We start from the raw sequence: 55,996 nt of genomic DNA, 5'->3' as shown, positions 1-55,996 counted from the left end.
ACGCTCGTGGACACCCTCGCCGCCCTCCTGCGCCACGACGGGTCGCCCACGCACGCGGCGGAGGAGCTCTACTGCCACCGCAACACCGTCATATACCGGCTCAAGCAGATCGAGCAGCTGACCGGCAGGTCGCTCTCCGACCCCCGCGACAAGCTCCTGCTCGAGCTGGCCCTCATGGCTCGCGGCGTCTGAGCGCCGCACTGCCGGAGTGGTCGACGGCGTCCTCGCAGGTCAGGACGCTCCCTGGCCTGCGGTGTGACGTGCGTAACCACGTCGGTGAAGGGTCGTTCAAGCGGCAGGGAGGGGTGCGCAACGACCCCGAGGAGAACGGCATGGCACGGCGATCGAGCCGGTCGCGAGCGTGGGCGCTCGCCGCCACCACGCTGCTGGCAGCGTGGACGGCGGCGGCCACCGCACCGGCCGCGGCGGCTCCGCACAGCAGCCCCAGCAGCCCCAGCAGCCCCAGCAGCCCCAGCAGCTCTGCCACGTCCGCGGCGACGCCCGAGCGAGCCGACCGCGCGACCACCGCGGCGCAACGAGGCGACGCCAGGAAGGCCTCCCGGCTCGAGCCGGGAACCTCGCGCGGGGCGGCGGTGGTCAAGACCGGGTGGTGGAACGCCGCACACGAGCCGCCGCCGGACACCGGCGTCCTCGCCGCGCCGCAGCCGCCGGCGCCGAACGTCCCGGACGGCGGTCTGCCGGTCGCAGCGGCGATCGGCGAGCCGCAGAAGCTGGCAGCGATCGAGCTCTCCCTCGACGCGGAGCCGGGCTCGGAGGTCACCTCCCTGCGGATGGTCCTGCGTGAGTCGGCGGAGCCGGGAGCGGCGACGGGGGCCGAGCTCGCCGGGGTGGTCGCCTGCCCGGTCACCGAGGTCTTCTGGGCCGACGGCCAGAACGCCGCGTGGAAGAACCGGCCGGTCCACGACTGCGCGCTCGCGGAGGCGCCTGGAAGGCGCTCGGACGACGGCACCTGGCGCTTCGACCTCACCGAGATCGCCGCCGGGTGGGCAGCCGAGGACTTCAGCGGCAGCCGCTCGGTCGTGCTCGTCGAGAAGGTGGAGGCTCCGGCCTCCTTCGACCTCAGCTTCGACGGTCCGGACGCCGACGGCGTCGGGGTGGTGGCGAAGGTCCGCCCGGGTGCCGCGGGCACGGACGCGGACGGCGAGGACGCCGGCGCGGACGGCGAGGACGCCGGCGCGGACGGTGCCGGAGGCGACGCAGGAGGCGGCTCGTCCGGGTCCGGCGGCGGCTCGCTGCCGGGCGGCGACACCAGCGGTGGCGGGAGCGGCGGCCTGGGGGGCGCGAGCGACGCAGACCTCGGCCCCGTCGACAGCGGGGCGGTGTCCGTCGCCGGCGACGCGGGCGGCAGCGCAGACGACGCCGCGACCGGTGACGAGGCCGTCGCCGCGCAGGGCGGGCTGGTGACCGTCGCCGCGCCGGCCTGGTACTCCGGCCTCCCGGGCGGCGCCTTCCTGCTCGTCCCGGTGGTCCTCGGGATCGCCTACCTCATGATGCTGGCGCTCGGCCCCGACGGCCGACCCGCTGCGACCACCCAGCGCCACGGCGTCAGCCGGGCCCTCGAGCGGCTGCGCCAGGTGCGGGTCCGCGGAACGGAGACGGCATGACCACCACGCTGCGCGGCCGGGCGTTGGCCTCCACCCTCGGCCTCGCCCTCGCCGTGACGGCTGCCTGCGGGCAGAAGGAGGGCGTCGACCAGATGTACGCCGGTGGGGCCGCGGCGGTCGGCGCCGACGGCCAGCCGATCGTGGGCGCGGTGCCCGGGGACGGCCTGGCCGCTCCCGGCGGCGGCGGCTCCGGGTCGCTCGGCGGCGGACGCAGCGGCTCCGGCTCGCTCGGTGGTGGCAGCGGCTCCGGGTCGCTCGGCGGCGGAGGCGGCGGTGGTGCCACCGACGGCGGCTCCGGCGGCAACGGCGGCGGGTCGGGCGGTGGCGGAGGGGGCGACGACGGCGTCCCTCCGGCCGCCGGTGATCGCACCGGCGTCAGCGACCAGACGATCAAGATCGGCGTCCACGCGCCGGTCACCGGCGCGGCGGCGATCCCCCAGGCCTCCTTCGAGCGTGGCATCGGCGTGTACTTCGACGCGGTCAACCGGGCGGGCGGCATCAACGGCCGCAAGGTCGAGGTGCTCTTCCAGGACGACGGCTTCGACCCGAACAGGGCGCGCTCGGTGTGCAAGGAGATGGCCGAGCAGGAGGAGGTCTTCCTGCTGATCGGCGGTGCCGGCGCGGACCAGATCGACGCCTGTGCGCGCTACGCCGCGGCCGCGGGAGTGCCGTACCTCTCGGGCGGCGTCCACGAGACCCGCCCGAGCCTGGGCGGTCTCGGCGAGCTCTCGACCTACTTCGCGCTCTCGTTGACCTACGAGCAGCAGGTCCCGCTGCTGGCCAAGCTCGTGCGCAGCCAGTTCGGAGGGGACAAGGTCGCCTTGATCGTCGCCGACAACGACAGCCTCGACAACTTCTACGCCAAGGCCGACGCCGCGCTGAAGCAGGTGGCGGGCAACAACCTCGCCCTGTCGCGGCGGATCCCGAAGAACACGACGAGCGACGCACCGGCCGTGGGGACCGCGATCTGCCAGAGCGGTGCGTCCGCGGTGGTGTGGAACGCGAGCCCCAGCTCACTCCTCAACGTCGCCAAGTCGATGCCCTGCCGGGTCACCTTCGTCGGCCCCGGCCTGAGCAACGGCCTCAACGTCGTGGCCCAGGTCGGCTGCCCGAACGTGGACGGGGCGCTCTTCTACTCACCGTTCCCGGGCATGGACGTCATGCGCCGGGACGCAGCCTTCGTCAAGGCCTACCGGGAGAAGAACGGCTCGGAGCCCGACGACATCGGTGCGTCGATCTACGGGCTGGAGAAGCTGGTCGGGTCGATCCTCCAGGCGGCGGGCAAGGACCTCACCCGGGAGTCGTTCGCCTCGGCGATCGCACGGGTGAAGCGCTTCGACACCGGGGTGTTCCCACCGACGAACTTCACCAGCAGGTTCGGCGGCACGGCGATGAACCTGTTGAAGGCCGACTGCGGGCGCTCGGAGTACGTCACCGTCCGCCGCAACGAGCAGCCATGACCGGTCTCGGCAACGAGCTCGGGATCGCCCTGGTCACCGGCGTCCTCCAGGGCAGCGTGTACGCGCTGGTCGCCTTGGGGATCGTCCTGGTCTACCGCGCCTCGGGCGTCTTCAACTTCGCCCAGGCGGAGTTCGGCACCACCGGCCTCTTCGCGGCGTACGCGGCGTTGACGATGTGGGACTGGGGCTACCCGGCGGCGATCGCCTTCGGGTTGGCGGTGGCCGTGGCGATGGGGCTCCTCACCGAACGGCTGGTGGTCCACCCCCTGCGCAACGCATCCCGGGTGACCGTGCTCGTCGGGACGGCCGGCATCGCGCTGGCCGCCATCGGCGTGCAGTTCTGGCAGTTCAACGAGACGCTCATCATGACGATGCCGCGCATCAGCGAGGGCTTCTTCCTGGTGCCGCCGTTCGGCGCGCCGGTGACGGTGCAGCAGCTGATCACCCTCGGTGTCCTGGTGGTGGCCTCCATCGGCCTCGCGCTCTTCTTCCGCTCGCCGTCGGGCCTGGCGATCCAGGCCGCCCAGCAGGAGGCGACGGCGGCCGAGCTCGTCGGCATCAACGTCCGCCGGGTCTCCATGCTGATCTGGGCGCTGGCGGCCCTCCTCGGCGGGCTCGCGGGCATCCTCTCGGGCCCCAACACCACCTTCACCGCGGGCTTCCTCAGCTTCGGCGCCGGCCGCGCGCTGCTGCCCGGCTTCATGGCCGCCGTGCTGGCGGGGATGCGAAGCATGCCCGGGGCGGTGGCCGGCGGGCTGACCGTCGGCGTCATCGAGCAGCTCGGCACCCTCTCGGCGCTCGTCGAGGTGCCCGGCGCCCGGGCGATGCTGCTCTTCCTCGTGCTGCTGGTCGTGCTGCTGATCAAGCCCGGCGGCATCTTCGTCGGACGGGCGGCCACGGCATGAGCGTCGTGGACGGGGGCCGCCGGACGACCGAGGACGACACGAGGGTCCTCCCGGTCACGCCTGCGGAGGAGGAGCCGGTCGCAGAGTTCCCGGCTGTGCTCGACAGCGACCGGGAGCACCGGCCGGGGGCACTCGGCTGGACCGCCCGAGGAGTCGTCTGGGCCGTCCTCGCGTGGGTCGTCCTGGCCTACCCGATCAACCTGCTCTCGCCCTTCGAGGTCGGCGTCACCGACGTGGACACCGCCTCGCTCGCGGTCATCTACGCCATCGGCGGGCTCTCCCTCAACGTGCTGCTCGGCTACTGCGGGCAGATCTCCCTGGGGCACCAGGCCTTCGTCGGCATCGGCGCGTTCGCCTCGGCGTACGTCGTCACCGACCTGCAGCTGGGGTTCTGGATGGCCGTCGCGGTGGCCGCTGCGCTCGGCGGGCTGCAGGCCGTGCTGCTCGGCGCGGTCTCCCTGCGGCTGACCGGGCTCTACTTCGCGCTGGTCACCCTCGCCTACGGCTCCTTCGCGCAGGAGACCCTCTTCGGCTTGACCAGCATCACCGGCGGCGAGGGTGGCAAGCCCGCGCCCCGTCCGGACCTGTTCAGCAGCGGGTACCGCTACTACTACCTGTGCCTGGCCTTCCTCGTGGTGGTGCTGTGGATCGACTGGCGCCTGACCCGGTCGAAGGCCGGGCGGGCGATGGCCGCGCTGCGGGAGAACCCGCGGGTGGCCTCGTCGTACGGCATCGACGTCCGCGCCTACATCCTCGTGGCCTTCGCGGTGTCGGGGATCTTCGCAGGGGTCGCGGGCTCCCTCACCGCTCATCACGACGAGGTGATCGTCGGCAGCTCCTTCGACTTCCGGTTGGCGCTGCTGTTCGTCCTGATGACCGTCGTCGGCGGCTTGCGCGACCGCGTCGGGGTGGTGATCGGCTCGGTGTTCTTCGCCCTGCTCGAGGAGGGCGCACTCGTGTCGATGTTCGGCCTGGAGGGGTTCTTCGAGGGAGTCCTCGGACTGCCCACGGAGTTCGTCTCGCTGGTGGTGGGACCGGTGCTCCTGGTGCTGACCCTGACGCTCTACCCCGGCGGCATCGGACAGCAGGTCGCCCCGGTGCGTCGCTGGCTCAGCGGCCACCGCTTCGACGTCCATGCCGGGTCCGTGCGAGAGGTGGAGGTCTCCGATGTCCGTGCTTGAGGTCGACCGGGTCAGCATCCAGTTCGGCGGGATCCGCGCGCTCCACCAGGTCGACCTCCGGGTCGGCGAGTGGGAAATCGTCGGCATCATCGGCCCGAACGGTGCCGGCAAGACCACGCTGTTCAACTGCATCACCGGGTTCTACGAGGCCACCTCCGGATCGATCCGGTACCGCGGACGCGAGATCACCCGGCTCCCGGTCCACCGCCGCACCGCGCTCGGCATCGGGCGCACCTTCCAGAACGTCGGTCTGGTCAAGAACGCCAGCGTCGCGGAGAACCTGGCCACCGCCCAGCACCTGCAGGTCGCCTACGACCCGTGGGCCGGGCTGGTGGGTTCCCCCGGCTCCTTCGCGGAGGAGCGGCGCATCGCCGAGCGCAGCGCCGACATCCTCGACCTCCTCGAGCTGCGTGACGTGGCCGGCGAGCGGGTTGCCGACCTGCCCTACGGCGTCTTGAAGCGGGTCGAGATCGCCGCGGTGCTCGCCACCGACCCCGAGCTGCTCCTGCTCGACGAGCCGGGGTCCGGCATGGGCCCGGAGGAGGCGCACGCCCTCGGCGACGTGCTGCTCGAGCTGCGCCGGAGCTTCGGCCTCAGCATCGTGATGATCGACCACCACGTGCCGCTGGTGACCAGGGTGTCCGACTATGTCTACTGCCTGAACTTCGGCGAGGTGCTGGCCGAGGGCGGGCCCGACGACGTGCGGCGCCACCCGGAGGTGGCGCGTGCCTACCTCGGCACCGAGGCCGAGGCCGACCCCCTGCCGACCGGCGCTGCGGCGGCCGGCGGCGCGGTGGACCCGCTCGCCGACACCGCAGTCCTGCCGGAGGCCGTCCGATGAGCCTGCTGGAGGTGCGCGACCTCGTGGTCGGCTACGGCCCGCACCCGGTCCTGCACGGGGTGAGCTTCGAGGTGGAGGAGGGTGAGCTCTGCGTGCTCCTCGGTCTCAACGGCGCCGGCAAGACCACCACCGTCTCAACGATCGCCGGCCTGCTTCGACCGCAGTCCGGGCAGGTGCTGCTCGACGGTGCCTCCCTCGGTCGTCGCTCGCCCTCCGCGCGGGTCCGCCACGGGGTGTCGCTGTGCCCGGAGGGCCGCCGGGTCTTCCCGCGGCTCACCGTCCGGCAGAACCTGCGGCTCGGTGCCTGGAGCCGCCGCCGCAGCCCCCGCACCGTCCGTCAGCAGCTGGACCTGGTCTACGACTACTTCCCCCGGCTCGTCGAGCGCGAGGACCAGCTCGCGGGCACCCTCTCGGGCGGCGAGCAGCAGATGCTCGCCGTCGGCCGTGCGCTGATGTCGCGGCCACGGCTGATGCTCATCGACGAAGCCTCGCTCGGTCTCAGCCCCACCCTCGCCCGCACGGTCTGGGAGGTCACCTCCCAGATCAAGGCCGACGGCACGACCGTGCTCATGGTCGAGCAGAACGCCGGGGTCCTCCCCTTCGCCGACCGGGCGCTGATCATGGAGAAGGGCACCCTCCTCCACACCGCGGTCGGCTCCGCCATCCACGACGTCAACCTCCGTGAGGCCTACCTCGGAGCTTAGGAGACATCATGCAGAACCACCTCGGAAAGCTCGGCGGGCAGCTCGGCGTGCTGCTGTGCCTGCTCGGCTTCCTCGTCATCTTCTTCGGTTGGAACGGGGCGGCGAGCAGCAACTTCGTCCCGGCCCAGTTCCCCTACCTCCTCTCCGGGGGGATCGCGGGCCTCGCGGTCGTCGTCGTCGGTGCGGCGATGATCCTCGTGCAGAACCACCGGGCCGACCTGGCGCGGATGGAAGAAGCCCTCGAGCGGGTGGCGCTGGCCGTCGAGCGCCAGGGCGGCGGCGCGGCGGTGGGCGCCGCGCTCGGGGCCACCGGCGGGCTCGACGGGTACGTCGTGGCGGGCGCCGCGTCGTACCACCGCACCGACTGCACGCTGCCCGAGGCCCGTACCGAGGCACACCTCGTGCCGCTGACCGACATCCCCGGCAGCGGCCTCGAACCCTGCCGGGTCTGTCGGCCGCTGCAGTTCGGGCGGATCTCTGCGCCCGTCTGACGGGCGTCCTCGCGCCTGGGGAGAGCGACGACTCCTGGCCACCTCTCCATGCACGAGGTGCGGCGCACCCTGCTGCTCCTCTGCCGACGGGACGAGGAGACCAGCGAGCACGTCGCCCGGTTGGGGTGTGCGTCGTCGCGGCGGCGTTCTCGGCATCCTGCTCGGCTGTCGCTGCGCTCACGTCGGCTTAGGACCGGTGCCCAAGCGGCGCGGTCATGCCAAGTCGAGCGCGGTCCGCCACCCTGGTCGCGCATGCTTGGGCAATGGCGTCTGAGCGGCTCTGGGAGCGTCTCGTCGAGTACCTCGACGGATGGGCGAGCGCCCGAGAAGTGCCTGGCGGGATCGAGGTGACCTTCGAGCAGTCGCGGGGCGTCACGTGGACCGTCGAGGTGGTGGTGACCTCGACCGAGTGGGACGACTACATCGGCACCATCCATGGAACGGGCGACCCGGCTGCTACGCCGCTCGGGGGAAAGATCCTGGCGACGGCGGACGGGGCCCGTTACCTGGTCTACGACCGGGACGCCTACGACTGGGAGCACTCCGGGACGGGAGAGCTGCCAGAGGACGACATCGACCCCGGGCGAGGGGAGTGGGTCGTCAAGGATCCCGACGGGAGCGTGATCGACCGCTTCGCGAGCACCGAGGAGCTGGACTGACGATCTCCGCCGCACCGCCCGCTCCTGCCTGCCGGGAACAGTGTCCTTCGAGCAGCCGAGCGGGCCAGGCCGGTCGCCTCGCCGCCGAAGCGGGTGCTCGGCGGCTCGTGCTCACGCACTACTCCGCGCGCCATCCCGAGGAGGAGCCGTTCGCGGAGCAGGCCCGCCGCCATCACCTCGACGTCCACGCCGCCCGCGACCTGGACCGGATCGCGGTGCCGCGGCGGGCGTAGCGCCGGGAGACGCTGCCGCCCCAGTCCACACCCAGCACAGAACCCTTTCCTTCGACGATGTGTTCGAATACAATGCAAGCATGACGTTGACGGCGGACCTCGAGCAGCAGCTGGACACCCCGTCCGGCGTGCTCGCCGCCGCGCGCCACCGTCGCCGGACCGGGGAGCGGGCCGAGGCCGAGCAGCTCGAGCTCGCCGTGCAGTGGTGCGTGATGCACCCCGCGGAGCACGTCGGCACGGCGGCTGGTGCGGGATGGGCTGACCAGTTCGGGGACCAGGTCCTCGGCCTGGCCGGCGAGGGTGCGCCGATGGTCAGCGAGTTCGCCGTCGAGGACTACGCCGCTGCGATGGGCCGGTCGTCCGACTCGGGCCGGGCCTACCTGGCCGAGGCGCTCGAGCTGCGCTATCGCCTGCCGAGGCTGTGGAAGCGTGTGACGGCGGTGGAGCTGCCGGCGTGGAAGGCTCGCGGCATCGCGCGCCGCACCATGCTCCTGTCGAGGGAGGGCGCCGCGTTCGTGGACCGCCACGTCGCGCCGGTCGCCCACTCCATCGGGCCGGCCGCGCTGGAGCGGCTGGTCGAGGAGGCGGCGGTCCGCCACGACCCCGAGGCCGCCCAGGCTCGCGCCGCGGAGCGGGCCGAGGCGCGGCACGTGACGATCCAGACCCGTCAGGTCTCCTTCGACGGGCACGTCGACCTGTACGCCACGCTCGACCTCGCGGACGCCACCCATCTCGACGAGGTGCTCGACCGGGGCGCCGAGGCCCTCCGGGCGCTCGGGTCCGAGGAGCCGGAGGGTGCTCGTCGGGCCCGGGCGCTCGGCGACATGGCGCGCCGCCAGCTCTCGCTGGAGCTCGACACCGAGCCGACGCCGCTGGTGGTGCACGTCCACCAGGCGCCTGACGGGCACGTCGACCCGGTGGTGCGGGTGGAGAACACCCGCTCCTTCGTGCTCACCGGCCAGCTGGCCGAGTGGTGCACCCGCGCCGCCAGGGTCACGATCAAGCCCGTCATCGACCTCGCCGACCAGGTCCACGTCGAGGCCTACGAGGTGCCCGATCGGATCGCCGAGCAGACGCGCCTCCGCGACCTGCACTGCGTCTTCCCGCACTGCACCAGGCCGGCGCGCCGGTGCGACCTGGACCACGTCCATGCCCATGGGTGCGGCGGCCCGACCGCCTCGGAGAACCTCGCGCCGCTGTGCCGGCGGCACCACCGCCTGAAGACCCACGGACCGTGGCGCTACACGGTGCTCGAGCCAGGCGTGTACCTGTGGGCCGGCCAGCACCGGCTGCGGTTCCTCGTCGACCACACCGGGACGCACGACCTCACCGAGCCGGGCAGGCCGCCCGACCCGCCGGACGTCTGACCCTGCCGCCCCGGACCCCGCCGAACCAGCTCGCCGGCGGGGGCTGAAGCATGTCCCGGTTCCGCCGCTCAGCCGTGCAGGACCTTGCGGAACAGGGCGCAGGTCTCCTCGACGGCCGCCTGGGCCGCTCCCGAGTGCCGGCCCATGTCCACGAAGCCGTGGATGAGTCCGGGGAAGGTGCGGTGCTCGACCGGTACGCCGGCCTCGGCCAGCGCGCGGGCGTAGGCGTTGCCGTCGTCGCGGAGCGGGTCGAACTCGGCGGTCACCACGACCGCGGGAGCCAGGCCGTCGAGCCGGCCGCGCAGCGGGGAGAGCCGCGGGTCCGTGACGTCACCCGCCGCGCCGACGTACTGGGCGCCGAACCACTCCATCGTCGCCTGGTCGAGGAAGTAGCCCTCCGCGTTCTCGGTGTGGGAGGGGAACGAGCCGCCCATGTCGGTGACCGGGTAGATCAGCAGCTGCCCGGCCAGCGCGCGGCCCTCGTCGCGGAAGGCCTGCGCGACCACCGCGGAGAGGTTGCCGCCCGCCGAGTCGCCGGCGACCGCCATCCGGTCGTCGCCGCCGAGGTCGGCGAGGTGGTCGGAGACCCAGCGGGCCGCGGCGAGGACGTCCTCGACGCCGGCGGGGAACGGGTGCTCCGGGGCGAGCCGGTAGTCGACGGAGACCACGACCGCGTCGCACAGCGTGGCGATCGTCCGGCAGGTGAGGTCGTGGGTGTCGAGGTCGCCGATGACGAAGCCGCCGCCGTGGAAGAACGCCACGGTCGGCAGCGGTCCTGCGTCGACGCGCGGCCGGTAGACGCGGGCCGGCCGGGGGCCGTCGCCGCCCGGCACCGAGACGTCCTCCGCGGACGCGACCTCCGGCAGCGAGGCCGGGTCGCGCAGGTCCACGGTCAGCGTGCGGAAGCCCTGGCGGGCCTGCTCCGGGGTGCCCTCGTGCATCGGCGGGCTGCCGGCGTCGGCGAGGAACTGCAGCAGCACGGCGAGCTGGGGGTCGAGCTGGGGGTCGAGCGGCACGGGGCCTCCTGTGAGCGGGAAGGGGCGGGTCGGCCCGGGTCAGACGAAAGCAGAGATGCCGGTCTCGGCGCGGCCGATCAGCAGCTTCTGGATCTGACTGGTGCCCTCGTAGAGGGTCATCACGCGCGCGTCCCGCAGGTACTTCTGCGCGGGGTACTCGTCGACGTACCCGGCGCCGCCGTGCACCTGGATGCCGTTGTTGGCGGCGCGCACAGCGGCCTCGGAGGCGAAGAGCTTCGCCTTGGAGGCGGCCACGCCGAAGGGCAACCCGCGGTCGATCAGGTCCGCGCACCGCCACACCAGCAGCCGCGCGGCGTCGGCGTCGAGGGAGATGTCGGCGATGAGGTCCTGCACCAGCTGGAAGCCGGCGAGGGGCCGGCCGAACTGGGTGCGGTGCTGGGCGTACTCGACCGCCGACTCCAGGCACCCCTGGACGATCCCGACACAACCGGCCGCGACCGAGACCCGCCCCTTGTCGAGCGTGGTCATCGCGATCTTGAAGCCCTGCCCCTCCTCGCCGAGGCGGGCCGAGGCAGGCACCCGCACGTCGCTCAGGAAGAGCTCGGCCGTCGCCTGGCCGCGCAGGCCCAGCTTCCCCTTGATCTCGCGGGCCTCGAAGCCGGGGGTGTCGGTCGGGACGAGGAACGCGGTGACCCCCCGCGGCCCCGGCCCGCCGGTGCGGGCGAAGACCAGGGCGACCTGCGCCCAGGTGCCGTTGGTGATGAAGAGCTTCTGGCCGTTGAGGACGTAGTCGTCACCGTCGCGGACCGCGCGCGAGGTGAGGTTGCCGGCGTCCGAGCCGGTGTCGGGCTCGGTCAGGCCGAAGCAGCCCAGCACCTCGCCGCTGGCGATGCGCGGCAGCCACTCCTGCTTCTGCTCCTCGGTGCCGGCCGCCAGGATCGACTTGCCCACCAGCCCGTTGGAGACCGAGACGATCCCGCGCAGGGCGGAGTCGGCGCGCCCGAGCTCCTCCATCGCCAGCACGTAGGTGAGGTAGTCGCCACCCAGGCCGCCGTACTCCTCGGGGATGGTGAGCCCGAAGAACCCGATCTCGGCCATCCGCGGCACGATCGAGGTGTCCACGGACTCGCGCCGGTCCCACTCGACGCGGTGCGGCACCGCCTCCCGGTCGAGGAACTCCCGGGCCAGTGCCCGGAAGCTCTCCTGCTCGTCGCTGAGGCTGAGGTCCATGGGGCCATCCTGCCCGGCCGGTGCGGGCCGCCGAGCCCGGGGCAGCCTCAAATCGCTCGCGGTCGCGGGCCGCATGCCGCACCATTCGCTGCGTGGGACATGTGGACGTCGCCGGGGTGCGCTACGAGCTGCCGGACGGGAGGGTGCTGCTCGACGACGTCTCGTTCCGGGTCGGTGAGGGGCAGAAGGTGGCGCTCGTGGGCGCCAACGGCGCCGGCAAGACGACGTTGCTGCGGATCGTCACCGGAGAGCTCCAGCCGCACGCCGGGGCCGTGACCCGGTCGGGCGGCGTCGGCGTCATGCGGCAGATGGTGGGCGCCGGGCTGGGCGAGGATCCGTCGGTCGCGGACCTCCTGCTGAGCGCCTCGCCGCCACGGGTCCGCACCGCGGCCCAGGAGGTCGACCGCTGCGAGCACCGGCTGATGGAGGTCGACGACGAGCGGACGCAGATGGCCTACGCGACCGCGCTGGCGGAGTACGCCGACGCCGGCGGCTACGACGTCGAGGTCGTCTGGGACGTCTGCGCGACCGCCGCGCTGGGCGTGCCGTACGACCGCGCGAAGTACCGCTCGCTGCGCACCCTCTCGGGCGGCGAGCAGAAGCGGTTGGTGCTGGAGATGCTGCTGCGCGGTCCCGACGAGGTGCTGCTCCTCGACGAGCCGGACAACTACCTCGACGTGCCGGGCAAGATCTGGCTCGAGGGGCGGATCCGCGAGTCGGAGAAGACGATCCTCTACATCAGCCACGACCGGGAGCTGCTGGAGAACACCGCGACCCGGGTGGTCACGGTCGAGCTCGGCAGCGGCGGGCCAGCGGCCGGCAACACGGTCTGGACGCACCCGGGCGGCTTCGCGTCGTACCACCGGGCGCGGGCCGACCGGTTCGCCCGCTTCGCCGAGCTGCGGAAGCGCTGGGACGAGGAGCACGCGAAGCTCAAGCAGCTGGTGCTCCACTACAAGGTGAAGGCGGAGTTCAACGACGGCATGGCGTCGCAGTACCGCGCCGCGCAGACCCGGCTGCGGAGGTTCGAGGAGGCCGGGCCGCCGACCGAGCAGCCGCGGGAGCAGCAGGTGACGATGCGGCTGCGGGGCGGGCGCACCGGCAAGCGCGCCGTGGTCTGCGAAGGGCTCGAGCTCACCGGGCTGATGCGCCCCTTCGACCTCGAGGTCTGGTACGGCGAGCGCGTCGCCGTCCTCGGCTCGAACGGCTCCGGCAAGTCGCACTTCCTCCGGCTGCTGGCCGCGGGCGGCACCGATCCCGAGCCCGAGCACCGGCCGGTGGGCGCCGACGACGGGCCGGTCGTCGCGCCGGTGCGCCACACCGGCCGGGCCCGGCTGGGCGCGCGGGTGCGTCCGGGGTGGTTCGTCCAGACCCACGAGCACCCCGAGCTGGTGGGTCGCACGCTGCTCGAGGTGCTGCACCGGGGCGACGCCCACCGCGCGGGGATGGGCCGCGAGCAGGCGAGCCGCGTGCTGGACCGCTACGAGCTGAGCGCTGCCGCCGAGCAGCGCTTCGAGTCGCTCTCCGGCGGCCAGCAGGCCCGGTTCCAGGTGCTGCTGCTCGAGCTCTCCGGCGCGACGCTGCTGCTGCTCGACGAGCCGACCGACAACCTCGACGTGCAGAGTGCCGAGGCGCTGGAGGAGGGCCTGGCCGCCTTCGACGGCACGGTGCTGGCGGTCACCCACGACCGGTGGTTCGCCCGCGGGTTCGACCGGTTCCTCGTCTTCGGCGCCGACGGCGAGGTCCGCGAGAGCGACGAGCCGGTCTGGGACGAGGGGCGGGTGGCGCGGGCCCGCTGAGCGAGCGCCGGGGTCGGTCCCCGACGCTCACTCCGCGGTGCTCACTCCGGGGTGCTCACTCCCCGCTGCTCGCGTCGGAGTCGAGCTCGAGCTCGACCGTCTGCTCCTCGCCGTCGCGGACGAAGGTCACGCTGACCTCGTCGCCGGGGCGGTAGGAGCGGATGATCGCGACCAGTGAGTCGGCGCCGGTGACCGGCCGGTCGTCGACGCGGGTGATGACGTCGCCGTCCTCGATCCCGGCCTCGCCGGCGGCCGAGTCGGCGCCCACCTCCTGCACCTCGGCGCCCACGACGTCGCTCGCGGCGGGGTCCGGCCCCTCGATGCCCCCGGGCCCGGAGACCGGGGCGCCGGGGTCGCTGACGGTGATGCCGAGGCGCGCGTGCGTCGGGGTCTCGCCGTTCGCCATCTGCTCGACGATCGGCAGCACCTCGTCGATCGGGATGGCGAAGCCGAGGCCGATGGAGCCGCCCGAGCCGCCGCCGAGCCCCACCGAGGCGGTCCGGATGGAGGAGTTGATGCCGATGACCTGACCGTCCATGTTGACCAGCGGGCCGCCGGAGTTGCCCGGGTTGATCGCGGCGTCGGTCTGGATCGCCGGGTAGGTGGTGCTGTTGTTCTCGTCGTCGGTGCCGACGTTGACCGGCCGGTCGAGTGCGCTGACGATCCCCGTGGTGACGGTCGACTCGAGGCCGAAGGGGGAACCGATCGCCACGACCTGCTCCCCGACGTCCAGCGCCCCGGACTCGCCGATGGTGGCGACGGTCAGGCCGTCGACGTCCTGCGCCTGGATGACGGCGGTGTCGGTGAGCGGGTCGGTGCCCAGGACCTCCGCCGGCGCGCGCCTGCCGTCGGAGAACGAGACGGTGATCTGGTCGCCCTCCGTCGCCATGGACACGACGTGCTCGTTGGTGAGGATCTGGCCGTCGGAGGTGAGCACGATGCCCGAGCCCGATCCCGAGCCGGCGCGGCCGACGACGTCGATCTTCACCACGGACGGCAACACGCCCGCGGCGACCGCCTCGACGGAGCCGGCGGGGGCGTCGTCGTCGGTGGTGGCGACCTGAGTGGCGACCGCGGGGCTGCCCGTGCCGCCCGCCGTGGCGGCCGACTCGTCGTCGTACGCCGTCCAGAGCGCGGCGCCGCCGAGCCCACCGGCGCCGCCGAGCACGAGCGCACCGGTCAGCACCGCCGCCGCGAAGCCCTTCCGGCCGCGGGCCGGCGCGGGCGCCGCCGGTGCCTGCGCCGCTGGGGGCAGGAGCGGGAAGTCGTAGGGCGTCGTCTGCTGCGCTGGCTGCGGCACCGGCTCCTGGGCCGGCCGCGGCATCGGCTGCTGGGGGCGCGTCCAGTCGTCGTTCTGCTCATCCATGCCTCCACGGTGCCCCCGGTCCCTGTGACGAACCTGAGACAGCGCTGGGGGCCGGCGAAGATCCGGCGCCGCGTCCGGCGAAGTGGTCGACGCGGCACTGTGTCGTGGGACACACTCGGGCCATGACTGCCACCGCTGACGCACCCGCCACCCCTGCCGACGCCCCCGACCCCGTCTTCGTCGACGACCGCCTCGCCCACTGGGCCCGGACCACGCCCGACGCCGAGTGCATGACCTACCTCGGGCGCACCTGGACCTGGGCCGAGTGGGACGACCGGGTACGCCGCGCCGCCGGCGGGCTCCAGCAGCTGGGGGTGGGCCGCGGCGACGTGGTGGCCTTCCTCGACAAGAACCACCCGGCGTGCGTGGAGCTGTCGCTGGCAGCCGGCTCGCTCGGCGCGGCCAACGCCATCATCAACTGGCGGCTGGCCGGCGACGAGGTGGACTACGCCGTCAACGACTCCGGCGCGAAGGTGCTGGTCGTCGGCAGCGAGCTGATGCCCACCATCGAGGCCATCCGGGACCGGCTCGCCGGGGTCGAGCACGTCCTGGAGGTGACGCCGGAGGGCGCCGAGGGGGACGCGTGGGAGCGACTGCTCGCCGAGGCCACGCCGACACCGCGCCAGCCCGACGTCGAGCCCGACGACGTGTGCCTGGTGATGTACTCCTCCGGCACCACCGGGCGGCCCAAGGGCGTGATGCTCACCCACCGCAACATGGTCAGCCACACCGTCAACGCCCACGACGGCTGGGGCTTCGAGCCCGGCGACAAGTCGATGGTCGCGATGCCGCTCTTCCACGTCGGCGGCTCGTCGTACGTGCTCTTCGGCCTCCACGACGGCGTGCCCAGCGTGATGACCCGCGACCCCGACGGGATGTCGCTCGCCGGGGCGATCCTCGCCGGCGCCAACCGGACGTTCCTCGTGCCGGCGGTCCTCGCGCAGGTGCTGCAGTCGGGGGAGGACGCCGTCAAGCTCTTCGGCGCGCTCAAGACCTACACCTACGGCGCCGCGCCGATGCCGCCGCCGCTCCTGCGGGCCGCGATGCAGGCCTGGCCCGACACCGACTTCATGCAGGTCTACGGCCTCACCGAGGTCGCCGGCGTGGCCACCCACCTGATGCCGGAGGACCACCGCACGGCGGAGTCCTCCGGGCACCCGGAGCGGCTGGTCTCCGCCGGCAAGGCGGTGCCCGGCGTGGAGATCCGGATCGTCGACCCGGCCACCCTCGAGGACCTCCCGGTCGGGACCCACGGGGAGATCTGGCTGCGGACGCCGCAGCTGATGAAGGGGTTCCTGAACAAGCCGGAGGCGACCGCCGAGGTGATCGTCGAGGACGGCTGGTTCCGCACCGGCGACATGGGCAAGCTCGACGAGGAGGGCTACCTGTTCGTCGAGGACCGGCTCAAGGACATGATCATCAGCGGCGGCGAGAACATCTACAGCCCCGAGGTCGAGCGCGTGCTGGCCGAGCACCCGGCCGTCATGGAGGTCGCGATCATCGGGGTCCCCGACGACACCTGGGGCGAGTCGGTGAAGGCGGTGGTCGCGCTCAAGCCCGACCACCACGCCACCGAGGCCGAGATCATCGAGTACTGCCGCGAGCACCTCGCCCACTACAAGTGCCCGCGGAGCGTCGACGTCCTCGAGGCGCTGCCGCGCAACCCCACGGGCAAGATCCTCAAGCGCGAGCTGCGGGCGCCGTACTGGCAGGGGCGCGACCGCGGCGTGAACTGACCGGGACGCGGGGCCGGACCGGGCGGGCTGGGCTGGCTGGGCCGGGTGACGTCACCTGCCGTTCACCTGGCTCGGGCACGGTCCGCCCGTGCCCGACCCCGCCCCAGCCGCCGAGACCGCGACCGACCCCCTCCTCCGCGGCAGCGAGGCGCCCGCGCCGCGCACGCTGGTCGACGTCTTCCGCGCCACGGTCGCCCAGGCCGCCGACGAGCCGGCGGTCGACACCGGCCACGACGTGCTCACCTACGCCGAGCTCGAGGAGGCGGCGGACGGGCTGGCGGCCGAGCTGGCCGGCCTGGGCATCGGCCCGGGGGACCGGGTAGGCCTCCGGGTCAGCTCGGGGACGACCGACCTCTACGTCGCCGTCCTCGGCATCCTGCTCGCCGGCGCGGCGTACGTCCCCGTCGACGCCGACGATCCCGACGAGCGCGCCCGCCTGGTCTTCGGCGAGGCCGACGTGGCCGCGGTCGTGGGCAACGAGCTGGCCGTCGTCTCCCGCCGTCCCGTCGAGCAGCAGGTGCCGCGCGAGCCCGCGGAGCCGGGCCTCGAGGACGACGCGTGGGTGATCTTCACCTCCGGCTCGACCGGGACGCCGAAGGGTGTCGCCGTCACCCACCGCAACGCCGCCGCCTTCGTCGACGCCGAGTCGCAGATGTTCCTGCAGGAGGAGCCGCTCGGCGTCGGCGACCGGGTCATGGCCGGCCTCTCGGTGGCCTTCGACGCCAGCTGCGAGGAGATGTGGCTGGCCTGGCGGTACGGCGGGTGCCTGGTGCCCGCGCCGCGTGCGCTGGTGCGCAGCGGGGTGGACGTCGGCCCGTGGCTGGTCGCCAACGAGGTCACGGTGGTCTCCACCGTCCCGACGCTGGTGGCGCTGTGGCCCACCGAGGCGCTGGCGCGGGTGCGGCTGCTCATCATGGGCGGCGAGGCCTTGCCGCCGGAGCTCGCCGCCCGCCTCGTCGCCCCCGGCCGCGAGGTGTGGAACACCTACGGGCCCACCGAGGCGACCGTCGTCGCGTGCGGTGCGCAGCTGACCGCGGAGGGGCCGGTCCGCATCGGTCTCCCGCTCGCGGGCTGGGACCTCGCCGTCGTCGACGCCGACGGCCGCCCGGTCGCGCCGGGGGAGACCGGCGAGCTGATCATCGGCGGCGTCGGCCTGGCGCGCTACCTCGACCCTGCCAAGGACGCCGAGAAGTACGCGCCGATGCCGACGCTCGGCTGGGAGCGGGCCTACCGCTCGGGCGACCTGGTGGTCCTCGACCCGGCGGGCCTGCTCTTCGGTGGCCGGGCCGACGACCAGGTGAAGCTCGGCGGCCGCCGGATCGAGCTCGGCGAGGTCGACAGCGCGCTGCTCGCCCTGCCCGGCGTCAACGGCGCCGCGGCCGCCGTACGCCGCAGTGCCGCCGGCAACCAGCTCCTCGTGGGGTACGTCGCCGTCGACGCGACCTTCGACCAGGCGAGCGCGCTCGAGCGACTGCGCCGGGCGCTCCCCGCCGCGCTGGTGCCGCGGCTGGCGGTGGTCGACACGCTCCCCACGCGGACGTCGGGGAAGGTCGATCGCGACGCCCTGCCGTGGCCGCTGCCGGCCGCCGCGCCGGGCGCCGGGCGCGAGGCCGCTCCCGACCTGAGCGACACCGAGGCGTGGGTGGCCGGCCTGTGGCTGGAGGTGCTCGGCGCCGCGGTCACCGGCCGCGACGACGACTTCTTCGACCTGGGCGGCGGCAGCCTGACCGCGGCCCAGATGGTCTCCCGCCTGCGGGAACGCTACCCGGCGGTCGTGGTCGGGGACGTCTACGAGCACCCGACGGTGGGCTCGGTGGCGGCGTACCTGGACGGTCTCTCGGCGTCCGGTGCCACCACCGACCGCACCGTCCCGGTGGTGCCTGTGAAGACCCAGGCCGGACAGGTTCTCGCGAGCCTGGGCCTCCGGGCCGTCGCCGGGCCGCGGTGGCTCACCTGGGCGGCCCTCGCCTGCCACGGCGCGACCTGGCTGGGCGTGGACGGGCTGCCGACGCCGTCGTGGCTGCTGGTCGCCGTGGGCTGGCTGCTCTTCCTCAGCCCGCCGGGGCGCATGCTGCTGGCGGCGGGCGGGGCCCGGTTGGTGCTCAGGGGAGTGCAGCCGGGAGACCACCCCCGGGGCGGCAAGGTCCACCTGCGACTCTGGTTGGCCGAGCAGCTGGCCGACGAGCTCGGCGCGACCGGCCTCGCCGGCGCTCCCGCGATGACCTGGTACGCCCGCCTCCTCGGTGCGCGGGTGGGCCGGGACGTCGACCTGCACAGCCTGCCCCCGGTGACCGGCCTGCTCCGGCTCGGCAAGGGCGCGTCGGTCGAGCAGGAGGTCGACCTCCGCGGCTGGTGGGTCGACGGCGACGTCGTCCACCTCGGACCGGTCAGCATCGGCGCCCGCGCCCGGGTGGGCGCGCGCTCCATGCTCGGACCGGGCGCGCGGGTCGGTGCCGACGCCGAGGTGGCACCGGGCTCGGCCGTGCTCGGCGAGGTGCCCGACGGCGAGTTCTGGTCCGGGTCGCCCGCGGTGCGGGTCAGCGACGCCGCCCGCGGCCCGTGGTCCTCGCGCCCCTCGGCCCCGCGCGCGTGGGTCCTGGCGTACGCCGGCGTGTCCGGGCTGCTCGCGCTCCTGCCGGTCCTCGCCGTCGTCGCCGGCGGCGCCCCGCTCGTCGCGCTCGCCGGCCCCGCGTCGTACGACGGCCCGGCGGGCCTGCTCGCGGCGTGGCTGCCCTGGCTGCCGCTCGCCGTCGTCGTCGGCCTCGCGGTGCTGACGCTGCTGGTCTGGCTGGTCGTCCGGGTCGCCGCCCTCGGCGTGCGGGCCGGTGCCCACCCGGTCCGGAGCGGTCCGGCGCTGGCCGTCTGGACGACCGTGCGGGTCCTCGACGAGGCGCGGACCTGGCTCTTCCCGCTCTACTCCTCGCTGCTGACCCCGGTGTGGCTCCGCTCGCTCGGCGCCCGCATCGGCCGCCACGTCGAGGCGTCGACGGTGCTCATGGTCCCCTCGCTCACCCAGGTCAACGACCAGGCCTTCCTCGCCGACGACACCCTCATCGGCGGGTACGAGCTGGGCGGCGGCTGGCTGCGGGTGGAGCGGGTGAAGATCGGCAAGCGGGCCTTCGTGGGCAACTCCGGCATGGCCGCGCCCGGCCGCAAGGTGCCGAAGGCCTCGCTGGTCGCGGTCCTCTCGGCGGCCCCGCGTCGCTCCCGGGCACGGTCGGGTGAGTCCTGGCTGGGCAGCCCGCCCGCGCCGCTGCGGCGGGTCGCGCAGGACACCGACGCCGGCCGCACCTACGAGCCGCCGCGGCGCCTGCTCGTCGCCCGCGGCGCGGTCGAGCTGTGCCGCCTGGTCCCGGTGGTGGTCGCGGTGGGGCTCGCGCTGGTGGTCGGCGCCGCCCTCGCCGCGGTGCTCGACGGGCCGGGCGTGCTGGTGGCGCTGGTGGTCGCCGGGCCGCTGCTCGCCCTCGCCGGGCTCGTGGCCGCGCTGGTCACCACCCTGGCCAAGTGGGCCCTCGTCGGGCGGCTCCGCCCCGGCTCGCACCCGCTGTGGAGCTCCTTCGTGTGGCGCAACGAGCTGGCCGACACCTTCGTCGAGGTGCTCGCGGCCCCGTGGTTCGCGCGGGCCGTCACCGGCACGCCGCTGCTCGTGGCCTGGCTGCGGTCGATGGGGGCGCGGATCGGCCGCGGGGTCTGGTGCGAGACCTACTGGCTGCCCGAGGCCGACCTCGTCGACCTGCGCGACGGCGCCACCGTCAACGCCGGCAGCGTGGTGCAGACCCACCTGTTCCACGACCGGGTGCTCAGCATGGACACCGTCACGCTGCGCCGCGGCGCCACGCTCGGCCCGCACAGCGTGATCCTCCCGGCGGCGGTGCTCGGCCGCCACGTTACGGTCGGTCCCGTGTCACTGGTGATGAGGGGCGAGTCCGTGCCGGACGGGACGACGTGGACCGGCAACCCGATCGGCCCGTGGGTCACCCCGGCGGACGCGCCGGCGGGCGCCTGAGGTGCGCGGCACCTCCGGTGACCTCCCCACCGCCGACCCCTACCTGCCCGGCCACGGCGATCCGTCGTGGAGCGCCCGCCACTACGACCTCGAGCTGTTCTACGACCTCGCGCCCAACCGCCTCCGCGGCCGGGCGACCATCGACGCGGTCGCGCTCCAGGACGACCTGGGCCGGATCGTGCTCGACCTCGCCGGGCTCGACGTCGACAAGGTGACCGTCGACGGCCGGAGCCCGAAGCGGTGGAGCAGCCGCGGCAGCCGGCTGGTGGTCCAGCTGGCCGAGCCGCTCGCCGCCGGCACGCGCTTCACCGCCAGCATCAAGTACGCCGGCCGCCCGCGACCGCTGGTCGAGCCGCACCACGGCGACGCCGGCTGGGAGGAGCTCGAGGACGGCGTCATCGTCGCCGGCCAGCCGCACGGCGCGCCCACCTGGTTCCCCTGCAACGACCGCCCCGACGACAAGGCCACCTACCGCATCGTCGTCACCACCGACCCCGGATACCTGGTCGTCGCGAACGGCGAGGAGACCGGCCGCGCCCGCCGGGCGAGCGGCCAGGAGTGGACCTTCGAGCAGCGCGAGCCGATGGCGACGTACCTCGCCACCGTCCAGGTCGGGCGGTACGACGTCCACGAGCTGCCCGGCGCACGGGTGCCCGTGCGGGCGGTGGTGCCCGAGGGTACCGACGTCACCGCCGAGGCCTTCACCGCCGGCTTCGGCCGGCAGGCCGAGATGGTGGCTGCGTTCGAGGAGCTCTTCGGGCCCTACCCGTTCGGCTCCTACACCTCCGTGGTCACCGCCGACGAGCTCGAGATCCCGCTCGAGGCGCAGACGCTGTCGACGTTCGGCAGCAACTTCCTCGACGCGGAGTGGGCCTCGGTGCGCCTGGTCGCCCACGAGCTGGCGCACCAGTGGTTCGGCAACGCCGTCACGCTGCGCCGCTGGCGCGACATCTGGCTGCACGAGGGCTTCGCCTGCTACGCCGAGTGGTTGTGGTCGGAGCGGTCGGGCGGCGAGACCGCCGACCAGCACGCCCGCGCCCACCACGAGCGGCTCGCCGGCCTCGACCAGGACGTGGTCCTCGCCGACCCGGGGCCGGAGACCATGTTCGACGACCGGGTCTACAAGCGCGGCGCGCTGGCGCTGCACGCGCTGCGGCTCGGCGTCGGTCCCGACCGGTTCTTCGAGGTGCTGCGGACCTGGTGCGAGCGGCACCGCGGCGGGTCGGTGACGACGACCGACCTGGTGGCGCTGGTGGGCGAGCTCTGCGGGGCCGACGCCGGCGCGCTGCTCAGCCCCTGGCTGGAGGAGCCGGCGCTGCCGGACCTGCCAGCCGCCAGCTGACGTCGGTCCCCGCGACGGTCCCGACGTACCCGGCCGGCAGCCCCAGCGCCTGCGTCGGCACGCCGTCGGGCAGGCCGTCGCGCGGGTCGTGGGCCAGGCCGCAGCCCGCGTGCTTGAGCAGCGCCTCGGCGCGGGTCCAGGCCCGGCGGTCGCCGTACCCCTCGACTGGCGGGCCGTCGAGCTCCACGTCGATCCCCACCGGCCCCGCCGCCCAGGCCACGGCGACGAGCCCGCCGGCGTACGCGAGGCTCACCCGCGGCAGCGCGCGTGCGCCGGTCAGCAGCGGCCGGCCGTGGGTGTGGCTGCCGCAGCGCGGGCAGAGCCGGACGACGCCGCGCGCACCGGTCTCCTCGCACAGGACCCGCTCCCCGAGCGCACGAAGGGGGGCCCGGGCGCGGACCCCCCGGCCGCCGGCGACCCAGCGCCCTCGCGCCACCTCGGCCTGGTGCCGGCGGCCGAGCGCGAGCTGTCCGTCGCTGCGCTCGACCACCTCGCCGACCGGGTCGCCGAGCACGTCGACCTCGACGCCGTGCTCGCCCTCGCCGACACCGCCCCGGACCTCGACGCGGCGCCGTGGGACCCGTCCGCCGAGGTCGCCCCGCCGTCCGCCATGCCGCCCGCCGGGCCGCCCGCCGGGCGGCCGGTGGTGGCGATGGCCGGCGGCCGCGCCTTCACCTTCCGGTACGCCGAGACCGAGGAGCTGCTCCGCGCCGCCGGCTGCGACGTGGTGGCCTTCGACCCGCTCCGCGACGCGGGGCTGCCGGCGGGCACCCGCGGGATCTACCTCGGCGGCGGCTTCCCCGAGGTGCACGCGGCCGACCTGGCCCAGAACGCGCCCCTGCGCGCCGAGCTCGCGACCGCGGTCGCGGACGGGACCCCCACGGTGGCGGAGTGCGCCGGGCTGCTCTACCTGTGCCGCACGCTGGACGACGCGCCGATGGTCGGCGCGCTGGACGCGGACGCCCGGATGACCGGCCGGCTCACGCTGCGCTACCCCGAGGCCGAGGCGCCCTCCGACTCGCTGCTCACCCGCACCGGCGAGCGGGTCACCGGCCACGAGTTCCACCGGACCGTCGTGGCGCCCGGCGCCGGCGACCGGCCGGCGTGGCGGGTCGGCGGGGAGGCGTGCGGCTTCAGCGGCCCGACCCTGCATGCGTCGTACCTCCACACGCACTGGGCGGGCCACCCGCAGCTCGCACAGCGGTTCGCCGACGCCGTCCACCGCCCGTGAAGTCAGCCGCCGGTCCGGTCCAAGACCCACCGCGCAGCGGCGGCGGCGTCGCCGACCGTCTGCACGCCCTCCGGGGGCGCAGGCCGGCCGACCACGACCACGGGTACGCCGAGCGCCGCGGCCGCCTCGAGCTTCGGCCGGGTGTGCCGCCCACCGGAGTCCTTGGTGACCAGGACGTCGGCGCGGTGGTGCTCCATCAGCGCGCGCTCCCCGGCGAGCTCGTAGGGCCCGCGGTCGAGCAGGACCGTCCACACCTCCGGCACCGCGACCTCCGGCGGGTCGACGACGCGCACCAGGCAGGCGTGGTCGGCCAGCGGACCGGTGAACCTGTCGAGGGACTGCCGGCCCACGGTGAGGAAGGGCCGGCGGCCCAGGCGCGCCGCGGTGCGTGCGGCCTCGTCGTGGTCGGCGACCGGGTGCCAGTCGCCCACGGGCTCGCTCGACCAGTCCGGGCGCTCGAGGCGGAGCAGCGGTACGCCGACCGCCGCCGCGGCGGCCGCCGCGGAGCGGCTGATCGTGGCCGCGAACGGGTGCGTGGCGTCGACCACCACGTCGTACCCCTCCTCGCGCAGGTGCGCGGCGAGGCCGTCGGCCCCGCCGAACCCACCGAGACGCACGGCGCCGACGGGCAGCCGGGGCCGCGCCACCCGCCCGGCCAGCGACGAGACCACCGCGACCCCCGCCTCGACGAGGAGCGCCGCGAGGTCGCGGGCCTCACCGGTGCCGCCGAGCAGCAGGACGGTCGGGTGCCGGTCCGGTTCAGCGACCACGCCGCCACACCACCAGCGCGCCGGCCGGCTCGGGCGCGCGCAGCACCGGCAGCTTGTTGACCGGGCCGTCGGGACGGCGCGGGGTCATCGCCCGGCGCAGGGCCTCGCGGGTGTGGTCGAGCTCGGCCTGGAGCTCCTCGTTGCGCGCCTGGAGCGCGAGCACCTGGTTCTGCAGGTCCATGATCCGCCGGACGCCCTCGATGCCGATGCCGGAGCTGGTGAGCTCGGCGATCTCCCGGAGCCGCTCGATGTCGCGGTGGGAGTAGCGACGACCCCCGCCGCCGGTGCGCCCCGGCGTGATCAGGCCGAGCCGCTCGTAGGTGCGCAGGGTCTGCGGGTGCAGCCCGGTGAGCTCGGCGGCGACGCTGATGACGTAGACCGCGGCGTCCGGTCCCGGGACGAACGGCGTGCCCGTCATCAGCCGGCCTCGAACAACCCGGCCCGCAGCGGCTTGCCGGCCGTCGCCTCGCGGTAGGCCTCGACGGCCTCCCGTGCCTTCGCGTCCAGCACCGCCGGCACGTGCACCTCGACGGTGGCGAGCAGGTCGCCCCTGGTGCCGTCGGGCTTCGGGGCGCCCTTGCCCCGGACCCGGAAGGTGCGGCCGTTCGGCGTGCCGGCAGGCAGCCGGAGGGTGACCGGCGCGCCGCCGAGGGTCGGGATCTTCACCTCCGCCCCGAGCGCCGCCTCGTCGAAGGAGACGGGCACGTCGAGGGTGAGGTTGTCGTCCTTGCGGCCGAAGATCCGGTGTGGCGAGACCTTGACGGTGACGTAGAGGTCACCGGCCGGCCCGCCGTTGAGGCCCGCGGCGCCCTTGCCGCGCAGCCGGATCCGCTGGCCGTCCCGGACCCCGGCGGGGATGCGCGCCTGGATCGTGCGCGCCGACGTCCCACGGCCGCTGCCGTGGCACGTGGGGCAGGCCTCGTCGTAGACGAGCTGCCGCCCGCCGCAGGTGGGGCAGGTCTCGTTGATGGCGAACGCGCCGCCCGCCGACGCCACGACCGAGCCCGCGCCGTCGCACTGCGGGCAGACCCGCGGCTTCGTGCCGGGCTTGCCGCCGGTGCCGGAGCAGTCGGGGCAGGGGGCGTCGGAGGTGAGGCGCAGCGAGATCGTCACGCCCTCGATCGCCTCGGTGAAGCCGATCGTGGCGGTCGACTCGACGTCGGCGCCCTTCTGGGTGCGCCGCGGCTGCTGCGCCGTACGACGCCCGCCGGCTCCGAACAGGTCGCCGAACATGTCGCCGAACCCGCCGCCACCGGCGCCGGCGCGCTCGCGCAGCAGGTCCTCGAGGTTGATGCCGCCGCCGGCACCGCCGGCACCGCCGCCGAAACCACCGCCGCCGAAGCCGCCACGGAACGCTCCGGACCCGTAGAGGGAGCGCACCTCGTCGTACTTCTTGCGCTTGTCGGGGTCACCGATGACGTCGTAGGCCTCGGCGACCGCCTTGAAGGTGTCGTGCTTGCGGGTGTCGCCGGGGTTGGAGTCGGGGTGGTTGGCGCGCGCGAGCTTGCGGTAGGCCTTCTTGATGTCCTCCGACGAGGCGTCCTTGGACACCCCCAGCACGGCGTAGAAGTCCTTCTGGGCCCAGTCGGCCCGGATCCCGTCGTCGGCGCTCACGCGCACCTCCCTCCCGTCGTCATCTCTCTCGTCCTACCCCGGCACGGACTACTGCGTCGGGCCGCCGGCCGGGTCGGCCACCAACACCTGTGCGGCCCGGACCACCCGGTCGCCGATCCGGTAGCCGGCCTTGGCGACGACCTTGCAGGTGGTCACCTCGACGTCCGGGTCCTCGCCGACGTGGCTGAGCGCCTCGTGCAGGCTCGGGTCGAACGGGTCCCCCGGGGCGCCGAACTTCGTCAGGCCCAGGTTCGCGACCGTCCGCTCCAGCTGCTCTGCGACGGTGCGGAAGCCGTCCTCGAGCTGCTCTCCCTGCTTCTCCGCCGACTCGCGCGCCCGGTCGATGGTGTCGAGGACCTCGATGATCGGCGTGAGCGCGGCGTACGTCGCGTTCTCGCGGATCAGGTCGCGGTCCCGCTCGACCCGGCGCTTGTAGTTGACGAACTCGGCCTGGAGCCGCTGGAGGTCCGCGGTCCGCTCGGCGAGCTCCATCTTCGTGACGGTGAGCTCGTCCTGGGCCGGGTCGGGGTCGCCGGCGGGCTGGTCGCCCGCCGGAGCGCCCTCGACGTCCTCGGGCGCCAGGTCCGGCCCGGGTTCGGCGGGGGTCTCGGCGACCCCCGCCTCGTCCACGTGGCCGGCCGCGTCGCCGGTGGCCGGGTCGACCGGGTCGTCGGACATCGGCGGGCCGCCGAGGTCCTCGGGCTCGCGGTCGGTCACTTCGACTCGCCCTCGCCGTCGGCGGGCTCGTCCACGACCTCGGCGTCGACGATGTCGTCGTCGGCCTCACCGGTCGCGCCGGCGGTGCCCCCCGCAGCGGAGGCATCGGCCTCGGCGGCGGCGTACATCGCTGCACCCATCTTCTGGCTCGACTCGCCCAGCTTGGTCACGCCGGCCTGGAGCTCCTCGGCGCTGGCCTCGGGGTTCTCCAGCGTCGCCTTGAGGGCGTCGACGTCGCCCTGGACCTCGGTCTTCACGTCGTCCGGGATCTTGTCGCCGTTGTCGGTGAGGAACTTCTCGGTCGTGTAGACGAGCTGGTCAGCCTGGTTGCGGGCCTCGACCGCGGCGCGACGCTTGGCGTCCTCCTCGGCGTACTGCTCGGCCTCGCGGACCATCCGGTCGATGTCGTCCTTGCTGAGCGCGGACCCACCGGAGATGGTCATCGACTGCTCCTTGCCGGAGGCCTGGTCCTTCGCGGTGACGTGGACGATGCCGTTGGCGTCGATGTCGAAGGTGACCTCGATCTTCGGCACGCCGCGCGGCGCGGGCGGCAGGCCGGTCAGCTCGAAGTTGCCGAGCGGCTGGTTCTGCGACCACATCTGCCGCTCGCCCTGCGCGACCTTGATCTCGACCGAGGGCTGGTTGTCGTCGGCGGTGGTGAAGATCTCCGAGCGCTTGGTCGGGATCGTGGTGTTCCGCTCGATGAGCGTGGTCATCACGCCGCCCTTGGTCTCGATGCCCAGGGAGAGCGGGGTGACGTCGAGGAGCAGGACGTCCTTGACCTCGCCCTTGAGGACACCGGCCTGGAGCGCGGCGCCCAGCGCCACGACCTCGTCGGGGTTCACGCCCTTGTTGGGCTCCTTGCCGCCGAGCAGCTCCTTGACCAGGTCGGTGACGGCCGGCATGCGGGTCGAGCCGCCGACGAGGACGACGTGGTCGATCTTGCTGACGCTGACGCCGCCGTCCTTGAGCACCTGCTGGAAGGGCTGCTTGGTGCGCTCGAGCAGGTCGTTGGTCATCTTCTGGAACTCGCTGCGGGTCAGCCGCTCCTCGAAGTGGAGCGGGCCCGACTCGCCGTGGGTGATGTACGGCAGGTGGATGGTGGTCTCCGAGGACGAGGACAGCTCGATCTTCGCCTTCTCCGCGGCCTCCTGCAGGCGCTGCTTGGCGATCTTGTCGGCGGCGAGGTCCACGCCGTTGGCGTTCTTGAACTTGGTGACCATCCAGTCGACGACCCGGGAGTCCCAGTCGTCACCGCCGAGGTGGTTGTCGCCGGAGGTCGCCTTGACCTCGACGACGCCCTCGCCGATCTCCAGCAGCGAGACGTCGAACGTGCCGCCACCGAGGTCGAAGACGAGGATCAGCTGGTCGTCGCCCTTGTCGAGGCCGTAGGCCAGCGCGGCCGCGGTCGGCTCGTTGACGATCCGCTGGACGTTGAGGCCCGCGATCTCACCGGCCTCCTTGGTGGCCTGGCGCTGGGCGTCGGAGAAGTACGCCGGGACGGTGATCACCGCGTCGGTGACCGGCTCGCCGAGGTACGCCTCCGCGTCGCGCTTGAGCTTCTGCAGCACGAAGGCGCTGATCTGCTGCGGCGTGAAGTCCTTGTCGTCGATCTTCTGCTTCCAGTCGGTGCCCATGTGGCGCTTGACCGAGCGGATGGTCCGGTCGACGTTGGTGACGGCCTGCCGCTTGGCGACCTCACCCACGAGGACCTCGCCGGACTTGGCGAACGCGACGACCGACGGGGTGGTGCGGGCGCCTTCGGCGTTCGCGATGACGGTGGGCTCGCCGCCCTCCAGGACCGACACGACGCTGTTCGTCGTGCCGAGGTCGATGCCGACCGCACGTGCCATGTTCTGCAACCTCCGGGTGTGGTGGTGTCTGGGGTCCGGCGCTCAGGGCACCGGAGGGGTTCGCTGCGTCGATCCGCAGCACTTGTCGCTGAGTCGAGTGTGGCAGACGACTTGAGTCTCGCCAACTCAACTTTGCTCACACGGCACAACGGAGGGCGCGGCGGGATTGTTCCCGCCCTGGGTCAGGGCTCGCCGGCCCGCTCCGCCTGCTGCTCCACGGACCGGTCGGCGAGCTGCGCCACCAGCTGCGCGACGAGGGCGGCCGTCGCCGGCACCGCCTCCGCTCCAGGTCGGTGGGCCAGCCCGACGAGGCGGCGGCCGAGCTCGGCGAGCGGCAGCACCCGGACGTCGGGGTGCCGGTACGCCGCGAGGGCCGACTCCGGCAGCGCCGTCACCCCGAGTCCGCGGGCGACGAGGTTCTGCACCACCACGTAGTCGTCGGTGGTGTGCCGGACGGCCGGCGTGAAGCCGGCCGCCACGCAGCAGTCGACCAGGTGGGTCCGGCAGCGGACGCACCCGCCGATCCAGTCGTCGCCGGCGAGCGAGGCCAGCCCACGAGGCCCGGGGCCGGCGTGCCCCGGCGGCACCACCAGGTGCACCGGCTCGTCGAGGAGCGGCCGCCAGGCCAGCGCACCCAGCCCCTCCGGCGGCCCGTCGTACCCGAAGACCAGTGCGAGGTCGGCGTCGCCGGCCACCACCGCGGCCATCGCCTCCGGGGGCTCGGCCTCGTCGAGGCCCACCTCGAGCTCGGGGTGCCGCTCCGCCAGCGCCCCGAGGACGTCGGGCACGAGGGTGGCCGCGGCCGACGGGAAGGCGACCAGCCGCACCCGGCCGGCGCGCAGCTGGTGCAGCGCCGCGAGCTCCTCACCGGCAGCGTGCAGCTCGGCGGCGACGACGTCGGCCCGACGCAGCAGCGCCCGGCCGGCCTCGGTCGGCGCGACCCCGCCGGGCCCGCGCAGCAGCAGTGGGCCGCCGGCGTCCCGCTCCAGGCGGGCCAGGTGCTGGCTGACCGCCGGCTGGGTCCAGCCGAGCACGCGCGCGGCGCCGGTGATCGAGCCGGCGCGGACGACGTCGCGGAAGATCAGGACACGGCGCGGGTCGAGGGTCATAGGCCCACGTTATGCCTCACCCAACGAGGACGGGTCTTCCCTTGGGGCGCCGGGCCACCGACCGTGGGAGGCATGCGGACCATCGGACTCGTCGGCGGGATGTCGTGGCACTCGACCGCCACCTACTACCGGATCATCAACGAGCAGGTCGCGGCGCGCCTGGGCGGCCACGCCTCGGCCCGGATCTCGCTGCAGTCGCTGGACTTCTCCGAGGTCCGCGCGTGCCAGGTGCGCGGCGACTGGGCCGCCTCGGCGGCGCTCCTCGCCGACGCGGCACGGCGCTGCGAGGCCGGCGGCGCGGACCTCGTCGCACTCTGCACCAACCTGATGCACAAGAACTTCCCGGCCCTCGAGGCCGCCGTCACCGTGCCGGCGGTGCACATCGCGGACGCCGTCGCGCGGGTCGCCGCGCGGGAGGGGTGGACCACGCTCGGCCTGCTCGGGAGCCGCTGGGTGATGGAGGAGACCTTCTACGCCGACCGCCTGGCCGAGCACGGCATCGGCGTCGTGGCCCCCGACGCGGCCGACCGCGAGCTGGTCGACCGGGTGGTCTTCGACGAGATCACGCAGGGGGTCTTCCGCGAGGAGTCGCGAGCGGCGTACCAGCGGATCATGGGCGACCTGCAGTCCCGGGGCGCCGACGCCGTCGTCCTGGCCTGCACCGAGATCGGCCTGTTGGTCACCCCCGAGCAGGCCCCGCTGCCGGTCGTGGACTCGGCGGTCGCGCACGCCTCCTTCCTCGTCGACCTGGCCCTGGAGCCCGCCGGACAGCCGGCGCTCGCGGAGGCCTAGGGCACCATCGGGGGCATGGCTCGCCTCGCGCAGCTCCTCCTCGCCGGCCCCCTCGCCGGCCTCCTGCTCCTCTCCGGCTGCTCCGGCGAGGACAACCGGCCGCCCGACACGACTCCCTCGCTGGACAGCTCTCCGAGCGACTCCCCGGGCGCCTCGCCCTCCGTGCCGTCGCCGCCACCCACCACGGAGCCCACGCCCGCGCCCGCGCCACGGGTCTCCGCCGACGACGTCCGTCCCCGCACCGCGGTCGCCGCCGTGCAGCACCTCGCGGGCGAGGTGGGGCCGCGTCCGGGCACCTCGCCGGCGTACTTCCGCGCGGCCCGCTGGGTCGAGCGCCGGCTGGAGGACCTGGGCTGGGACGTCGAGCGGCAGTCGTTCCAGACGCCGGCAGGCGTCTCCTGGGGCGTGCCCGTCGAGGGCGGCCGGTCGGTGAACCTGGTCGCGACCCGCGGCGACGTCCGCCCCGGCCGCCCGTGGCTGGCCGTCGGCGCCCACCTCGACACGGTGCCGCAGGCGCCGGGCGCGGAGGACAACGCCTCCGGCATCGGCGCACTCCTCGCGGTGGCCGAGGCGACGGCGGAGCGGCGCACCCGGCTGCCCGTGGTGCTGGTGGCCTTCGGGTCCGAGGAGCCGCGCGGCCCCGGCGACGCGCACCACCACTACGGCTCCCGCGCGTACGTCGAGCAGCTGCGCCCGGCCGAGCGGCGCGCACTGCGCGGCATGGTCTCGCTCGACCGCGTGGGCGTCGGCTCGGTGCTGCCGGTCGGGAGCGCGTCGGAGGACGACCCGGTGAGCCGCCGGCTGCTCGAGGCGGCCCGGGCGGCCGGCGCGCCCACGGTCGTCGAGCGCTTCGAGCGGTCCAGCGACCACTGGTCGTTCGTGCGGACCGGCCTGCCGGCGGCGCGGCTCGGCAGCACGCCGTACGCCGCCTACCACTCGCCTGCCGACGTCCCGTCCGTCGTCGACCGCGAGCAGCTGGCCCGCGCGGCGCGGACGGTCGTCGCCTGGCTGCGCTGACCCGCTCCTCGCTCAGTCGCTGAAAGGCCCCGTGCTGGTCGACCAGACGTCGTCGAGGATGGCGGCCGCCCGGTCGCCGCGCACGAACCGGGGGGCGAACGTCACGGGGTCCATCGCGTAGGGCACCAGCCGCAGGGCGCGGAGCTCCCCTCCCCAGAAGGTCGACTCGAGCACGACACCCTCGCGGGTCTGCTCCGACTCCATGTCGAAGACGAAGTTGCCGAGGGAGTGGACCACCGGCACCCCCGAGACGACGTCGACGCCCTGCACCCAGTGCGGGTGCCCACCGACGACCAGGTCGGCGCCCGCGTCGACCAGGCGGGGGGCGACCGCGCGCTGCGCCGGGTGCGGGGCGTGGGTGTACTGCGTCCCCCAGTGCGGCAGCACGACCACGACGTCGGCGCGCCGGTCGGCCTCCCGGAGGACGCGCTCCATGTGGGCGAGGTCGTCCTGGTCGATCGTCGTGCCGGTGCGCGGCGGCATCCGGACGCTCAGCGCCCCGGCCGTCGTGGGCGTCGCCATCGGGGTCTCCCCGATGGCGTTGAAGCCGACGAACGCGAACCGGGTCCCGCCGGCCTCGAGGTACGCCGGGCGCCCGGCCTGCTCGCGGTCGGCACCCGCCCCGAACGGCTCGATGGGGCTCCTGCGCAGCGTGCGGACGGTGTCGAGCAGCGCCTGCTCACCGAAGTCCCCGGTGTGGTTGTTCGCCAGCGACAGCGCGTCGAACCCGGCCCCACGCAGCGGACCGAGCAGCGCCGGCGTGGCCCCGAAGGAGTCGCCACCCTGGGTCGGCGCACCGGCACGGCTCAGCGTGCTCTCGAGGTTCCCGACCGTCAGGTCGGCCGCGCGCAGCCGGTCGCGGGTCGGCGCGAGCGCCTCGGCCGGGTCGGGCACGCGCCGCACCAGCATCACGTCGCCGACGACGGCCACCGTGACGGCCCGGGGGTCGTCACGGACCGGGTCGACCCCGTCGACCGTCGCCACCCGCACGGTCGGCCGCACGGCGTCCAGCGGCACGACGGCCAGCGTCCCCGGCCGGCGCTCCACCGTGCGGAGCCGCCGCGCGACCGGGCCCTCCGCGACCACCCGCCGGCCCCGCCACCGGTCCTGCTCGCCGGCGACGAGCCGCTCCGCCGTACGCCTCGACAGGGTGGGCTGCTGCTGCGTCGCGTGGCCGACCACCACCAGCTCCGCCTCCGGCTCGGGCTCGGGCTGCGTGGACGACGTCGTGGTCGGCGTCGGCCGCTCGCCCGGAGGCCCCGCCTCCCGCGGCTCGGACGTGTCGCTCGTGCACCCGGCCAGCAGGAGCACCCCCGCCGCCAGCCCCACGCCCACACGCCTCATCCCGCCACGCTAGCCGTCGACGTGGGTCGCGCACAGGGTCGACGTGGGTCGCGCACAGGGTCGAGGTGGGTCGTTTCGAGCACACAGGCGCCCTGGGCGGCCGGGTGGTCCACAGGGCCAAGAGCCGCTCACTTCTGTGCGTCCACCGCGGGCAAGTGCGTCCGCATGAATCTCCCTGACGAACCGTTCACTCGCGCCGACCTCCAGCGGCTGCGTCTCAGCGCCGGCACCCTCGACTGGCTGATCCGCACCGGAGAGGTCCGGCGACTGCTCCACCGGGTCTACTGCCGTGCCGACCTGCCGGACTCGATCGATCTGCGAGCGCGAGCCGCCGCACTGGTCCTGCCCGACCACGTCGTCGTCTGCGACCGGTCGGCGGCCTGGCTCCACGGGATCGACGCGTACGACCCCCACGAGGCAGGCACCGTGCCGCCGCTCGAGGTCGTCTCCGTCCGAGGGCACGACCGCACGCGCTGCCCCGAGGTGTACGGCGGCAAGCGGAACCTGGTCGACGCCGACATCTCGCTGCTGCCGCACGGCATCCTGGTGACCAGCGCGGTCCGGACCGCATGTGACCTCGCCACCCTCCGCGGACGCCGGCGGGCACTCGCCGTCCTGGACGCCTTCCGCCGGCGCTGCGCCGTGTCCGAGGCCGAGCTCCAAGCGATGACACGCCGCTTCACACGCCGGCGTGGTGTCATCCAGCTGCGCGAGCTGGTCCCGCTGTCGACCGACCTCGCCGAGTCGCCGGCAGAGTCGTGGACCCGGATGGCGATCATCGACGAGGGGCTGCCGCACCCCACCCCGCAGGTCGAGGTGTGGGTCCCCGGCTACGGGCTCGTGCGGCTCGACCTCGCGTATCGCGGGCTCAAGATCGCGGTCGAGTACGACGGGGAGGAGCACCACTCCTCGGCCGCCGACCGAGCCGCCGACGAGCGCCGCCGCGCGGCCCTGCGCGCGGACGGGTGGATCGTCATCGTGGTCCGCCGGGCGGACCTGACCCACCCCGCGTCGGACCGGTGGCTCGGCGAGCTCCGACGGGCGACCCGCGAGCGCCAGCAGCCGCACCGGCGTCGCCACGCACGTGCCGAGCCCAACCCGGCGTACCGGCGCCGAGCTTGAGCGCCACTTCGACCCTGCAGACGCGCCACTTCGACCCTGCAGGCGCCCCACTTCGACCCTGCAGGCGCCCCACTTCGACGCCTCAGGAGTGGGCGTGGCGGAGGGCGATGTCGACGAGGGAGACGCGGGGCAGGGCGGCGGCCTCGTCGACCGTGAACCAGCGGGCCTCGTCGGTGGTGCCGTCGACCTCGCGGGTGAGCTCGCCGCCGACGATCGTCGCCGAGAAGAGCACGCGGACGGCCTTGAGCGGCCGGTCGCTGTCCAGGTGGCGCCGGGACGCGGGGATGACGTAGGTGTCGACGCCGAGGAGCCGGTCGAGCTCCACGTCGTACCCGGTCTCCTCGCGGACCTCCCGCACCGCGGCCTCCTCGACGGTCTCGTCGAGCTCGACCCCGCCGCCGGGCAGCGTCCACCGCTGGCCGTCGGACGCCTGGTTCCACAGAGCGAGGAGGATCCGGCCGTGGTCGTCGCGGATGACGGCGTACGAGGCGAGCCTGGTGTCGTACTCCGTGTAGTGCGGCAGCTCGGCGTCGGTCATGGTGACCATCATCTCGTCCGCCGAGGAAACGGCCGGCACCGGGAAGCATTTGGAGCCGGGTGGTCTTGTCGGTGGACATGACCGTTCCGACCATCACCCTGAACAACCAGACGACCATCCCGCAGCTCGGCTTCGGCGTCTTCCAGGTGCCGCCCGAGGAGACGGCGGCGGCGGTCTCGACGGCCTTCGAGATCGGCTACCGCCACATCGACACGGCGCAGATGTACCAGAACGAGGAGGGCGTCGGGCAGGCGATCCGCGACTCGGGCATCGCGCGCGAGGAGCTCTGGATCACCAGCAAGCTCAACAACGGCTTCCACCGCCCCGACGACGCTCGGCGGGCCTTCGACGAGACGCTCGAGCGGCTGGGGCTCGACACGATCGACCTCTTCCTCATCCACTGGCCGCTGCCGACGCTCTACGACGGCGACTACGTCTCGACCTGGCGGACGCTCAGCGAGTTCGTCGAGCAGGGCCGTGCCCGCTCGGTCGGTGTGTCGAACTTCCAGCCGGCGCACCTGGACCGCGTCGTCGAGGAGACGGGCGTGGTGCCGGCGGTCAACCAGATCGAGGTGCACCCGTACTTCTGCAACGAGGAGGCCCGCGCCGCCTCGATCCGGCACGGTGTCGAGGTCGAGGCGTGGTCGCCCATCGCCCAGGGCGCCGTGCTCGGCGACGAGGTGATCGGTCGGATCGCCGCGGCCCACGGCAAGACGCCCGCCCAGGTGACGCTGCGCTGGCACGTCGAGCGTGGCGACATCGTCTTCCCGAAGTCGGTCAGCGAGCAGCGGATGCGCGAGAACTTCGACATCTTCGACTTCTCGCTCAGTGTCGACGAGGTCGCCGCCATCAGCGCGCTCGACCGCGGCGCCGCGGGCCGGATGGGTCCCGACCCCGACACGTTCGACTACGTCCCCGCCTGACCCGTCCCGCCGCGCTCCCGCCGCGGCGCGTCCTCGAGGGCCCGGCCCCACGCCTCCAGCAGGTGTGCGAGCCGGGCCCTCTCGTCGTCCCCGAGCATCCCCACCAGGCGGTGCTCGTTGGCGATGTGGTCGGTGAACGCCCGGTCGATCAGCGCCCGGCCCGCGTCGGTCAGCGCGACCACCCGCCCCCGCCCGTCCCGCTCGTCGGGCCGCCGCACGACCCAGCCTCGCTGCACGCACCGGTCGACGCGCTTGGTCACGGCACCGGAGGTCACCATGGTCTGGTCGGCGAGCTCCCCGGGGGTCAGCTCGTACGGCGCACCGCTGCGCCGGAGCGTCGCCAGCACGTCGAACTCCCCCTCGCCCAGCCCGTGCTCGGCGTAGACCGCGACGAGCTCCTCCGTGAGCCGGGCGGCAACCCGGTGCAACCGGGCCACGATGCCCTGTGGCGACACGTCGAGGTCCGGCCGCTCGGCCCGCCACTGGTCCATCACGTGCCCGACGAAGTCCTGGTCCTCCATCCCTGGAATGTATCTGACGCGGAAGGCATTATGTCTTCCGTGGAAACGATCGACGGGCGCACCGTCGCCCTCACCGCCGTCGCACCGATCGCCTGGGGCACGACCTACCTGGTCACCGACGCGCTGCTGCCACCGGACCGGCCACTGTTCGCCGCCGCCGTCCGCGCCCTCCCGGCCGGCCTCCTGCTGCTGGCCTGGCGGCGCCGGCTGCCCCGGGGCGACTGGTGGTGGAAGGCGGCCGTCCTGGGACTGTGCAACATCGGCGCCTTCTTCCCCCTGCTCTTCCTCGCCGCCTACCGGCTCCCCGGCGGGCTCGCCTCGACCGTGCAGGCGACCTCCCCGCTGGTCGTCATGGCGATCGCGCTCCTGGCCCTGGGCGAGCGGGCCTCCGGCGCCCGCGTCCTCGGCGCCGTCGTGGGGCTCGCCGGCGTCACCCTGCTCGTGCTCCGCGCGCCCGGCGGGCTCGACGCCATCGGCCTGCTCGCCGCCGGCGGCTCGGTCCTGGCTTCGGCGGTGGGCTTCGTGCTGGTGAAGCGGTGGCCGGCGCCGGTCGACATGCTGACGCTGGTCTCCTGGCAGCTGGTCGTCGGCGGGCTCGCGCTCCTCCCGCTCGCGCTGCTCGTCGAGGGCGCGCCCCCGCGGATCGACGGCGCCGCTGCCGCCGGCTACCTCTGGCTCGGCGCCGTCGGGACCGTCCTCGCGTACGCCTGCTGGTTCCGGGGCCTGACGCTCATGCCCGCCGGCGCCGTGGCCGTGGTCGGCCTGCTGAACCCGGTGGTCGGCACGGCCCTCGGCGCCCTGGTGGCCGGGGAGGCGTTCGGCCCGACCCAGGCGCTCGGCGTGGCCCTGGTGCTCGGCGGGGTACTGGCGGGCCAGCACCGACGCCGGCCCGAGCGGCGGTCAGCCGACCCTGATCCGGACCTGGTTGGACGTCCGACCTGAGGAGGTGTCGACGACACGGAACCGGTTGACGCCGGGCCGCCCGGTCTGGACGTACGTCGCGAACGTCTCGTTGGTGACCGCGGCCGTCACCTCGAACCTCTGCCACGCACCGTCTGCGAAGCGTTGCACCTGCAGGATCGCCCCCTCACCGCCGGGGTAGACCCCGGTCAGGTCGATCTGCTGCATCGGCGCGACCTGGGTCTGACCCGCGGAGAGGCTGATCGCCTTCTTCGGGCGGTCCGGCTTGGCGGACTTCGAGGGCTTCGGCTCGGAGCGTCCGCTGGACGTCGGCTCGGGCACCAGGGTGATCAGCGGCCCCTCCGGCGGGTCGGTCCGCAGCGGCGGCGGCAGGTAGAACGACTCCTCGTCCTCCGCTGCGGCCGCGCCGTTGCCGGTCCCGCCCGAGCCCCCGAGCCCGAGCACCCGGACCCCGCCGAGCGCCACGCCGCCGAGCACGAGGCCGACCACGAGGCCGACGCCCACGAGGGCCAGCAGCCCCGCCAGGACAGGTCGGTCCGGTCGTTCGCCGGAGAGCCCCTCGTCAGCCACCCGACCATTGTCGGGGACAGAGCCTGAAGGGCCAACCACGCCCGACGGGACGAGCCCCGGTCACCGCGGCTCGAGGACCACCACGGGGATCTCGCGATCGGTCCAGCGCTGGTACTTCGCGAAGTCGGCGTAGAGGTCGACCAGCCGCGGCCACAGCGCGGCCCGCTCCTCCGGCCCGGCCACCCGCGCCCGCACCCGGCGTACCCGCTCACCCTTCAGCGCCACCTCGGTGTCGGGGTGCGCGAGGAGGTTGCGGTACCACTGCGGGTGCTTCGGCAGGCCGCCCTGCGAGGCGACGACGACCAGGTCCGGGCCGTCCTCGAGGAAGAGCAGCGGCGTCGTGAAGACGGTGCCGGACTTCCGGCCGACGTGCTTCAGCAGCAACGTCGGGACCGGCTTGCGCCAGCCCGCACCGACCCGCCACGTGCTGCCGATCCGGCCGTTCGTCGCACGGAAGACCGCGACCTGCGCCTTGGCCATCCGCTTGAGCACCTTGGGGACGACCGGCGAGTCGAGGCCGGCCGGCTTCTCCTCGGGCAGGTCCATGAACCCGCCCTTCCTCCGCGGCGCCATCAGACGCCACGCCGCCAGACGATCTCCTCGTGCAGCTGCCGGCTGCGCCAGCCGTCGACCGTGCGGACCATCGTGTGGTGGTAGATGCCGCCGAACTCCACGACCTTGGTCCCGCCCGCGCCGTCGTCTCCCCCGTCCGCCGGCAGAGGCATCGGGTTGTGGAAGTACGCCGCCACGCGCGCCTCGTCGCCGTCGAGGTCGATCTCGACCTGGCCGAGGGTGTGCATCCGCTTCGGGAAGAACGCCGGCAGGACCTCGGCCAGCCACGGCTTGACCTCGGCGTACCCCTCGGCGATGCCGCCCGACTCGGTGTAGTCGATGCGGGCGTCGGGGGTGAAGACGGTGTCGAGGCGGTCGAAGTCGCCGGTGTCGATGGCCCGGGTGTAGCGGATGAGCACGTCGGTGATCTCGGCCCGGTCGCTGAGCTGTTGCAGGTCCACGGGAGCGACCCTTCCACAAAACTGGAACGCGTTCTATATTTCGACGGGCTCCTACGGAAAGAGGTCCCATGCGATTCACCTACGCCGAGGCGATGACCCGCGCGGAGTACTACGCACCGCTGGCGCAGGCCGCGGAGGCCGCCGGCTACACCAGCATGACGGTGGCCGACAGCCTCATCTACCCGGAGACCTCGGACTCGACGTACCCCTACACCGACACCGGCGACCGGGAGTTCCTCGAGGACAAGGAGTTCATCGAGACGATGATCCTGTGCGCGCACCTGTTCGCGGTGACGAGCACGCTGCGCCTGACGCCGTTCGTCCTCAAGCTGCCCGTGCGCCCCCCGGTGCTGGTCGCCAAGCAGGCCTCCTCGCTGGCGTACCTCTCCGGCAACCGGCTCGGCCTGGGCGTCGGCATCTCGCCGTGGCCGGAGGACTTCGCCAACCTCGGCGTGCCGTGGGAGCGACGCGGCAAGCGGATGGACGAGTGCATGGACATCGTCCGCGGTCTCACCTCCGGCGACTTCTTCTCCTACAGCGGTGAGTTCTACGAGATCGACTCGCTCAAGCAGAGCCCCGCCCCCACCGAGCCGATCCCGCTGCTGGTCGGCGGGCACGCCGACGCCGCTCTGCGCCGCGCCGTGCGGAAGGGCGACGGCTGGATGCACGCGGGCGGCGACGGCGAGGAGCTCGACCGGCTGCTGACCCGGCTGGGCGAGATCCGCCGGGAGGAAGGAGACACCCGCGACTCCTCGCAGTTCGAGGTGCACGTGATCTCCTACGACGCCTACGACCCCGACGGGATCAAGCGGCTCGAGGACAAGGGCGTCACCGACTGCATCGTCGGCTTCCGCGTCCCCTACATCAAGGGGCCCGACACCGAGCCGCTGGAGACGAAGGTCAAGCACCTCGAGCAGTACGCCGAGAACGTCATCGCGAAGGTCAACCGATGAGCGAGTCGCTGAACCTCACCAAGCCGCTGCAGGACGCGATCGCCGAGGCCGAGGAGCTCGTCGCCAACGCGCCGTTCATCCGCACCGAGCAGGACCGGCTCGAGGGGTACGACTACCTCGCCGGCCGGATCCGGATGGCGATGCAGACCGCCTTCGACTACGACCTCGAGCGGCCGCTCTTCGTCAACCCGACGCACCAGTTCTCCCGCCAGGGCCTCGACAACCCCGACGCGCTCTACTTCAACGCCTACCTGCGCGAGGGCGTGGAGTACGTCGTGCGCGGCCGCCGCGGGACCTCCGCTGACCTCTCCTTCCAGGTGATGGGCGGGGCGTACACCGCGACCTCGGCCGCGACCTCGCTCATGGCCTTCGACGACCGCGAGCTCGACATCGCCGAGGACGGCACCTTCGAGTTCACCTACGTCGCCGAGCCCGGCGCGAAGACGATGATCGTGCGCGAGGTCTTCAACGACTGGGACACCGAGGAGCGCGGCGTCCTGTGGATCGAGCGCCCCGACACGATAGGCAGGCCGGCCCGCCCGCTGTCGCAGGCCACGCTGGCCAAGAAGTACGAGGTCGCCGCCCGCTCGCTGACCTCCTCGATCCAGACCTGGTTCGCCTTCCCCCACTTCTTCCAGTACCAGGAGCCGGTCAACACCCTCACCGAGCCGCAGTCGACACCCGGCGGGCTCGCCTCGCAGCGCTCCTCCATCGGCCACTACGAGCTCGACGAGGACCAGGCGCTGGTCATCACCGTCCCGGAGTGCACCGACTGCGCCTACCAGGCGGCTCAGATCGGGTCGGACTGGTACGTCTCCACCGACTACGAGACCCACCAGACCTCGCTGACCAAGGCGCAGGCCGTCACCGACCCCGACGGGAAGATGCGGTTCGTCGTCTCCGAGCGCAACCCTGCCGGACCTGGGGGGTGCATCGCCAACTGGCTGGAGACGACCGGCCACCGCACCGGCTCGATGATGCTGCGCTGGCAGCGCCTCGAGCGCGACCTCGGCCCCGAGGACGGCCCCACGGTTGAGGTCGTCCCGGTCGCCGAGGTCCGCGACCACCTCCCGTTCTTCTCACCCCTCACCCCCGAGCAGTACGCCGAGCGGATCGCCGCCCGGCAGCGCTCCGTCGCCCGAAGGATGCTCTCGTGACCATGACCGCCCCCGGCCTCGCCGACGCCCACGACACCTCCGTCGAGGAGCGCTACACCCCCGTCCCGCTGCTGCAGGACAAGGTGATCGTGCTCTCCGGCGTCGGCCCCGGCCTCGGCCGCGCGCTCGGCGAGGAGGCCGCCCGGATGGGCGCCGACCTGGTCCTGGTCAGCCGCACGGAGAAGCGCCTGCAGAAGATGGCCGACGTGGTCCGTTCGCACGGCCGCCGGGCGCTCGTCGTGCCCACCGACATCACCGACGAGGACTCCCGCGCCGCCCTGGTCACCGCGGCGCTCGACGAGTTCGGGCGCGTCGACTGCCTGCTCAACAACGCCTTCGGCATCCCGCCGATGGACCCGGTGACCTCGCTGTCGCTGGAGTCGCTGCGCGCGGCCAACGAGACCAACGTCTTCGCGCCGCTGCGCCTCTCGGCGCTCTTCGCCGACGCGCTGGCGGCGACCGGGGGGTCGATCGTGATGCTGAACTCCTGCGTGCAGTACTCCTCCGACCCCGAGTACGCCGGCTACAAGCTCTCCAAGGGCACGCTCGCGCACCTCGCCTCGTCGCTGGCCACCGAGCTCGGGCCGCGCGGGATCCGGGTGAACAGCGTCGCGCCGTCCTACATCTACGAGGACGTCAACCGCGCCTACTTCGACTGGATCGCCTCCGAGTCCGGCCGCACCCACGACGAGGTGTACGCCGAGAAGGCCGCGCCCACGGACCTCAAGCGCCTCGCCTCCCCCGAGGAGGTGGCCCGCGCGACCCTCTTCCTCGCCAGCGACCTGGCCTCGGCCGTGACCGGCACGATGCTCAACGTCGACTGCGGCGAGTTCCACGACAACTGACCGTCCCGGTGGTCGAGCCCGTCGAGACCACGGCCGCAAGGAGGACCATGTCCCAGAACGTGATGACCCGCGAGCGCGCGGACGTCGGCTCCTACGACGACATCGTCGAGGCGGCGTGCCGCACCACCGGGATGACGGACCTCGGCGGCAGCCAGCACGAGGAGGGCCTGCGGCTGCTGGTCGAGGACCTCGCCTCGCCCGAGGCCGGGCTCACCCCCCGGGGCAACTACTTCCAGCGCTCGGAGGTCAAGAGCGCGCTGGTGGGCCGGCTGCTCACCCAGGCGCAGTTCACCGCGCGGCCCGAGCACGCCGGCGTCCCGATCGAGCGGCCGGTCTTCGTCATGGGCCTGCCGCGCACCGGCACCACGGCGCTGCACCGGCTGCTGCACGCCGACCCGGCGGCGCAGGGGCTGGAGATGTGGCTGACGCAGTACCCCCAGCCGCGTCCGCCGCGGGAGACCTGGGGATCCGACCCGATCTTCTCCGCGATGCAGGAGGCGTTCTCGGCGCACCACGTGGAGAGCCCGGAGTTCATGGGGATCCACTACATGGACGCCACCACCGTCGAGGAGTGCTGGCGGCTGCTGCGGCAGACCGGCAAGTCCCGCTCGTACGAGTCGCTGGCGAACGTGCCCCGCTACTCCGCGTGGCTCGACGACCAGGACTGGACCGACGCCTACGCCCGGCACCGGCAGAACCTGCAGCTGGTCGGGCTCAACGACCCGGACAAGCGGTGGGTGCTCAAGAACCCCTCGCACATGACGGCGCTCGACGCGCTGATGGCGGTCTACCCCGACGCCCTCGTCGTCTACACCCACCGCGACCCGGTGGTCTGCATCGCCTCGTCCTGCTCGCTGTCGGCCGAGACGACGGCCGGGCACAGCACGACGTACGTCGGGGAGACCATCGGCCGCACGCAGCTGGAGCTGTGGTCGCGGGCCTTCCACGCCTTCCACGACGCGCGCCCGCGCTACGACCAGGCGCAGTTCGTCGACGTCGCCTTCGCCGACCTGCTCGCCGACCCGCTCGGCACGGCTCGGGGCGTCTACGAGCGGTTCGGCCTCGACTGGACGCCCGGGGCCGAGGCCGCGATGACCGAGATCGACCGCGAGTCGAAGCAGGGGTCGGCCAAGCCGTCGCACCGGTACGCCATCGAGGACTACGGCCTCACCGAGCACGAGGTCCGGGCCGCGTTCGACCGGTAGGCCCCGGCGCACGAGGCCGGTGACCCCACGTCGAGGACGTGGGGCCACCGGCGGTCGGGATCAGTAGCCGGCGACGAAGCGCCGGTACTGCTGCTTGACCTCGGCGGGCCGGACGGCCCGGTCGAGGAACATCAAGGCGTCCATCCGGCAGTCGCACGGGTTCTGCTCCCGTGTGTCCTGCGGGTAGGACCCACCGATCTTGTAGCCGCGTGGCAACGTGTCGGAGGTGCCGGTGCCGTCGACCTGCCAGGGGTCGTTCGTGGCGGTGTAGAAGCCCTCGAGCTGCTGGCCGTTGCGGTAGAGCGCCATCGCGCCCGTGGTGTAGTCGAACGTCGCGGCCAGGTGGACCCACTCCCCCACCGGCAGCAGCTCCTGCCAGTCGCCGGAGGCGGCGAACGTCGAGGACGACCCGGAGTCGAGGCGCCGGCCGAGCGCGACCAGCCGCAGGGTCCCGCCCACGTTGATCACCTCCAGCAGGGCGCGCACGCCGTGCCCGTCGGAGTTGCCGGCGAGGACGCCGGCGAGACCGATGGCGTTGTAGCGGTCGGTCGGGTTCGGCGTGTTGGTGTTGAGCGCCGGGCCCTCGCCGGTGCGCTTGAACCAGCCCATCACCGTCGCCTGCTCGGCGCCCCGGAACGCCTCGAGCGTCGCGACGCCGCCCTCGTTCCAGGCGCCGGCCTTCCAGTCGTCGTTGCCGGCGCTCGCCTGGTCGACCTGCCGGGTCTGGATCGCGTTGTTGGACGTCGGGTAGGCACGGTCGGCGACGCGCATGTCCCAGCCGCCGTTGACCAGCGAGAGCAGCGTCTCGGACGCGCCCTGGTCGGTCTCGAGGGCACCGTCCACCGGGAACGGGTGCTCGAAGTCGTAGAACGACACCAGGTCCTCGCGCAGCGACGGCGCGACCTCGTCCTTCCACGGCACGTGCTTGGTGTCGACGACCTTCCAGACCATGCCGTTGGACTTGGCGAGCAGGTAGAGGTTGCGCTCGGAGTCGGTCCCGAACCGCAGGTCGACGCGGAAGTCGTCGACGAAGTCGGTCATCCGCAGGCGGTTGCCCTCGGTGTCCCACAGCTGCATCTCGTGCAGCCGCGCCTCCTTGCCGGTCTCCCGGCGCATCTGACCGGCCTCGGTCCAGTACACCCGGCCGTCGACGAGGTCGCCGAAGACGTACTTGCCCCGCAGGCCCGGCAGGTCGTTGCCCCGGTAGACGAACCCGCCGCTGATGCCGTGGCCGCTGTCGCGGTTGCACGGGTAGCCGGCCGGCGGGTCGTGGTCGAAGGACGCGACGGGGAAGACGTACCCGGCCGCCTGGTCCTCCTCGGTCAGCGGGTAGAGGTGGCACTCGTCGGTGTGGTCGTAGCGGTAGCGCCCCTCGATCTCGCTCCAGCCGTAGTTGTCGCCCGGGCGCACCTCGTAGACCGCCTCGACGGCGTGCTGTCCGATGTGGCCGAGGAACATCTGGTGCTGCCCGCCGGCGTCCCACGAGAAGCGGTGCGGGTCGCGCATGCCGAGGGCGTAGATCTCGCCGATCCAGCCCTGCTCACCGGCGTACGGGTTGGTCGCCGGGACGCCGTAGGTGCCGGTCGGGCCGTCGGTGCCGGCCGGGTCGATCCGCAGGATCTTGCCGTACGGCGTGGCCGGGTCCTGCGGGACGTCGGTGCCGAGGGCGGCACCGCCGTCCCCGACGGCGACGTACAGCAGGCCGTAGTCCTCGTCGCCGGGCTCGGCCGTGGGGTTGAAGTCGATCTGCTGGACGGCGTGGATCTGGGTCTGGAACGCCAGCCGCATGACCTCGCGGCGCGTGCCGGCGAAGGTGTCGGCCGCCGGGTCCGCGGCGTCCCACTCGGTGATGACGCTGTGGCTGAAGGTGCTGCGCTGCGGCGGGAAGGTCAGCTGCTTGCTGCCCGTGGCACCTCCCCGCTCGGTGTGCACGGTGTAGAAGAGCCCGTTGCGCTCGAACTCGGGATGGAAGCTGACGAAGCCGAAGCCGCTGCCCATCCCGCGACCGGAGAAGAAGTCGGGGAACTCCGCCTTCACGTCGAGGTAGCGGTGCTCGACCTTGCCGGCCTGGGTCTCCTCGAGGAGGTAGAGCGGGCCGTTGAGGTCCGGCACGTAGAGCCGGCCGGACCCGTCAGGCACCTCGCCGATGTAGTTGATGCGGTTGTGGCGCATCAGCCGCTGGTCGGTGGCGGCCGGCGTGGGATCGCTCTCGGGGAACTGGTGGTAGGGCTCCAGGACCAGCCCGAGGGAGGACCGCACGGCGTCCTCCGGGACCGGGTCGGAGATCGGGGCGCCGTCGGCGGTGGCGGTGGCGACCGCGCTCCCCGACGAGGCTGGGGCGAGCAACGCGGCGACCATGGCTCCGGTCGCAGCGCTCACCCACCAACGTGACTTCGGCATGTGGACTCTCTTCCTTCCCGCGGTGGGTACCGTGGGAGCTGCTCGATGCTCGACGCCGCCGGCTGCCACCGGCGGCCCCGCCGGCCCCGCGTCTCCCGCGGGGCCGACGTGGTTCAGGGGCCGCTCGGCTAGGAGCGGTCGCGGGCGCCGGTCACGACCACGTCGCGGACCCGGCCGTAGTTGTCGAACGAGCCGAAGCCGACCCGGCCACCGGTGAAGGTGGTGTCGGTGGCGGTCATCAGCGGCTCCTCCGCGCCGTCGAGGTGCACCGCGACCCGGCCGGAGGCCGCGTCGTAGGTCAGCCGGACGTCGTGCCAGTCGGTGTCGTCGATCGCGGGCGGGGCTCCGACCGTCCCGGTCCACTGGTCGTCGATCCGGCGGCGGTCGGCGTCGTCGACGACGAAGATCCCGTTGTGGGGGTAGATCGCGTTGTCCTGCGACAGGTGGGCGTAGTAGAAGCGGGTCGGTGACTGGTAGTTCCAGATCAGCACCACGTCGCGGTCGTTGCGGGTGACCGGCTCGTCCACCCGGACCTGGGCACGGTAGGTCAGCGAGGCCAGCTCGGGACCCTTGGTGACCACCGCGTACTCGAAGGGCCGCCGCGGTCCCGCCGGCGCGCTCCCTCGCTCGAGCATGGCCACCTCGCCGTCCGCGAAGGCCCACTTCGCGTCGGTCAGCGGGTCCCAGTGGGCGGCCACCGCCCGCGGCTTGACCACCGCGTGGCCGGGCCCGTCCGGGCCGTCCCAGGCGGCGGCCCCGGTCAGCGGCGCCGCAACCACCGCGGCCAGCGCGGCCGCGACCGATGTCGTCCTTCTCCAGTGCATGGTGTGCCTTCCTTCCCGAGCAGGGGCACCCCGAGTGCCGTCAGGCCCCGGACCCCGAGGTGGTGAGCAGGTGGGGCTCCACCAGCTCGACGTAGCGACGCGCGAGCGTGGACACCACGTCCGCGCCCGGCGCCGCCCAGATGTCGGCGTTGAAGATCTCGACCTCCACGTCGCCGGCGTACCCCGTGGCGGCGACGGCCGCGGTGAACCCGGCGAAGTCGATGTGCCCGTCGCCCACCATCCCGCGGGAGAGCAGGGCGTCGGGCGGCAGCGGGGTGATCCAGTCGCCCACCTGGTACGACGCGATCCGGTCCCCGGCGCGCCGGACCTGGTCGAGCACCCCTGGCTCCCACCACAGGTGGAAGGTGTCGACGACGACGCCGACCTGGTCGGCGGGGTGGTCCTCGGCGATGTCGAGGGCCTGCCCGAGCGACGAGACGACGCCGCGGTCGGCCGCGAAGATGGGGTGCATCGGCTCGATGCCGAGACGCACGCCCCGGGCGCCCGCCTCGGGGGCCAGCGCGGCCACCGCCTCGGCGGCGCGGCCCCGGGCCGCTCCGAGGTCCCGGTCACCGGCCGGCAGCCCGCCCGGCACGAGGACGAGGACGGGCGAGCCGAGCGCTGCGGTCTCGTCGAGGGCGCGCAGGTTCTCCTCGTGCGCGCGCCGGCGGTCGGCGGCGTCGGCGCCGGTGAAGAAGCCGCCCCGGCACACCGAGGAGACCCGCAGCCCGGCGTCGGCGACCATCCGGCAGGCCACGTCGAGGCCGACCTCGGCCACCGGCTCACGCCAGACGCCGATCGCGGGGAGCCCCGCGGCGACGCAGCCGTCGACGGCCGAGCGGAGGTCCCAGGACGCCGTCGTGCGCTGGTTGAGCGAGAGCCGCGCCAGCCGCGGGTCGCCCGGGGCGGGCGTCGCCACCCGAGCCGGCGCTCCCGAGGGCACGTCCACCGCAGCCAGCGCCGCGGTGGTCACCGGACCACCCCGTGCACGGAGAGCCACGCGGTCATCCGCTCCGCGGCGAGGTCGGGGTCGCGCAGCAGCCGCGCCTGGTTCGCCAGCTCGAAGACCCGCGCCAGGTGGAGGGCGCCGCGGCCGGCCTGCAGCCCGCCGACCATGGTGAAGCCGGGCTGGTGCCCGTTGAGCCACGCGAGGAACGCGATGCCCGTCTTGTAGTGGTAGGTCGGCGCCTCGAACACGTGCCGCGAGAGCGGCAGCGTCGGCGCCATCGCGTCGTCGTACGCCGAGAGGTCGCCGGCGTCGAGCGCGGTCAGCGCGGCGGACGCGGCCGGGGCGATGGCGGCGAGGGCACCGAGGAGGGCGTCGGAGTGGTGGGTGCCGTCACCGCGGATCAGCTCCGGGTAGTGGAAGTCGTCGCCCGTGTAGAGACGGACGCCGGGCGGCAGCGCAGCACGCAGGCCGGTCTCGTGCTCGGCGGAGAGCAGGGAGACCTTGACGCCGTCGACCTTCGACGCGTGCGCACGCACGAGGTCGAGGAAGGTCGCCGTCGCCGTGTCGACGTCCGTGCTCCCCCAGTAGCCACGCAGCCGCGGGTCGAACGCCTCGCCGAGCCAGTGCAGGACCACCGGCTCGGCGACCTGGGAGAGCACGGCGTCGTACACGCGGAGGTAGTCGTCGGCCGACGTGGCGACCGCGGCCAGCTGGCGCGAGGCCATCACGATGACCTGCGAGCCGGTGGACTCCACGAAGGCGACCTGCTCGAGGTAGGCCGCCAGCACCTCGTCGAGGGTGCGCGCCTCGGTGAGCTGGTCGGTGCCGGCGCCCGAGGCGATCCGGGCGCCGTGCTCGGCGGCCTGCGCGGCGCTGCGGCGGACGAGCTCCTGGACCGCCGGCCAGTCCAGGCCCATGCCGCGCTGCGCGGTGTCCATGGCCTCGGCGACACCGAAGCCGTACCGGAAGAGCTCGCGCCGGAAGGCCAGTGTCGCGTCCCAGTCGACGACCGCCGGCGCGCCGGGCACGTTCGGGGCGAGCGGGTCGGCAGCCACGTGGGCGGCGGCGAAGCAGACGCGGCTCCGGAACGGCTGGGGGTGGTCGACCCACGGGCCGGGCTCGGCCAGCGCGACCCGGCGCCAGGCGCCGTCGGGACCCGGGAGCTCGACGGCGCCCGCGCCGGCCGTCGGTGCGGCCTGGCTCAGCAGGCTGGTCATGAGGTGCGGCTCTCCAGCGTCACCCGGCGCCCCTCCGCGGAGGAGCGCAGACCGGCCTCGACCAGCTCCAGGCCGCGCACGGCGGACATGAAGTCGTAGGGGTGCGGTCGACCGGCGACCACGTCGCGCAGGTAGTCCTCCCACTGCGCCCGGAAGCCGTTGCCGAACTCCTGGTTGTCGGGCACCTCGTCCCACTGGGAGCGGAAGTCCTGGTCGGTCGGCAGGTCGGGGTTCCAGACCGGCTTGGGGGTGCGCACCCGGGGCTGCACGCGGCACCCGAAGAGCCCCGCCACGGCCGAGCCGTGGGTGCCGTCGACCTGGAACTCCACGAGCTCCTTGCGATCGACCCGGACGGCCCAGGAGGAGTTCATCTGCACGATCGTGTCGCCGATCTCGAAGATCGCGTACGCCGCGTCGTCGGCGGTCGCGGCGTACCGGCGGCCCTGCTCGTCCCAGCGCTCGGGGATGTGGGTCACGGCGCGGGCGTAGACGGAGTCGACCCGCCCGAAGAGGTGCTCGAAGACGTAGTTCCAGTGGCAGAACATGTCCAGCACCATCCCTCCGCCGTCGGCGGCCCGGTAGTTCCAGCTCGGCCGCTGCGCGGGCAGGAGGTCGCCCTCGAAGACCCAGTAGCCGAACTCCCCGCGCACCGACAGGATCCGGCCGAAGAACCCGCTGTCGACCAGCCGGCGGAGCTTGACCAGACCGGGCAGGTAGATCTTGTCGTGCACGACGCCGTTCACCGTGCCGGCGGCCGCCCCGGCCTCGGCGATCTCGAAGCCTTCCTCGACCGACTCGGCGAGCGGCTTCTCGGTGTAGACGTGCTTGCCTGCCGACAGCGCCTTGAGGATCGCCTTCTTGCGCTCGGAGGTCACCTGCGCGTCGAAGTAGATCGCGGCGGTGTCGTCGGCGAGCGCGCCGTCGAGGTCCGTGGTGAACTCGGCGATGCCGTGGCGGGCGGCCAGCTCGGCGAGCTTCTCGTGGTTGCGGCCCACGAGGACCGGCTCGACCTGGACCCGGCTGCCGTCGGGCAGCTCGAGGCCTCCGTCGTCGCGGATGGCGAGGATCGAGCGGACGAGGTGCTGGCGGTAGCCCATCCGGCCGGTGACGCCGTTCATGATGATGCGCAGGGTGGTCATGGGGGTCTCTCTGTCGAGATCGTGGTCGGACGGTGGTCAGGGAGCGGGTACGGCGGCCGGCCGGCCGCCCAGGTAGAGCTCGGCGAGCTGCGGGTCGGCGAGCAGGTCGCTGGCCGGTCCGGTGATGTGGACCCGGCCGAGGTCGAGGACGCAGCCGATGTCGGCCGTCTCCAGGGCGCGGCGGGCGTTCTGCTCCACCAGCAGGACCGCGATGCCGGCGTCGCGCATCCGGACGACCTGCTCGAAGACCTTGGTCGTCGTCTTCGGGTCCAGGCCCATGCTGGGCTCGTCGAGGAGCACCACCTTGGGACTGACCATCAGCGAGCGCGCGAACTCGACCTGCTTCTGCTGTCCCCCCGAGAGCGCCCCGGCCAGGGCGCGCCAGCGGTCGGCGACCACGGGGAACAGGTCCTTGACGAAGGCCGCCCGCTCGGCGATGAGCGCCTTGTCGCGCACGGTGTAGGCACCGAGCATGACGTTCTCCTCGACCGTCATCTCCTTGAAGACCGAGTGGCCCTGGAGGACGTGGGAGAGGCCGCAGCGGATCATGTCCTGCGGCCCGTTGCGGGTCACGTCGACGCCGTCGACGGTGATCGAGCCGCTGCGCGGGGTGAGCATCCCGCTGGCGACCTTGAGCACCGTGGACTTCCCGGCGCCGTTGGGGCCCACGAGGCAGACGATGCTGGCCGGTGGCACCTTCACGGTGAGACCGCGCAGGACGAGCGCGGCCCGGCCGTAGCCGGCCTCGACGTCGGTGAGCTCGAGCAGGTACTGCTGCCCTGCGGCCTCGGGCCCGGACTGTGGCTGGGACTGGGGCTGGGACTGGGGGCGGGTGTCAGATGCCAAGGTAGGCCTCCAGGACTCGGGGGTCGGCCTGCACCTCGGCGGGCGACCCTTCGGCGATCGGACGGCCGCGGTCGAAGACGACGACGTGGTCGCTCAGGCTCATGACCATGTCCATGTTGTGCTCGACGATCACGAAGGTGCGGCCCTCGGCGTTGAGCTCCTTCACGAGGGTGCCGATCCGTCCGATCAGGGCCGGGTTCACGCCACCGGCCGGCTCGTCGAGCATGATCGTCTCGGGGTCGGTCATGAGGACCCCGGCGAGCTCGAGCAGCTTCTGCTGCCCGTAGGAGATGTCGCGGGCCTCGCTGTGCTCGAGGTGGTCGATGCCCACCCGCCGCAGCAGCTCGCGGGCCTTGGCGATGTCGGCGTCGTTGCGGGAGCCGCGCAGCCGGTGCACCAGGCCCTGCGGCCGGACGCCGACCAGCATGTTCTCCAGCACGGTCATCCGCGGGAAGATCCGGCACAGCTGGAAGCTGCGTCCCACGCCCGCGGCCGCGATCCGGTGCGGCGCCTTGCCGGTGATGTCCCGGCCTCGGTAGGTGACCTCGCCGGAGTCGGGCTTGATCATCCCGGTGACACAGTTGAAGAACGTCGTCTTGCCCGAGCCGTTGGGCCCGATCAGGGCGTTGATCTTGCCGTGCTGGAAGGTCACCGTGGCACCGTCGACGGCGTGCACGCCGCCGAAGGACTTGGTGAGCCCGACCGTCTCCAGCGATCGCACCCCCTGGGTGCCGGCGGCCGAGCCGGCCGGCGCTGTCGTCGTGGTCACCGGCCGACCTCCTCGGTCTCGCGGACGACGGCTCCGTCGCCCTCCTCGCGGCGCGCCGTCTCGACGGCGCGGTTGTGCTCGAGCAGCTCCGCAGCGGTCATCTCGCGGATCGAGGTGGCCTGCTGGGGACGGAACCGGTTGACCAGCGACCCGAGGGCCGGCAGCACGCCGTCGGGCATGAACAGCACCACCAGCGCCAGGAGCAGGCCGAGCGCGACCAGGTGGAACTGGGTGTCGCCGTACTGCGCCTTGAAGAACTCCAGGGCGTAGCCGACGATGACCGCCCCGACCACCGGGCCGAGCAGGCTGCGGATCCCGCCCAGCAACGACATGAGCACCATGTAGGAGCCGACCAGGATCGAGAACTGGAAGATCGGGTCGAGCGAGCCGAACCACAGCGCGTACATCCCGCCGGCTAGGGCCGTGAAGAACGCCGAGATCACGAAGACGGCCAGCTTGTAGGAGAACGTCGGCACGCCGAGCGCCTGCGCCTTGTCCTCGTCCTCGCGGATCGCCTTCAGCCCGGTGCCGAACCGCGACCGGTCGATCGCCCACCACACCGCGAGCGCGACCAGGACGAGCCCGACGTGGAGGTAGAAGAAGCGCTCGTGCTGCTCGGGGCGGAGCACCTCGGGGCCGAACGGCCGCGGCACGCGCAGGCCGTTGGAGCCGCCGGTGACGTCCGCCCAGCTCTGCGAGACCAGGAGCAGGATCAGCACCAGCGCGATGGAGACGATCACGAAGGAGGCCCCACGGACCCGGAGCGAGGCGACACCGATCGGCACCGCGAGCAGGGCGACGGCCACGGCGGCGCCCACCAGGGCGACCCAGGGGTTCAGGCCGGTCTCGATGATGAGCAGCGCCGTGCCGTACCCGCCGAGACCGGAGTACGCCGCGTGGCCGAGGGAGATGTAGCCCGTGAAGCCACCGACGAAGTTCCACGAGACCGCGAGGGCCGCGTAGCTGGCGATCACCACGCCGACGGAGAGGATGAACGCGTCCGGCGCCATCTGCGGGAAGGCGAGCACCAGCACCGCGGCGGCCAGCAGGAGCAGGCCCTTGCCGCCGAGCACGGCCTTGTCGAACCCCGTGCGAGCGTCGCTCGGGGGTGCTGCGGCAGTGGCGCCGCGGTCAGAAACGCTGGGCAAGACGACCTCCGAAGAATCCCTGGGGGCGGACCATCAAGGTGGCGAAGAGCGCGACGTAGAAGATCGTCTGCGCCCACGTCGTCCCCATCGGGATCTGGAGCAGGCTCTGGGAGACGCCGAGCAGCACGGCCGCGATGGCGGCGCCCGGGATGCTGCCCAGCCCGCCGATGACGATGATCGCCATCAGGGGACCGATCCAGTGCCAGTGCAGGGACGGGTAGATGGTGGAGTCGAGCGCGAGGGCGGTGCCCCCGACAGCGGCGGTGGCGAGGCCGAGGCCGAACCCGAAGCCGGCGATGCGGTCGGTGTTGACGCCGAGCAGGCGGGCGGCCTCCGGGTGCTGGATCGTGGCGCGGAGGGCCTGGCCGAAGCGGGTCATCTTCATCAGCAGGTACAGGCACAGCAGCGAGACGGCGGCGAGCGCGAAGGCGATCAGCTTCACCACCGCGATCTGCGCCCCGAAGACCTCGATGCTGCTGCTCGAGTAGCCGAGCTGGATCCGACGCTGCGTGCCGGTGAACGCGTAGCCGAGCGCACCCTCGATCACCAGCGCGATGGCGAAGGTGAGCAGCACCGACATCATCGTCAGCGTGGCCGGTCGCAACCGCGACAGCAGCAGGCGCTGCATCAGGTAGCCGACGGCGAAGAAGAGGGGCACGGTCACCACGAGCGAGAGCAGCGGGTCCCAGCCGGTCTCGCGGGTGAAGAACCACGCGAGGTAGGCGGCGAGGATGAGGAACGCGGAGTGCGCGATCATCACCACCCGCATGACGCCGAAGTACAGCGTCAGGCCGGCGGCCAGCAGCGCGTAGAGGCCGCCGAGGAGGAGCCCGAGGATGACGCTCTGGAGGAGCAGGGACGCGGACATCGGGTCACCACTCCGGCTTCACGGGGATGAAGTCGGCCTCCGCCTGGTCCTCGGGCAGGACGATGCGGATCTCGCCGTCGACGTACTGCTGGATCAGGTGGGCGCTCTGCGGGCGCCCCTCGGCGTCCCAGCTCAGCGGCCCGACCACCGTGTCGACGGTGTTCTCGTGGAGCCAGTCGATCAGCTGCTGCTGGCACTCCTGCGAGGGGTCGGCGCAGCCCACGGCCTCCACCGCGGCGGCGACCACCTCACCGGTGGTCCAGGCGTTCGCCTCGTCCTCGGCCGGCGGCTCGCCGTGCAGGTCGGTGTAGAACTCGACGAACTCCTGGTTCTCCGGGTACGACGCGTCCGGGGTGTAGCCGGTGGGCGACAGGATGCCCTCGGTCTTCGAGCCGATCGCCTCCGGGAACTCGGGGTTGGTCGGCGCCGTGGAGAACGCCGCCAGCTTCGGCTGGTAGTCCAGCTGCTGCAGCGCGACGATCAGGTTGACCGCGTCCTGGTACTGCGTGCCGCCGACGACCATGTCGGCCTCGGTGTCGGCGATCTTGGCGGCGATGCTGCTGAAGTCGGTGGTGTTCGGCGGGTACACCTCGTCGGCCACCGTCTCGATGCCGGCCGCCTCGAGCTTGTCCTTGAGCCCGTAGGCGGTGCCCTGGGCGAACGGGTCGTCCATGGTCGCGTAGGCCACGCTGCGGGGGCGCTGGCCCTCGGGCATGGAGAGGATCTTCTCGGCGAGCAGGTTGTAGTGGTCGTCCGCGATCGCCGGAGCGGCGTAGAAGAGGTTGTCGAAGCCCTGGGTGAACACCTCCTCGGCGGCACCGGCGGGCTCGACGAAGAGGAAGCCGTAGTCCTGGGCGACCTGGGCCGCCGGGACCACGAGCCGGGTCGAGAACGGCCCGAAGACCAGGTCGACCTCCTCCTGGTTGATGAGCTTCTCGTAGTCGGAGGCCACCCGGTCGGCGCTGGACTGGTCGTCGAGGATCTCCAGGCGGACCTGCTTGCCGAGCAGGCCGCCGTTCTCGTTGACGTACTCGGCCCAGGCCTCGTACCCGCGCTCGACGCCCTTGCCGGGCTCGCTGAAGTCCCCGGTCAGCGGCAGTGAGACGCCGATGACGATCTCGTCCTCGGAACCGCTGGCGGCGTCCGAGCTGAGGCCGCAACCGGCGAGCGTGGCGGCCAGGGCCAGGCAGGCGGTGGCGGCGAGACCGCCGCGCCGCACCGTGCGGAAAACGGACATCGAGTGCTCCTTCGCTCTGTGAAAGCGCTTACGTAAGCGGTTACAGTGACGCTACACACACCGATCCGCTTGTGGCAACCATCACAGGTGGCAGAGTTTCCAGCGGGGAGGGAACATGAAGGGACCAGCCGGCCAGCCACGGCTCATCGACGTGGCGACGGAGGCGGGCGTGTCGATCGCCACCGCATCGCGAGCCCTGTCCGGCACGCCCGGGGTGAGCGCGGTGATGGCCGACCGGGTGCGCGAGGTCGCCACCGAGCTCGGCTACGTCGCGAACCTGCACGCCCGGTCCCTGGCCAGCGGGTCCACCGCGACCGTGGGCCTGGTCGTCCACGAGATCGGCGACCCGTACTTCTCCGAGATCGCCAGCGGCGTGCTGGGGGTGGCCGCCCGCGAGGGGCGCACGGTCCAGATCTGCCACACCGGCCGCGACCCCGACGTCGAGCTGCAGCAGGTCCGTCAGCTGGTGGCCAACCGGGTCGGCGCCATCCTCGTCGCCGGCTCCGGGTTCGTCGACGCGGCCGTGGAGGCGCCGGTGCGCCAGGAGCTGGAGCGCTTCGCCGAGGGCGGCGGTCGCGTGGCGGTGATCGGCCGCCACCACCTCGGGGTCGACAGCGTGCTGCCGGACAACACCGGGGGCGGCCGGGCAGCGGCCGAGCACCTGCTCGCCCTCGGGCACCGCAGGATCGTCGTGGTCGCCGGGTCGACCTCGCTCACCACCGTCGCGGACCGGCTCGAGGGCGTGCACGCGGCACTGCGCGCCGCCGGCCTCGACGTGGCCTCGGTGCCGGTGGTGCAGGCGGCCTTCACCCGCGCGGGAGGCCGCGAGGCGGTCCGGCGGGTGCTCGACGAGCACCCGGGCACCACGGCGCTGCTCGCCCTCAACGACGACATGGCGATCGGGTGCCTCTCCGAGCTCCGGCACGCGGGGGTCGCGGTCCCCGAGCAGGTGTCGGTGACCGGCTTCGACGACGTGGCGGTGGCCGGCGACCTCTCCCCCGGGCTCACCACCGTCCGCCTCCCCATGTCGGAGATGGGCGCCCGCGCGCTCGCGCTCGCGCTCAAGGAGCCCAGCAGGCGCCCGCGCCGCCACCGGGTGGCCTCCGAGCTGGTGGTTCGCGGTTCCACCGGACCGGCCGCCGACGACCGCCCCCCGGCATGAGGATCCTCATCGCCAGCGACAAGTTCAAGGGGTCGCTGAGCGCCGCACAGGTCGCCGACGCGTTGGCGGCCGGCATCGCCTCGACCGCACCGGGGGCCACGGTCACCCGCGTGCCGGTCGCGGACGGCGGCGACGGCACGCTCCTCGCGGCGCTCGAGGCGGGGTTCGAGCGCGTGCCGGAGACCGTCGCCGGGCCCACCGGCGAGACCGTCCGCACGGCGTACGCGCGGCGCGGGGACACGGCGGTCGTCGAGCTCGCCGACGCCTCCGGCCTCGCCCGCCTCGGCAGCGGGCTGCGCCCCCTGGAGGCCACGACGCTCGGCACCGGCCAGCTGGTCGCCGCTGCGGTCGACGCCGGCTGCCGCGAGGTGGTCCTGGGCCTCGGCGGGAGCTCCTCCACCGACGGCGGCGCGGGCCTGCTCACCGGCCTGGGCGCGAGGATCCTCGACGACCGCGGCCAGCCGGTACCTCCCGGCGGCATCGGCCTCACCCGTGCTGCGCGGCTGGAGACCGGCGGGCCGCGCGGCCGCCTCGCCGACGTGCGGGTGGTGCTCGCATGCGACGTCGACAACCCGTTGCTCGGGCCGAGCGGCGCCGCAGCGGTCTACGCACCGCAGAAGGGTGCGAGCCCGGAGCAGGTCGCCGCGCTGGAGGAGGCGCTCGCCCACTGGGCCGGCGTCGTGGAACGGGAGACCGGGCGGGACGCGCGGGACGTGCCCGGCGCCGGCGCGGCCGGTGGCGCCGGCTTCGCCGCGCTGGCGGTCCTGGGAGCCGAGAGGCGCTCGGGCGTGGAGACGATGCTGCGCCTGGTGGACTTCGACGCCGCGCTGGCCGGAGCGGATCTCGTGGTCACCGGCGAGGGGTCCCTCGACGAGCAGAGCCTGCACGGCAAGGCGCCGGTCGGCGTCCTCGCCGCCGCCCGGCGTCAGGGGGTCCCGGTGGTCGCCGTCTGCGGGCGGACCGCGCTCGACCCCGACCGTCTCCGCGCGACGGGGTTCGCGGCCACCTGGGCGCTCACCGCGCGTGAGCCGGACGTGGCCCGCTGCGTGGCGGACGCGGCCGACCTGCTGGGCGAGGTCGGCGCCGAGCTGGGCTCGTGGGCCATGGCGGCGGCCGGCTGACCGCTCCGGCCGGGAGGAACCCGCGGCCGCTCAGTGCACCTGAAGGGCCGGATCGGGGGAGGTCTCGACGTGGTCGAGGGCGGCGAGGTAGCGCTCGGCGTCCAGGGCGGCCGCGCAGCCGGTCCCGGCCGCGGTGATCGCCTGGCGGTAGTGGTGGTCGACGAGGTCACCCGCGGCGA

General features: G+C 73.4%; 53 protein-coding genes and 1 pseudogene (1 of these 54 cut by a window edge). 27 read left to right on the top strand and 27 right to left on the bottom strand.

Features of this window, described 5'->3' with window-relative positions:
- The 11 genes from ACSMHG_RS07610 to ACSMHG_RS07560 all read left to right on the top strand — a co-directional run.
- Positions 1–192: the end of a PucR family transcriptional regulator gene (locus ACSMHG_RS07610; RefSeq protein ID WP_435743328.1), read on the top strand. The gene continues 1,032 nt to the left of window position 1, outside the view; 192 of the gene's 1,224 nt are visible here — the last part of the coding sequence; the start codon falls outside the window, past its left edge; the stop codon is at positions 190–192.
- A 140-nt stretch (positions 193–332) separates the two neighbouring features.
- A complete protein-coding gene (locus ACSMHG_RS07605; RefSeq protein ID WP_435743326.1) occupies positions 333–1,625 on the top strand; it encodes a hypothetical protein in 1,293 nt (430 codons plus the stop codon).
- A complete protein-coding gene (locus ACSMHG_RS07600) occupies positions 1,622–3,085 on the top strand; it encodes an ABC transporter substrate-binding protein (protein WP_435743324.1) in 1,464 nt (487 codons plus the stop codon). Before ACSMHG_RS07605 ends, ACSMHG_RS07600 begins: the two co-directional genes overlap by 4 nt.
- On the top strand, positions 3,082–3,990 hold the full coding sequence (locus tag ACSMHG_RS07595) for a branched-chain amino acid ABC transporter permease (RefSeq protein ID WP_435743322.1): 909 nt from the start codon (positions 3,082–3,084) through the stop codon (positions 3,988–3,990). Before ACSMHG_RS07600 ends, ACSMHG_RS07595 begins: the two co-directional genes overlap by 4 nt.
- Complete coding sequence (locus ACSMHG_RS07590; protein ID WP_435743320.1) at positions 3,987–5,171, top strand: branched-chain amino acid ABC transporter permease; 1,185 nt, start codon at positions 3,987–3,989, stop codon at positions 5,169–5,171. Before ACSMHG_RS07595 ends, ACSMHG_RS07590 begins: the two co-directional genes overlap by 4 nt.
- Positions 5,158–6,012, top strand: coding sequence for an ABC transporter ATP-binding protein (locus ACSMHG_RS07585; RefSeq protein ID WP_435743318.1), 855 nt, complete (start codon positions 5,158–5,160; stop codon positions 6,010–6,012). The genes ACSMHG_RS07590 and ACSMHG_RS07585 overlap by 14 nt, the downstream gene beginning before the upstream one ends.
- A complete protein-coding gene (locus tag ACSMHG_RS07580) occupies positions 6,009–6,716 on the top strand; it encodes an ABC transporter ATP-binding protein (protein WP_435743316.1) in 708 nt (235 codons plus the stop codon). Before ACSMHG_RS07585 ends, ACSMHG_RS07580 begins: the two co-directional genes overlap by 4 nt.
- An 8-nt stretch (positions 6,717–6,724) precedes the next feature.
- Entirely contained in the window at positions 6,725–7,207 is a 483-nt protein-coding gene (locus ACSMHG_RS07575; RefSeq protein WP_435743314.1) for a hypothetical protein, read from the top strand.
- Positions 7,208–7,470: 263 nt separating this feature from the next.
- Complete coding sequence (locus ACSMHG_RS07570; RefSeq protein WP_435743312.1) at positions 7,471–7,866, top strand: hypothetical protein; 396 nt, start codon at positions 7,471–7,473, stop codon at positions 7,864–7,866.
- Between the two features lie 107 nt (positions 7,867–7,973).
- Positions 7,974–8,099: a hypothetical protein gene (locus ACSMHG_RS07565; RefSeq protein WP_435743310.1), complete on the top strand. Its 126-nt coding sequence runs from the start codon at positions 7,974–7,976 to the stop codon at positions 8,097–8,099.
- 80 nt (positions 8,100–8,179) lie between these two features.
- Entirely contained in the window at positions 8,180–9,466 is a 1,287-nt protein-coding gene (locus tag ACSMHG_RS07560; protein WP_435743308.1) for an HNH endonuclease signature motif containing protein, read from the top strand.
- A 68-nt stretch (positions 9,467–9,534) separates the two neighbouring features.
- On the opposite strand, the gene lipP1 is transcribed toward ACSMHG_RS07560, so the two are convergent.
- Together lipP1 and ACSMHG_RS07550 are read right to left on the bottom strand one after the other, a co-directional pair.
- Positions 9,535–10,482 (bottom strand): LipP1 family hormone-sensitive lipase, encoded by a 948-nt coding sequence (gene lipP1 / locus ACSMHG_RS07555; RefSeq protein ID WP_435743306.1) that lies wholly within the window; start codon positions 10,480–10,482, stop codon positions 9,535–9,537.
- 39 nt (positions 10,483–10,521) lie between these two features.
- On the bottom strand, positions 10,522–11,673 hold the full coding sequence (locus tag ACSMHG_RS07550) for an acyl-CoA dehydrogenase family protein (RefSeq protein ID WP_435743304.1): 1,152 nt from the start codon (positions 11,671–11,673) through the stop codon (positions 10,522–10,524).
- Between the two features lie 92 nt (positions 11,674–11,765).
- Between ACSMHG_RS07550 and ACSMHG_RS07545 the strand changes: the two genes are divergently transcribed.
- The gene (locus ACSMHG_RS07545; RefSeq protein ID WP_435743302.1) at positions 11,766–13,472 is read left to right on the top strand and encodes an ABC-F family ATP-binding cassette domain-containing protein; all 1,707 of its coding nucleotides are present in this window, start codon (positions 11,766–11,768) and stop codon (positions 13,470–13,472) included.
- A 55-nt stretch (positions 13,473–13,527) separates the two neighbouring features.
- Here ACSMHG_RS07545 and ACSMHG_RS07540 read toward each other — a convergent pair whose 3' ends face one another.
- Complete coding sequence (locus tag ACSMHG_RS07540) at positions 13,528–14,838, bottom strand: S1C family serine protease (RefSeq protein ID WP_435743300.1); 1,311 nt, start codon at positions 14,836–14,838, stop codon at positions 13,528–13,530.
- A gap of 122 nt (positions 14,839–14,960) precedes the next feature.
- Between ACSMHG_RS07540 and ACSMHG_RS07535 the strand changes: the two genes are divergently transcribed.
- The 3 genes from ACSMHG_RS07535 (at position 14,961) to ACSMHG_RS07525 (ending at position 21,922) form a co-directional block, all read left to right on the top strand.
- Positions 14,961–16,574: a long-chain-fatty-acid--CoA ligase gene (locus tag ACSMHG_RS07535; RefSeq protein WP_435743298.1), complete on the top strand. Its 1,614-nt coding sequence runs from the start codon at positions 14,961–14,963 to the stop codon at positions 16,572–16,574.
- Between the two features lie 88 nt (positions 16,575–16,662).
- On the top strand, positions 16,663–20,580 hold the full coding sequence (locus ACSMHG_RS07530) for a Pls/PosA family non-ribosomal peptide synthetase (protein ID WP_435743296.1): 3,918 nt from the start codon (positions 16,663–16,665) through the stop codon (positions 20,578–20,580).
- Position 20,581: 1 nt separating this feature from the next.
- Complete coding sequence (locus tag ACSMHG_RS07525; RefSeq protein WP_435743293.1) at positions 20,582–21,922, top strand: M1 family metallopeptidase; 1,341 nt, start codon at positions 20,582–20,584, stop codon at positions 21,920–21,922.
- Here ACSMHG_RS07525 and ACSMHG_RS07520 read toward each other — a convergent pair.
- Entirely contained in the window at positions 21,870–22,412 is a 543-nt protein-coding gene (locus ACSMHG_RS07520) for a 4'-phosphopantetheinyl transferase family protein (RefSeq protein ID WP_435743291.1), read from the bottom strand. The genes ACSMHG_RS07525 and ACSMHG_RS07520 overlap by 53 nt on opposite strands.
- Here ACSMHG_RS07520 and ACSMHG_RS07515 point away from each other — a divergent pair.
- Complete coding sequence (locus tag ACSMHG_RS07515) at positions 22,368–23,153, top strand: hypothetical protein (protein WP_435743289.1); 786 nt, start codon at positions 22,368–22,370, stop codon at positions 23,151–23,153. The genes ACSMHG_RS07520 and ACSMHG_RS07515 overlap by 45 nt on opposite strands.
- A gap of 2 nt (positions 23,154–23,155) precedes the next feature.
- On the opposite strand, the gene ACSMHG_RS07510 is transcribed toward ACSMHG_RS07515, so the two are convergent.
- From ACSMHG_RS07510 to ACSMHG_RS07485, 6 genes are all read right to left on the bottom strand, one after another.
- Positions 23,156–23,923 (bottom strand): cobalt-precorrin-6A reductase, encoded by a 768-nt coding sequence (locus ACSMHG_RS07510; protein WP_435743287.1) that lies wholly within the window; start codon positions 23,921–23,923, stop codon positions 23,156–23,158.
- Positions 23,913–24,341, bottom strand: a complete 429-nt coding sequence (locus ACSMHG_RS07505) for a heat shock protein transcriptional repressor HspR (protein WP_435743285.1) — start codon at positions 24,339–24,341, stop codon at positions 23,913–23,915. The genes ACSMHG_RS07510 and ACSMHG_RS07505 overlap by 11 nt, the downstream gene beginning before the upstream one ends.
- A complete protein-coding gene (gene dnaJ, locus ACSMHG_RS07500) occupies positions 24,341–25,537 on the bottom strand; it encodes a molecular chaperone DnaJ (RefSeq protein WP_435743283.1) in 1,197 nt (398 codons plus the stop codon). Before dnaJ ends, ACSMHG_RS07505 begins: the two co-directional genes overlap by 1 nt.
- Before the next feature lie 48 nt (positions 25,538–25,585).
- Positions 25,586–26,254, bottom strand: coding sequence for a nucleotide exchange factor GrpE (gene grpE, locus ACSMHG_RS07495; protein ID WP_435743281.1), 669 nt, complete (start codon positions 26,252–26,254; stop codon positions 25,586–25,588).
- Positions 26,251–28,107, bottom strand: coding sequence for a molecular chaperone DnaK (gene dnaK, locus ACSMHG_RS07490; RefSeq protein WP_435743279.1), 1,857 nt, complete (start codon positions 28,105–28,107; stop codon positions 26,251–26,253). Before dnaK ends, grpE begins: the two co-directional genes overlap by 4 nt.
- Before the next feature lie 182 nt (positions 28,108–28,289).
- Positions 28,290–29,216 (bottom strand): LysR family transcriptional regulator, encoded by a 927-nt coding sequence (locus ACSMHG_RS07485; RefSeq protein ID WP_435743277.1) that lies wholly within the window; start codon positions 29,214–29,216, stop codon positions 28,290–28,292.
- A gap of 72 nt (positions 29,217–29,288) precedes the next feature.
- On the opposite strand from ACSMHG_RS07485, the gene ACSMHG_RS07480 reads away from it, so the two are divergent.
- On the top strand, positions 29,289–30,008 hold the full coding sequence (locus tag ACSMHG_RS07480; protein WP_435743275.1) for an aspartate/glutamate racemase family protein: 720 nt from the start codon (positions 29,289–29,291) through the stop codon (positions 30,006–30,008).
- A gap of 15 nt (positions 30,009–30,023) precedes the next feature.
- Positions 30,024–31,025, top strand: coding sequence for a M28 family metallopeptidase (locus tag ACSMHG_RS07475; protein WP_435743273.1), 1,002 nt, complete (start codon positions 30,024–30,026; stop codon positions 31,023–31,025).
- Positions 31,026–31,037: 12 nt separating this feature from the next.
- Here ACSMHG_RS07475 and ACSMHG_RS07470 read toward each other — a convergent pair whose 3' ends face one another.
- The gene (locus ACSMHG_RS07470) at positions 31,038–32,369 is read right to left on the bottom strand and encodes a CapA family protein (RefSeq protein ID WP_435743271.1); all 1,332 of its coding nucleotides are present in this window, start codon (positions 32,367–32,369) and stop codon (positions 31,038–31,040) included.
- Positions 32,370–32,534: 165 nt separating this feature from the next.
- On the opposite strand from ACSMHG_RS07470, the gene ACSMHG_RS07465 reads away from it, so the two are divergent.
- A complete protein-coding gene (locus ACSMHG_RS07465; RefSeq protein WP_435743269.1) occupies positions 32,535–33,491 on the top strand; it encodes a type IV toxin-antitoxin system AbiEi family antitoxin in 957 nt (318 codons plus the stop codon).
- An 82-nt stretch (positions 33,492–33,573) separates the two neighbouring features.
- Here the strand turns inward: ACSMHG_RS07465 and ACSMHG_RS07460 are convergent, their stop codons facing one another.
- Positions 33,574–34,029, bottom strand: a complete 456-nt coding sequence (locus ACSMHG_RS07460; protein WP_435743267.1) for an NUDIX hydrolase — start codon at positions 34,027–34,029, stop codon at positions 33,574–33,576.
- A 77-nt stretch (positions 34,030–34,106) separates the two neighbouring features.
- Here ACSMHG_RS07460 and ACSMHG_RS07455 point away from each other — a divergent pair, with 77 nt between their 5' ends.
- Positions 34,107–34,952: an aldo/keto reductase gene (locus ACSMHG_RS07455; RefSeq protein WP_435743265.1), complete on the top strand. Its 846-nt coding sequence runs from the start codon at positions 34,107–34,109 to the stop codon at positions 34,950–34,952.
- Here ACSMHG_RS07455 and ACSMHG_RS07450 read toward each other — a convergent pair.
- On the bottom strand, positions 34,937–35,473 hold the full coding sequence (locus ACSMHG_RS07450; RefSeq protein ID WP_435743263.1) for a MarR family winged helix-turn-helix transcriptional regulator: 537 nt from the start codon (positions 35,471–35,473) through the stop codon (positions 34,937–34,939). The two genes, ACSMHG_RS07455 and ACSMHG_RS07450, sit on opposite strands and share 16 nt — an antisense overlap.
- A gap of 39 nt (positions 35,474–35,512) precedes the next feature.
- On the opposite strand from ACSMHG_RS07450, the gene ACSMHG_RS07445 reads away from it, so the two are divergent.
- Entirely contained in the window at positions 35,513–36,415 is a 903-nt protein-coding gene (locus ACSMHG_RS07445; protein WP_435743261.1) for a DMT family transporter, read from the top strand.
- Here ACSMHG_RS07445 and ACSMHG_RS07440 read toward each other — a convergent pair.
- From ACSMHG_RS07440 to ACSMHG_RS07430, 3 genes are read right to left on the bottom strand one after another with little or no spacing between them, the layout of a single operon-like run.
- The gene (locus tag ACSMHG_RS07440) at positions 36,374–36,964 is read right to left on the bottom strand and encodes a hypothetical protein (protein ID WP_435743259.1); all 591 of its coding nucleotides are present in this window, start codon (positions 36,962–36,964) and stop codon (positions 36,374–36,376) included. The two genes, ACSMHG_RS07445 and ACSMHG_RS07440, sit on opposite strands and share 42 nt — an antisense overlap.
- 60 nt (positions 36,965–37,024) lie before the next feature.
- Positions 37,025–37,510, bottom strand: a complete 486-nt coding sequence (locus tag ACSMHG_RS07435) for a nitroreductase family deazaflavin-dependent oxidoreductase (RefSeq protein WP_435743257.1) — start codon at positions 37,508–37,510, stop codon at positions 37,025–37,027.
- Between the two features lie 26 nt (positions 37,511–37,536).
- Positions 37,537–37,977, bottom strand: a complete 441-nt coding sequence (locus tag ACSMHG_RS07430) for a nuclear transport factor 2 family protein (RefSeq protein ID WP_435743255.1) — start codon at positions 37,975–37,977, stop codon at positions 37,537–37,539.
- Between the two features lie 68 nt (positions 37,978–38,045).
- On the opposite strand from ACSMHG_RS07430, the gene ACSMHG_RS07425 reads away from it, so the two are divergent.
- From ACSMHG_RS07425 to ACSMHG_RS07410, 4 genes are read left to right on the top strand one after another with little or no spacing between them, the layout of a single operon-like run.
- Positions 38,046–38,930: a TIGR03619 family F420-dependent LLM class oxidoreductase gene (locus ACSMHG_RS07425; RefSeq protein WP_435743253.1), complete on the top strand. Its 885-nt coding sequence runs from the start codon at positions 38,046–38,048 to the stop codon at positions 38,928–38,930.
- Positions 38,927–40,087, top strand: coding sequence for a hypothetical protein (locus ACSMHG_RS07420; protein WP_435743251.1), 1,161 nt, complete (start codon positions 38,927–38,929; stop codon positions 40,085–40,087). Before ACSMHG_RS07425 ends, ACSMHG_RS07420 begins: the two co-directional genes overlap by 4 nt.
- A gap of 2 nt (positions 40,088–40,089) precedes the next feature.
- Entirely contained in the window at positions 40,090–40,932 is an 843-nt protein-coding gene (locus tag ACSMHG_RS07415) for an SDR family oxidoreductase (protein WP_435743455.1), read from the top strand.
- A 47-nt stretch (positions 40,933–40,979) separates the two neighbouring features.
- The gene (locus ACSMHG_RS07410; RefSeq protein ID WP_435743249.1) at positions 40,980–42,137 is read left to right on the top strand and encodes a sulfotransferase family protein; all 1,158 of its coding nucleotides are present in this window, start codon (positions 40,980–40,982) and stop codon (positions 42,135–42,137) included.
- Between the two features lie 60 nt (positions 42,138–42,197).
- Here the strand turns inward: ACSMHG_RS07410 and ACSMHG_RS07405 are convergent, their stop codons facing one another.
- From ACSMHG_RS07405 to ACSMHG_RS07360, 10 genes are all read right to left on the bottom strand, one after another.
- Complete coding sequence (locus tag ACSMHG_RS07405) at positions 42,198–44,516, bottom strand: PQQ-dependent sugar dehydrogenase (RefSeq protein WP_435743247.1); 2,319 nt, start codon at positions 44,514–44,516, stop codon at positions 42,198–42,200.
- Positions 44,517–44,665: 149 nt separating this feature from the next.
- Positions 44,666–45,361 carry a hypothetical protein gene (locus ACSMHG_RS07400; protein ID WP_435743245.1) on the bottom strand — a complete coding sequence of 232 codons (696 nt, stop codon included), beginning with the start codon at positions 45,359–45,361 and terminating at the stop codon, positions 44,666–44,668.
- A 40-nt stretch (positions 45,362–45,401) separates the two neighbouring features.
- Positions 45,402–46,334 (bottom strand): sugar phosphate isomerase/epimerase family protein, encoded by a 933-nt coding sequence (locus tag ACSMHG_RS07395; protein ID WP_435743243.1) that lies wholly within the window; start codon positions 46,332–46,334, stop codon positions 45,402–45,404.
- The gene (locus tag ACSMHG_RS07390; RefSeq protein ID WP_435743241.1) at positions 46,331–47,527 is read right to left on the bottom strand and encodes a dihydrodipicolinate synthase family protein; all 1,197 of its coding nucleotides are present in this window, start codon (positions 47,525–47,527) and stop codon (positions 46,331–46,333) included. The genes ACSMHG_RS07395 and ACSMHG_RS07390 overlap by 4 nt, the downstream gene beginning before the upstream one ends.
- Positions 47,524–48,666: a Gfo/Idh/MocA family protein gene (locus ACSMHG_RS07385; RefSeq protein WP_435743239.1), complete on the bottom strand. Its 1,143-nt coding sequence runs from the start codon at positions 48,664–48,666 to the stop codon at positions 47,524–47,526. Before ACSMHG_RS07385 ends, ACSMHG_RS07390 begins: the two co-directional genes overlap by 4 nt.
- Before the next feature lie 36 nt (positions 48,667–48,702).
- The gene (locus ACSMHG_RS07380; protein WP_435743237.1) at positions 48,703–49,512 is read right to left on the bottom strand and encodes an ABC transporter ATP-binding protein; all 810 of its coding nucleotides are present in this window, start codon (positions 49,510–49,512) and stop codon (positions 48,703–48,705) included.
- Positions 49,502–50,281: an ABC transporter ATP-binding protein gene (locus tag ACSMHG_RS07375; RefSeq protein ID WP_435743235.1), complete on the bottom strand. Its 780-nt coding sequence runs from the start codon at positions 50,279–50,281 to the stop codon at positions 49,502–49,504. The genes ACSMHG_RS07380 and ACSMHG_RS07375 overlap by 11 nt, the downstream gene beginning before the upstream one ends.
- On the bottom strand, positions 50,278–51,429 hold the full coding sequence (locus ACSMHG_RS07370) for a branched-chain amino acid ABC transporter permease (RefSeq protein WP_435743233.1): 1,152 nt from the start codon (positions 51,427–51,429) through the stop codon (positions 50,278–50,280). The genes ACSMHG_RS07375 and ACSMHG_RS07370 overlap by 4 nt, the downstream gene beginning before the upstream one ends.
- Entirely contained in the window at positions 51,413–52,297 is an 885-nt protein-coding gene (locus tag ACSMHG_RS07365; protein ID WP_435743230.1) for a branched-chain amino acid ABC transporter permease, read from the bottom strand. Before ACSMHG_RS07365 ends, ACSMHG_RS07370 begins: the two co-directional genes overlap by 17 nt.
- Before the next feature lie 4 nt (positions 52,298–52,301).
- Positions 52,302–53,534 (bottom strand): amino acid ABC transporter substrate-binding protein, encoded by a 1,233-nt coding sequence (locus ACSMHG_RS07360; RefSeq protein WP_435743228.1) that lies wholly within the window; start codon positions 53,532–53,534, stop codon positions 52,302–52,304.
- A 115-nt stretch (positions 53,535–53,649) separates the two neighbouring features.
- Between ACSMHG_RS07360 and ACSMHG_RS07355 the strand changes: the two genes are divergently transcribed.
- Both ACSMHG_RS07355 and ACSMHG_RS07350 read left to right on the top strand, forming a co-directional pair.
- Entirely contained in the window at positions 53,650–54,696 is a 1,047-nt protein-coding gene (locus tag ACSMHG_RS07355) for a LacI family DNA-binding transcriptional regulator (protein ID WP_435743226.1), read from the top strand.
- Entirely contained in the window at positions 54,693–55,817 is a 1,125-nt protein-coding gene (locus ACSMHG_RS07350) for a glycerate kinase (protein ID WP_435743224.1), read from the top strand. The genes ACSMHG_RS07355 and ACSMHG_RS07350 overlap by 4 nt, the downstream gene beginning before the upstream one ends.
- A gap of 30 nt (positions 55,818–55,847) precedes the next feature.
- On the opposite strand, the pseudogene ACSMHG_RS07345 reads toward ACSMHG_RS07350, so the two are convergent.
- Positions 55,848–55,996: pseudogene (locus ACSMHG_RS07345) on the bottom strand (thioredoxin-disulfide reductase); the annotation flags it as partial.

Origin of the sequence: Nocardioides ureilyticus, from assembly GCF_051280745.1 — a bacterium.
Taxonomy (GTDB): Bacteria; Actinomycetota; Actinomycetes; order Propionibacteriales; family Nocardioidaceae; genus Nocardioides.
Note: the sequence above shows the minus strand (reverse complement) of the source record. Positions and strands in the feature narration are given on the sequence as shown.

Coding starts and splice junctions, on each gene's coding strand:
- ACSMHG_RS07605 (WP_435743326.1), top strand. CDS start 333: ATGGCACGGCGATCGAGCCGGTCGCGAGCGTGGGCGCTCGCCGCCACC.
- ACSMHG_RS07600 (WP_435743324.1), top strand. CDS start 1,622: ATGACCACCACGCTGCGCGGCCGGGCGTTGGCCTCCACCCTCGGCCTC.
- ACSMHG_RS07595 (WP_435743322.1), top strand. CDS start 3,082: ATGACCGGTCTCGGCAACGAGCTCGGGATCGCCCTGGTCACCGGCGTC.
- ACSMHG_RS07590 (WP_435743320.1), top strand. CDS start 3,987: ATGAGCGTCGTGGACGGGGGCCGCCGGACGACCGAGGACGACACGAGG.
- ACSMHG_RS07585 (WP_435743318.1), top strand. CDS start 5,158: ATGTCCGTGCTTGAGGTCGACCGGGTCAGCATCCAGTTCGGCGGGATC.
- ACSMHG_RS07580 (WP_435743316.1), top strand. CDS start 6,009: ATGAGCCTGCTGGAGGTGCGCGACCTCGTGGTCGGCTACGGCCCGCAC.
- ACSMHG_RS07575 (WP_435743314.1), top strand. CDS start 6,725: ATGCAGAACCACCTCGGAAAGCTCGGCGGGCAGCTCGGCGTGCTGCTG.
- ACSMHG_RS07570 (WP_435743312.1), top strand. CDS start 7,471: ATGGCGTCTGAGCGGCTCTGGGAGCGTCTCGTCGAGTACCTCGACGGA.
- ACSMHG_RS07560 (WP_435743308.1), top strand. CDS start 8,180: ATGACGTTGACGGCGGACCTCGAGCAGCAGCTGGACACCCCGTCCGGC.
- ACSMHG_RS07550 (WP_435743304.1), bottom strand. CDS start 11,673: ATGGACCTCAGCCTCAGCGACGAGCAGGAGAGCTTCCGGGCACTGGCC.
- ACSMHG_RS07540 (WP_435743300.1), bottom strand. CDS start 14,838: ATGGATGAGCAGAACGACGACTGGACGCGCCCCCAGCAGCCGATGCCG.
- ACSMHG_RS07535 (WP_435743298.1), top strand. CDS start 14,961: ATGACTGCCACCGCTGACGCACCCGCCACCCCTGCCGACGCCCCCGAC.
- ACSMHG_RS07505 (WP_435743285.1), bottom strand. CDS start 24,341: ATGACGGGCACGCCGTTCGTCCCGGGACCGGACGCCGCGGTCTACGTC.
- dnaK (WP_435743279.1), bottom strand. CDS start 28,107: ATGGCACGTGCGGTCGGCATCGACCTCGGCACGACGAACAGCGTCGTG.
- ACSMHG_RS07485 (WP_435743277.1), bottom strand. CDS start 29,216: ATGACCCTCGACCCGCGCCGTGTCCTGATCTTCCGCGACGTCGTCCGC.
- ACSMHG_RS07480 (WP_435743275.1), top strand. CDS start 29,289: ATGCGGACCATCGGACTCGTCGGCGGGATGTCGTGGCACTCGACCGCC.
- ACSMHG_RS07475 (WP_435743273.1), top strand. CDS start 30,024: ATGGCTCGCCTCGCGCAGCTCCTCCTCGCCGGCCCCCTCGCCGGCCTC.
- ACSMHG_RS07470 (WP_435743271.1), bottom strand. CDS start 32,369: ATGAGGCGTGTGGGCGTGGGGCTGGCGGCGGGGGTGCTCCTGCTGGCC.
- ACSMHG_RS07465 (WP_435743269.1), top strand. CDS start 32,535: ATGAATCTCCCTGACGAACCGTTCACTCGCGCCGACCTCCAGCGGCTG.
- ACSMHG_RS07460 (WP_435743267.1), bottom strand. CDS start 34,029: ATGACCGACGCCGAGCTGCCGCACTACACGGAGTACGACACCAGGCTC.
- ACSMHG_RS07455 (WP_435743265.1), top strand. CDS start 34,107: ATGACCGTTCCGACCATCACCCTGAACAACCAGACGACCATCCCGCAG.
- ACSMHG_RS07450 (WP_435743263.1), bottom strand. CDS start 35,473: ATGGAGGACCAGGACTTCGTCGGGCACGTGATGGACCAGTGGCGGGCC.
- ACSMHG_RS07435 (WP_435743257.1), bottom strand. CDS start 37,510: ATGGACCTGCCCGAGGAGAAGCCGGCCGGCCTCGACTCGCCGGTCGTC.
- ACSMHG_RS07425 (WP_435743253.1), top strand. CDS start 38,046: ATGCGATTCACCTACGCCGAGGCGATGACCCGCGCGGAGTACTACGCA.
- ACSMHG_RS07420 (WP_435743251.1), top strand. CDS start 38,927: ATGAGCGAGTCGCTGAACCTCACCAAGCCGCTGCAGGACGCGATCGCC.
- ACSMHG_RS07415 (WP_435743455.1), top strand. CDS start 40,090: ATGACCGCCCCCGGCCTCGCCGACGCCCACGACACCTCCGTCGAGGAG.
- ACSMHG_RS07410 (WP_435743249.1), top strand. CDS start 40,980: ATGTCCCAGAACGTGATGACCCGCGAGCGCGCGGACGTCGGCTCCTAC.
- ACSMHG_RS07400 (WP_435743245.1), bottom strand. CDS start 45,361: ATGCACTGGAGAAGGACGACATCGGTCGCGGCCGCGCTGGCCGCGGTG.
- ACSMHG_RS07390 (WP_435743241.1), bottom strand. CDS start 47,527: ATGACCAGCCTGCTGAGCCAGGCCGCACCGACGGCCGGCGCGGGCGCC.
- ACSMHG_RS07385 (WP_435743239.1), bottom strand. CDS start 48,666: ATGACCACCCTGCGCATCATCATGAACGGCGTCACCGGCCGGATGGGC.
- ACSMHG_RS07365 (WP_435743230.1), bottom strand. CDS start 52,297: ATGTCCGCGTCCCTGCTCCTCCAGAGCGTCATCCTCGGGCTCCTCCTC.
- ACSMHG_RS07360 (WP_435743228.1), bottom strand. CDS start 53,534: ATGTCCGTTTTCCGCACGGTGCGGCGCGGCGGTCTCGCCGCCACCGCC.
- ACSMHG_RS07355 (WP_435743226.1), top strand. CDS start 53,650: ATGAAGGGACCAGCCGGCCAGCCACGGCTCATCGACGTGGCGACGGAG.
- ACSMHG_RS07350 (WP_435743224.1), top strand. CDS start 54,693: ATGAGGATCCTCATCGCCAGCGACAAGTTCAAGGGGTCGCTGAGCGCC.